General features: G+C 60.5%; 54 protein-coding genes (2 of these 54 running past the window's edge). 35 read left to right on the top strand and 19 right to left on the bottom strand.

Annotated features, from left to right (window positions below; all coding sequences use genetic code 11):
* Nucleotides 1-347: the 5' end (the start) of an ABC transporter substrate-binding protein gene (locus U3654_RS08340; RefSeq protein WP_324754873.1), read on the bottom strand. Its footprint begins 589 nt before the window's first position; 347 of the gene's 936 nt are visible here — the first part of the coding sequence; it begins with the start codon at nucleotides 345-347; its stop codon lies beyond the left edge, outside the window.
* Between the two features lie 202 nt (nucleotides 348-549).
* On the opposite strand from U3654_RS08340, the gene U3654_RS08335 reads away from it, so the two are divergent.
* The 3 genes from U3654_RS08335 (at nucleotide 550) to U3654_RS08325 (ending at nucleotide 3,179) form a co-directional block, all read left to right on the top strand.
* Nucleotides 550-1,326, top strand: coding sequence for a DeoR/GlpR family DNA-binding transcription regulator (locus U3654_RS08335; protein WP_324754872.1), 777 nt, complete (start codon nucleotides 550-552; stop codon nucleotides 1,324-1,326).
* Entirely contained in the window at nucleotides 1,323-2,102 is a 780-nt protein-coding gene (locus U3654_RS08330; RefSeq protein ID WP_324754871.1) for an inositol monophosphatase family protein, read from the top strand. Before U3654_RS08335 ends, U3654_RS08330 begins: the two co-directional genes overlap by 4 nt.
* A 75-nt stretch (nucleotides 2,103-2,177) precedes the next feature.
* Complete coding sequence (locus U3654_RS08325) at nucleotides 2,178-3,179, top strand: GlxA family transcriptional regulator (protein ID WP_324754870.1); 1,002 nt, start codon at nucleotides 2,178-2,180, stop codon at nucleotides 3,177-3,179.
* Nucleotides 3,180-3,210: 31 nt separating this feature from the next.
* Here U3654_RS08325 and U3654_RS08320 read toward each other — a convergent pair whose 3' ends face one another.
* From U3654_RS08320 to U3654_RS08305, 4 genes are all read right to left on the bottom strand, one after another.
* Nucleotides 3,211-4,203: a C45 family peptidase gene (locus tag U3654_RS08320; RefSeq protein WP_324754869.1), complete on the bottom strand. Its 993-nt coding sequence runs from the start codon at nucleotides 4,201-4,203 to the stop codon at nucleotides 3,211-3,213.
* 8 nt (nucleotides 4,204-4,211) lie between these two features.
* Nucleotides 4,212-5,669 carry a biotin carboxylase gene (locus U3654_RS08315; RefSeq protein ID WP_324754868.1) on the bottom strand — a complete coding sequence of 486 codons (1,458 nt, stop codon included), beginning with the start codon at nucleotides 5,667-5,669 and terminating at the stop codon, nucleotides 4,212-4,214.
* A 50-nt stretch (nucleotides 5,670-5,719) separates the two neighbouring features.
* Nucleotides 5,720-8,494 (bottom strand): ornithine decarboxylase, encoded by a 2,775-nt coding sequence (locus U3654_RS08310; protein WP_324754867.1) that lies wholly within the window; start codon nucleotides 8,492-8,494, stop codon nucleotides 5,720-5,722.
* 86 nt (nucleotides 8,495-8,580) lie between these two features.
* The gene (locus tag U3654_RS08305; protein WP_324754866.1) at nucleotides 8,581-9,606 is read right to left on the bottom strand and encodes a carbon-nitrogen hydrolase family protein; all 1,026 of its coding nucleotides are present in this window, start codon (nucleotides 9,604-9,606) and stop codon (nucleotides 8,581-8,583) included.
* A gap of 749 nt (nucleotides 9,607-10,355) precedes the next feature.
* Here U3654_RS08305 and U3654_RS08300 point away from each other — a divergent pair.
* From U3654_RS08300 to U3654_RS08285, 4 genes are all read left to right on the top strand, one after another.
* Nucleotides 10,356-11,387, top strand: a complete 1,032-nt coding sequence (locus tag U3654_RS08300; RefSeq protein ID WP_324754865.1) for a fatty acid desaturase — start codon at nucleotides 10,356-10,358, stop codon at nucleotides 11,385-11,387.
* Nucleotides 11,388-11,545: 158 nt separating this feature from the next.
* Nucleotides 11,546-13,480, top strand: coding sequence for a PrkA family serine protein kinase (locus tag U3654_RS08295; RefSeq protein ID WP_324754864.1), 1,935 nt, complete (start codon nucleotides 11,546-11,548; stop codon nucleotides 13,478-13,480).
* A gap of 23 nt (nucleotides 13,481-13,503) precedes the next feature.
* Nucleotides 13,504-14,826, top strand: coding sequence for a YeaH/YhbH family protein (locus tag U3654_RS08290; RefSeq protein WP_324754863.1), 1,323 nt, complete (start codon nucleotides 13,504-13,506; stop codon nucleotides 14,824-14,826).
* A complete protein-coding gene (locus U3654_RS08285) occupies nucleotides 14,819-16,309 on the top strand; it encodes a SpoVR family protein (RefSeq protein WP_324754862.1) in 1,491 nt (496 codons plus the stop codon). The genes U3654_RS08290 and U3654_RS08285 overlap by 8 nt, the downstream gene beginning before the upstream one ends.
* A 70-nt stretch (nucleotides 16,310-16,379) precedes the next feature.
* Here the strand turns inward: U3654_RS08285 and U3654_RS08280 are convergent, their stop codons facing one another.
* Both U3654_RS08280 and U3654_RS08275 read right to left on the bottom strand, forming a co-directional pair.
* Complete coding sequence (locus tag U3654_RS08280; protein ID WP_324754861.1) at nucleotides 16,380-17,066, bottom strand: MOSC domain-containing protein; 687 nt, start codon at nucleotides 17,064-17,066, stop codon at nucleotides 16,380-16,382.
* Entirely contained in the window at nucleotides 17,066-17,608 is a 543-nt protein-coding gene (locus U3654_RS08275; RefSeq protein ID WP_324754860.1) for a MarR family winged helix-turn-helix transcriptional regulator, read from the bottom strand. The genes U3654_RS08280 and U3654_RS08275 overlap by 1 nt, the downstream gene beginning before the upstream one ends.
* A 101-nt stretch (nucleotides 17,609-17,709) precedes the next feature.
* Here U3654_RS08275 and U3654_RS08270 point away from each other — a divergent pair, with 101 nt between their 5' ends.
* The 7 genes from U3654_RS08270 (at nucleotide 17,710) to rfbA (ending at nucleotide 23,155) form a co-directional block, all read left to right on the top strand.
* Nucleotides 17,710-18,459, top strand: a complete 750-nt coding sequence (locus tag U3654_RS08270; protein WP_324754859.1) for a hypothetical protein — start codon at nucleotides 17,710-17,712, stop codon at nucleotides 18,457-18,459.
* A gap of 60 nt (nucleotides 18,460-18,519) precedes the next feature.
* A complete protein-coding gene (locus U3654_RS08265; protein WP_324754858.1) occupies nucleotides 18,520-18,753 on the top strand; it encodes a hexameric tyrosine-coordinated heme protein in 234 nt (77 codons plus the stop codon).
* Nucleotides 18,750-19,262 carry a redoxin domain-containing protein gene (locus U3654_RS08260; RefSeq protein ID WP_324754857.1) on the top strand — a complete coding sequence of 171 codons (513 nt, stop codon included), beginning with the start codon at nucleotides 18,750-18,752 and terminating at the stop codon, nucleotides 19,260-19,262. The genes U3654_RS08265 and U3654_RS08260 overlap by 4 nt, the downstream gene beginning before the upstream one ends.
* Before the next feature lie 563 nt (nucleotides 19,263-19,825).
* Nucleotides 19,826-20,389: a dTDP-4-dehydrorhamnose 3,5-epimerase gene (gene rfbC, locus U3654_RS08255; RefSeq protein WP_324755255.1), complete on the top strand. Its 564-nt coding sequence runs from the start codon at nucleotides 19,826-19,828 to the stop codon at nucleotides 20,387-20,389.
* Nucleotides 20,386-21,435 carry a dTDP-glucose 4,6-dehydratase gene (gene rfbB / locus U3654_RS08250; RefSeq protein WP_324754856.1) on the top strand — a complete coding sequence of 350 codons (1,050 nt, stop codon included), beginning with the start codon at nucleotides 20,386-20,388 and terminating at the stop codon, nucleotides 21,433-21,435. Before rfbC ends, rfbB begins: the two co-directional genes overlap by 4 nt.
* Nucleotides 21,432-22,286: a dTDP-4-dehydrorhamnose reductase gene (gene rfbD / locus U3654_RS08245; RefSeq protein WP_324754855.1), complete on the top strand. Its 855-nt coding sequence runs from the start codon at nucleotides 21,432-21,434 to the stop codon at nucleotides 22,284-22,286. The genes rfbB and rfbD overlap by 4 nt, the downstream gene beginning before the upstream one ends.
* Nucleotides 22,283-23,155: a glucose-1-phosphate thymidylyltransferase RfbA gene (rfbA, locus tag U3654_RS08240; RefSeq protein WP_324754854.1), complete on the top strand. Its 873-nt coding sequence runs from the start codon at nucleotides 22,283-22,285 to the stop codon at nucleotides 23,153-23,155. Before rfbD ends, rfbA begins: the two co-directional genes overlap by 4 nt.
* Here rfbA and U3654_RS08235 read toward each other — a convergent pair.
* Entirely contained in the window at nucleotides 23,152-24,033 is an 882-nt protein-coding gene (locus U3654_RS08235) for an MBL fold metallo-hydrolase (RefSeq protein ID WP_324755254.1), read from the bottom strand. The genes rfbA and U3654_RS08235 overlap by 4 nt on opposite strands.
* A gap of 170 nt (nucleotides 24,034-24,203) precedes the next feature.
* Here U3654_RS08235 and U3654_RS08230 point away from each other — a divergent pair, with 170 nt between their 5' ends.
* Nucleotides 24,204-25,493, top strand: coding sequence for an ATP-binding protein (locus U3654_RS08230; protein ID WP_324754853.1), 1,290 nt, complete (start codon nucleotides 24,204-24,206; stop codon nucleotides 25,491-25,493).
* Nucleotides 25,494-25,682: 189 nt separating this feature from the next.
* Here U3654_RS08230 and U3654_RS08225 read toward each other — a convergent pair whose 3' ends face one another.
* The 3 genes from U3654_RS08225 to U3654_RS08215 all read right to left on the bottom strand — a co-directional run bounded on the left by U3654_RS08225 (nucleotide 25,683) and on the right by U3654_RS08215 (nucleotide 29,281).
* A complete protein-coding gene (locus U3654_RS08225) occupies nucleotides 25,683-26,468 on the bottom strand; it encodes a sugar transferase (RefSeq protein ID WP_324754852.1) in 786 nt (261 codons plus the stop codon).
* Nucleotides 26,469-27,017: 549 nt separating this feature from the next.
* A complete protein-coding gene (locus U3654_RS08220) occupies nucleotides 27,018-28,637 on the bottom strand; it encodes a peptide chain release factor 3 (RefSeq protein WP_324754851.1) in 1,620 nt (539 codons plus the stop codon).
* A 65-nt stretch (nucleotides 28,638-28,702) separates the two neighbouring features.
* Complete coding sequence (locus U3654_RS08215; protein WP_324754850.1) at nucleotides 28,703-29,281, bottom strand: hypothetical protein; 579 nt, start codon at nucleotides 29,279-29,281, stop codon at nucleotides 28,703-28,705.
* A gap of 216 nt (nucleotides 29,282-29,497) precedes the next feature.
* On the opposite strand from U3654_RS08215, the gene U3654_RS08210 reads away from it, so the two are divergent.
* From U3654_RS08210 to U3654_RS08180, 7 genes are all read left to right on the top strand, one after another.
* Nucleotides 29,498-30,277, top strand: a complete 780-nt coding sequence (locus U3654_RS08210; protein ID WP_324754849.1) for an SDR family oxidoreductase — start codon at nucleotides 29,498-29,500, stop codon at nucleotides 30,275-30,277.
* A 120-nt stretch (nucleotides 30,278-30,397) separates the two neighbouring features.
* Entirely contained in the window at nucleotides 30,398-31,483 is a 1,086-nt protein-coding gene (locus U3654_RS08205) for an ABC transporter ATP-binding protein (protein WP_324754848.1), read from the top strand.
* A 183-nt stretch (nucleotides 31,484-31,666) separates the two neighbouring features.
* Nucleotides 31,667-31,900, top strand: a complete 234-nt coding sequence (locus U3654_RS08200) for a twin-arginine translocase TatA/TatE family subunit (protein WP_324754847.1) — start codon at nucleotides 31,667-31,669, stop codon at nucleotides 31,898-31,900.
* A gap of 7 nt (nucleotides 31,901-31,907) precedes the next feature.
* Nucleotides 31,908-32,669 carry a Sec-independent protein translocase protein TatB gene (gene tatB, locus U3654_RS08195; protein ID WP_324754846.1) on the top strand — a complete coding sequence of 254 codons (762 nt, stop codon included), beginning with the start codon at nucleotides 31,908-31,910 and terminating at the stop codon, nucleotides 32,667-32,669.
* The gene (gene tatC / locus U3654_RS08190; RefSeq protein ID WP_324754845.1) at nucleotides 32,666-33,562 is read left to right on the top strand and encodes a twin-arginine translocase subunit TatC; all 897 of its coding nucleotides are present in this window, start codon (nucleotides 32,666-32,668) and stop codon (nucleotides 33,560-33,562) included. Before tatB ends, tatC begins: the two co-directional genes overlap by 4 nt.
* A gap of 8 nt (nucleotides 33,563-33,570) precedes the next feature.
* Nucleotides 33,571-34,401, top strand: coding sequence for an ATP-binding protein (locus tag U3654_RS08185; RefSeq protein ID WP_324755253.1), 831 nt, complete (start codon nucleotides 33,571-33,573; stop codon nucleotides 34,399-34,401).
* Between the two features lie 239 nt (nucleotides 34,402-34,640).
* Entirely contained in the window at nucleotides 34,641-35,249 is a 609-nt protein-coding gene (locus U3654_RS08180) for a hypothetical protein (RefSeq protein ID WP_324754844.1), read from the top strand.
* A gap of 162 nt (nucleotides 35,250-35,411) precedes the next feature.
* On the opposite strand, the gene U3654_RS08175 is transcribed toward U3654_RS08180, so the two are convergent.
* The 4 genes from U3654_RS08175 to U3654_RS08160 form a co-directional block, all read right to left on the bottom strand.
* Entirely contained in the window at nucleotides 35,412-36,626 is a 1,215-nt protein-coding gene (locus tag U3654_RS08175) for an NADP-dependent isocitrate dehydrogenase (RefSeq protein ID WP_324754843.1), read from the bottom strand.
* A gap of 96 nt (nucleotides 36,627-36,722) precedes the next feature.
* On the bottom strand, nucleotides 36,723-37,373 hold the full coding sequence (locus tag U3654_RS08170; protein ID WP_324754842.1) for a DsbA family oxidoreductase: 651 nt from the start codon (nucleotides 37,371-37,373) through the stop codon (nucleotides 36,723-36,725).
* Between the two features lie 131 nt (nucleotides 37,374-37,504).
* A complete protein-coding gene (locus tag U3654_RS08165; protein ID WP_324754841.1) occupies nucleotides 37,505-37,618 on the bottom strand; it encodes an entericidin EcnA/B family protein in 114 nt (37 codons plus the stop codon).
* A 63-nt stretch (nucleotides 37,619-37,681) separates the two neighbouring features.
* Nucleotides 37,682-39,535 carry an extracellular solute-binding protein gene (locus tag U3654_RS08160; protein ID WP_324754840.1) on the bottom strand — a complete coding sequence of 618 codons (1,854 nt, stop codon included), beginning with the start codon at nucleotides 39,533-39,535 and terminating at the stop codon, nucleotides 37,682-37,684.
* Nucleotides 39,536-39,831: 296 nt separating this feature from the next.
* Between U3654_RS08160 and U3654_RS08155 the strand changes: the two genes are divergently transcribed.
* Nucleotides 39,832-40,605 carry a 3-hydroxybutyrate dehydrogenase gene (locus U3654_RS08155; protein WP_324754839.1) on the top strand — a complete coding sequence of 258 codons (774 nt, stop codon included), beginning with the start codon at nucleotides 39,832-39,834 and terminating at the stop codon, nucleotides 40,603-40,605.
* 125 nt (nucleotides 40,606-40,730) lie between these two features.
* Complete coding sequence (locus U3654_RS08150) at nucleotides 40,731-41,750, top strand: patatin-like phospholipase family protein (RefSeq protein WP_324754838.1); 1,020 nt, start codon at nucleotides 40,731-40,733, stop codon at nucleotides 41,748-41,750.
* Between the two features lie 73 nt (nucleotides 41,751-41,823).
* Here the strand turns inward: U3654_RS08150 and U3654_RS08145 are convergent, their stop codons facing one another.
* The gene (locus U3654_RS08145; RefSeq protein ID WP_324754837.1) at nucleotides 41,824-42,516 is read right to left on the bottom strand and encodes a DUF502 domain-containing protein; all 693 of its coding nucleotides are present in this window, start codon (nucleotides 42,514-42,516) and stop codon (nucleotides 41,824-41,826) included.
* A gap of 87 nt (nucleotides 42,517-42,603) precedes the next feature.
* Entirely contained in the window at nucleotides 42,604-43,527 is a 924-nt protein-coding gene (locus U3654_RS08140; RefSeq protein WP_324754836.1) for a pseudouridine-5'-phosphate glycosidase, read from the bottom strand.
* Nucleotides 43,528-43,741: 214 nt separating this feature from the next.
* Here U3654_RS08140 and rpsB point away from each other — a divergent pair, with 214 nt between their 5' ends.
* Together rpsB and tsf are read left to right on the top strand one after the other, a co-directional pair.
* Entirely contained in the window at nucleotides 43,742-44,647 is a 906-nt protein-coding gene (gene rpsB, locus U3654_RS08135) for a 30S ribosomal protein S2 (RefSeq protein WP_324754835.1), read from the top strand.
* A gap of 76 nt (nucleotides 44,648-44,723) precedes the next feature.
* Nucleotides 44,724-45,596 carry a translation elongation factor Ts gene (gene tsf / locus U3654_RS08130; RefSeq protein WP_324754834.1) on the top strand — a complete coding sequence of 291 codons (873 nt, stop codon included), beginning with the start codon at nucleotides 44,724-44,726 and terminating at the stop codon, nucleotides 45,594-45,596.
* Between the two features lie 88 nt (nucleotides 45,597-45,684).
* Here tsf and aroQ read toward each other — a convergent pair whose 3' ends face one another.
* Together aroQ and U3654_RS08120 are read right to left on the bottom strand one after the other, a co-directional pair.
* The gene (aroQ, locus tag U3654_RS08125; protein ID WP_324754833.1) at nucleotides 45,685-46,128 is read right to left on the bottom strand and encodes a type II 3-dehydroquinate dehydratase; all 444 of its coding nucleotides are present in this window, start codon (nucleotides 46,126-46,128) and stop codon (nucleotides 45,685-45,687) included.
* 60 nt (nucleotides 46,129-46,188) lie between these two features.
* Nucleotides 46,189-46,845 (bottom strand): GntR family transcriptional regulator, encoded by a 657-nt coding sequence (locus tag U3654_RS08120; RefSeq protein ID WP_324754832.1) that lies wholly within the window; start codon nucleotides 46,843-46,845, stop codon nucleotides 46,189-46,191.
* Nucleotides 46,846-46,988: 143 nt separating this feature from the next.
* Here U3654_RS08120 and dctP point away from each other — a divergent pair, with 143 nt between their 5' ends.
* From dctP to U3654_RS08075, 9 genes are all read left to right on the top strand, one after another.
* A complete protein-coding gene (gene dctP, locus U3654_RS08115; RefSeq protein ID WP_324754831.1) occupies nucleotides 46,989-47,975 on the top strand; it encodes a TRAP transporter substrate-binding protein DctP in 987 nt (328 codons plus the stop codon).
* A gap of 267 nt (nucleotides 47,976-48,242) precedes the next feature.
* Nucleotides 48,243-48,791: a TRAP transporter small permease gene (locus tag U3654_RS08110; protein ID WP_324754830.1), complete on the top strand. Its 549-nt coding sequence runs from the start codon at nucleotides 48,243-48,245 to the stop codon at nucleotides 48,789-48,791.
* A complete protein-coding gene (locus U3654_RS08105; protein WP_324754829.1) occupies nucleotides 48,791-50,107 on the top strand; it encodes a TRAP transporter large permease in 1,317 nt (438 codons plus the stop codon). The genes U3654_RS08110 and U3654_RS08105 overlap by 1 nt, the downstream gene beginning before the upstream one ends.
* Nucleotides 50,104-51,351, top strand: coding sequence for a malonyl-CoA decarboxylase (locus U3654_RS08100; RefSeq protein ID WP_324754828.1), 1,248 nt, complete (start codon nucleotides 50,104-50,106; stop codon nucleotides 51,349-51,351). The genes U3654_RS08105 and U3654_RS08100 overlap by 4 nt, the downstream gene beginning before the upstream one ends.
* Nucleotides 51,352-51,354: 3 nt before the next feature.
* Complete coding sequence (locus U3654_RS08095; protein WP_324754827.1) at nucleotides 51,355-52,872, top strand: malonyl-CoA synthase; 1,518 nt, start codon at nucleotides 51,355-51,357, stop codon at nucleotides 52,870-52,872.
* 158 nt (nucleotides 52,873-53,030) lie between these two features.
* Nucleotides 53,031-53,579, top strand: coding sequence for a 3-hydroxyanthranilate 3,4-dioxygenase (locus tag U3654_RS08090; RefSeq protein ID WP_324754826.1), 549 nt, complete (start codon nucleotides 53,031-53,033; stop codon nucleotides 53,577-53,579).
* Nucleotides 53,580-53,632: 53 nt separating this feature from the next.
* A complete protein-coding gene (locus U3654_RS08085; protein ID WP_324754825.1) occupies nucleotides 53,633-54,619 on the top strand; it encodes a TRAP transporter substrate-binding protein in 987 nt (328 codons plus the stop codon).
* A 107-nt stretch (nucleotides 54,620-54,726) separates the two neighbouring features.
* The gene (locus U3654_RS08080; RefSeq protein WP_324754824.1) at nucleotides 54,727-55,224 is read left to right on the top strand and encodes a TRAP transporter small permease; all 498 of its coding nucleotides are present in this window, start codon (nucleotides 54,727-54,729) and stop codon (nucleotides 55,222-55,224) included.
* Nucleotides 55,221-56,365, top strand: partial view of a TRAP transporter large permease gene (locus U3654_RS08075; RefSeq protein WP_324754823.1) — the 5' portion only. Its footprint extends 118 nt past the window's final position; only the first 1,145 of its 1,263 coding nucleotides appear in the window; it begins with the start codon at nucleotides 55,221-55,223; its stop codon lies beyond the right edge, outside the window. The genes U3654_RS08080 and U3654_RS08075 overlap by 4 nt, the downstream gene beginning before the upstream one ends.

Here is a 56,365-nt window from a genome sequence, read left to right as displayed (position 1 = left end):
GGATACCACCATTCCTCGATGGCTATCATGCCGCCTTCGCCCATGTTGACGACGTTGCCAGTGCCGATGGCCTCATCCATTGCCTCGCGGCCTGTCGTCTCCCACATCTCGACGGCGACGTGCAGATCGCCGGTCTTGAGGCCCGCAAATTGGGCGATGTAGTCGGCTTGAACCAGTTCGATATTGTAGCCTGCCTGCTCCAGCACGTCCTTGAGGATCGTGGCGTTGACGATCTGGCCGGTCCAGTCATGCGTTGTCAGGCGGATCGGATCCTGACTTTCGACCTCGGCAAGGACGGGCGCCGCGAGCGTGGCCAGCGCGGCGGCGGAAATGGCGATGCGTTTCATTAAATGGGACTCCCTGAATATCGGCTGCGCCTCGTTCGGTCGGGTGCGGCCTTATGACCGTAAGTGAACCGCAGAAAGCAACATATGGCAACATAAAATGTGGTTTTATGTTGGATTATGTGGCGCGTCATGCCAAAATCTGCTTGCACACGGCGCGGCGCAATGCGACCCCGGCAGCGCCCCTTATTAATCGGCAGGCCCCATGGACAGCGCCCATCCCACGCACCGACAGCAGGAAATTCTTGACGCGCTGCGTCGCGCGGGTGGTTCGCTGCGCGTACAGCGTCTGGCGACCGAGCTGGACGTCAGCGAGGAAACAGTGCGCCGCAACCTCAAGCCGTTGGCCGAGGCGGGCCATGTAGAAAAGATGCATGGCGGCGCGCGTCTGGCCGAGATCGGCGGCGAGGGCGACTTTCAGCACCGGCTGCGGATCGCACCTGAGGCCAAGCAGCGCATCGCGCGCCACGTCGCGGCGATGATCCCCGATGGCGGATCGGTCTTTCTGGATGTGGGCAGCACGACCAGCTACATCGCCGACGCGCTGCGCGATCACGCGGGGCTGCTGGTGGTGACCAATTCTGTTTCGGTCGCCTACAAGCTGGCGACGCGGGGCGGCAACCGCGTCTACATGGCAGGGGGCGCGCTGCGCGCCCATGACGGCGGCGCGTTCGGGGCCGAGGCGATGGCCTTTGCCGGTAATTTCAAGACGGATCTGGCGGTGTTGTCGACAGCAGGCATTACGGCGCAAGGCGGTTTTATGCTGTTCGACCTCGAAGAGGCGAATTTCAGCCGCGCGATCATCAAGGGCGCAGCACGGCGCATCGTGGCGGCGGATTCCGCCAAATTTGGCCGCGCGGCGCCGATCAAGCTTTGCAATCCGGCGTTGATCGACACACTGGTAACAGACACGGCCCCGCCCGCGGATCTGGCGGCGGCGGCGGCAGAGTGGAACACGCAGATAGAGGTGGCAAGCGTATGAGTTTGATTGAGATTGCGGCCATCGCCGCGCGCATCGCAGAGGATGCCAGTGCCGTTCCGATGCGCCATTTCCGCCAGTCCGACCTCGGGATCGAGACCAAGGACGACGTCGATTCCAGCCCCGTCACAATCGCTGACCGCGCCACCGAAGAGGCGATCCGCGCGGCACTGAGCGCCGAATTTCCCGGCCACGGCATTTTTGGCGAAGAGTTTGGCATCGCAGGATCGCTGGACGGCCCCGCCTGGATCATCGACCCGATCGACGGCACGCGGTTCTTTCTGACGGGCTATCCCGGTTTTGGGATGCTGATCGGGCATTTGCGGGCAGGTGTGCCGCAGATCGGTATCGTGCGGATGCCTGCGCTGAATGAAACATTTGTCGGCATTCGGGGCGGTGGCGCAACGTTGAACGGCGCGCCGATTGCGGTGCGCGCCACCACGCGGCTAGAGGATGCGCGCCTATATATCAACGAGGCCGAGCGCACGCATGTGCATGATCCGGCGCTATTCGCGCGGCTGTGCAAAATTGGTCACACGCGGCGCATGTCCCACGATTGCTATCCTCACGCGCTGGTCGCAGCGGGACAGATTGATGCGGTGACAGATATCGGCCTTGAGCCTTACGATTTCATGCCGCTCGTTCCGCTGATCGAGGCGGCTGGCGGGATCATCACGGATTGGGAGGGGCGACCGCTGGCCCTCGGTTCGGACGGGCGGGTCGTCACGGCGGCGACGCCTGCTCTGCACGCGGCGCTCTTGGACGTGCTGAACGGCTGAGATCGGGCTCGCTACTGCTGGGCCTTGGCGTGGGAGCATGTTAAGGTTGCTGTAGATTACCGGCAAAAAACCAACATGACGTATTCCGACTACATCCCCAAGGGCGCGGCCAGTTTTCGCATCGCGCGCGTCGAAGCGCCGCGGATGTTTGATTTCGTGCTGCTGCCCAAGCTGACGATGCTGGCGTTGTCGGCGGCGATCGAGCCTTTGCGCGTGGCCAATCAGATCTCGCAGCAGGAGCTGTATCGTTGGCGCACGATGACGCCGGCTGGCGCGCCCGTGCGCTGTTCGAACAACATTTCCATCGTGGCTGATGCGCCGCTGGGGCCGCCTGAGCGGGGGGCGCGCGTGTTCGTCTGCTCGGGCGTCGAACCTGCCGAGACGCTGGACACCGGCGTCACGCATTGGGCCGCGCGGCAGGCAGCGCATGGCGTGCCGGTGGGCGCGATCTGCACCGGGGCGTTCACGCTGGCCAAGGCCGGTCTGCTGGGGGGGCGGACTTTTACGCTGCACTGGGAAAACCAGCCCTCTTTTGTCGAGGCTTATCCCGACCTTGTGCCGACGCCGAACCTATATGAGGTGGACCGCGACCTGATGACGGCGGCGGGCGGATCCGCGTCGACCGACCTGATGCTGAGCGTGATCGAGGCTGATTTCGGCCACGATTTCGCGCTGGTCGTGTCGGATATGTGCCTGCACGGGCGCAGTCATTCGGACCATGCGCCCCAGAAAACCGCCCGCTCGGCGGTTATCGGCAGCCGCAATCGGCACCTGATCGCCGCGATGCGCCTGATGCACTTGCACCTCGAAGAACCGCTGAGAGTCGAAGAGATCGCGCAACAGACCGGCATCTCGAAACGCCAGCTTGAGCGCAGCTTTTCCCAGCATACCGGCCTCAGCCCGCGGCGCTATTATACCGACATGCGCCTCGCGCGGGCCTATTCGCTGCTGAGCGAGACGGATCTGCCCATTGCCGAGATCTCTGCCGCGACCGGCTTTGGCGGAACATCGGCCTTTGCGCGGGCGTTCCGCGCCAAGTTTGACGTGGCGCCAGGGAAGTTTCGCAAGAGGTGGTGAGGGGCGCCATTTTGCCCGGCTTCCGCCGCGCCTATTCCGCTGCCGAAGGCGATCCCTCGGGCGTATAAATCACGCGCGTGTCCTCGTGAAAATCATGCAGGTTCAGCGGCCAGCGGGCGCGGGGCCAGCACATCTCCATCTGTAGCCTCTGCGGGCGATAGACCGCCGTATAGAGCGTGCCGAACCCCTCGTCGAAGCGCGATGAATAAAGCGGTGGGCGCAGGAAGGCGTTGATGAATTTCTCTTCGGGATCGACATGCAGGGTCAGACGTTGCAGCAGATAGCGCTCGCGCTCGACCGTCGCTGTGAACCGCGCGTGGCTGGCCCACTCGACCCGCTCCTGATGGTTGGTGGCGACCGCCTGATGGGTGATGGTGGTCTTGCGGTCGGGGGCCATTAGCGCGGTCAGGAATTTGCGCTGAGCATCGACCACGGTGACGTTGTAACTCATATGGGTCGGCACGCGGGCCAGAACGCGGCCCGCCTCGGCGGCCGTCTCACATGTTTGCAGTACGTAGCGCAGGATCAGCGGCACGCCGAAGCCGTCGCCAACCACCCGCCGGCCGCCGAATGTCAGGGAGACGGCGAGGCCCGCATCATTGATCCCGTCGACCAGCCCCCAGAGCCCGTCGGACGTGCCCATGACGGCGCGGCCCTGCCAATTGGTGCGCAGGGTCAGGCTGTCGAACGCCTTGGGCGAGTAGTCGTAATTGCGCACCAGAACAGGCTCGGCCCCCGGCCAGATCGCCTGTGAACATGACGATAGGTAGGGGGGCGGGCAATAAAAGCTGAGAAAGCGCGCAGCGTGGTCCGTGCCGCCCGCCAGTTCGCAGAGCTGATCGTAGAGCGGCAGTAATTCCGGCATATGCGCGCGCAGCGCCTTGTGACTGTCCAGAAAGCCGGGCCGCGCCTCGGGCCCCTCGCGCGCCCACCAGCGATGGTAGTCGGGCCAGTATTCATGGAAAAGCCCGGCCCATTTCGGGCCGGGTTCATCCTCGGAGATTGCGCGCCAATTCAGTTCCATCAAGCCATCTACATGATCTTGAAGGCCGGATCGGCAAGGGCCGGTCCTGCCTCGGCTGTGGGCATGGGACGCCCGTGAACGCCCTTTTTGATGCCATGAATCCAGCGCTTGCCACGCTCGTTCAGCTTGAATCCGTTGGTCATCGAGCGTCCGCGCGTCACCAGAATGCCAATATCGGCCCCCTCATAGCGATAATCGCCGGGTTGCAGAATGCGCAGAAAGAATGCCTCATTCTCGGACCCAACCGCGCGGCGGTGATAATCAAACCGGTTAAAGTCGATGCTGCCATCGTCGCGCATCCGGTAGATGCCAGTTTCGGGCACTGCGGTCGCGATGTCGACGGTATCTTCGGTATGTTTGATGACCATCTGCGACCACGAGTCGATCATCTTGGGATCGGCCCAACGGCTGTTCAGTTCGTCCACGTCCAGCTTGAATTTCTTTTTCGAGAATTCCAGCAGGTGGAAGAGGAACAATGGCGCGTCGGCATGGGCGAATGCCGCGTGATTCGTCATCGACGAACAGCCGGTGATGCGCGGGTTCAGTTCGCCCAGCCAGATATCACCGGTTTTCTTGTCAATCAGGAAATCCAGCTCAAAATAGCCGCGATATCCCTCCTTGCGCAGTTGCTCGCCGAATTTGAAGGTCAGTTCACGGGCCTTCTGGCGCACTTTGGGTGGGAAGGCTGTCGCAAAGATCTCGTTCCCGCACCAGCCGCCGCGATAGGGGGTTAGTTCTTTGAAGCCAACAAGCTCGGTCATCAGCGGGCCGACGATGGTGCCCTCCTTGGTGGCGCAGGCCTCAATTGCGGAACCGCGGCAATCGATCCGCTTCATGATCTTGATCTCGCCCTCGCCGACGATCTCGTGCTCGTGGCGGCGGAAATCGGCCTCGGACTTGATGAAAAACGTGGTGTGGCCACTATCGCCATAGGCCGATTGCAGCACCAGATCGTGGCCGAGGCCGGCTTTGTCGCAAATCTCTTTCAGATGCTCGTAGTTCTCGACGACGCTCAGCGTGTTGGGCACAGACGGCACACCCGCCTTGTTGCCGATGCGGACCGTCTCGATCTTATTGTCCATCTTTTGGCGCAGCTTGGCTTTGGGGAACCAGACGTCGGCGCCCAGTTCCTTGCTCAGCCGCTCAGTTTCGGCGTCAAACATCAGGAACACGAATTTCGGCTTGCCGCCACGCCGTTTGATGAGGTCGATGACCTCCTTGTGCTGCAGCAGATAGTTGTTGATGTCCTCAATCGACTGGAATTCGGCATGAGGCTGCTCGGACGGGACAAACGTGTTCGGATGCTTGCCGCCATAGCAGTCTATATAGCTGATAAACTTGAAATTCTTGCACCATTCATCAAGGCCCAGCAGGTTGAAATTGGTGGCCGATATGAAATAGATCGGATCCTCGTTGCGGTGAAAGTGGCGACGGATTTCCGAGATATTCTTGAGCTCTGCGGACATGGTTGTGGTCCTCCTGTTGGTAGGGTCGTTTTTTATTTTGCTCTTGTCGTCTAGAGCTTTGCGCGCGCGTCGTTCAGTTTCAAGCGCGCTGTGTTGGCCTTGCCTGCGCGTTTCAGCGCGTCTTGCGTGAACACGCGTAGGCCCAGATCGCCGCGATAGCCGTGGATTTCGCTCACATCCAGCGCGCGCATGAATGACAGGATCTCGTCGCTGACCACCTGTCCCGGCACCAGAATGGGAAAGCCGGGCGGGTAGGGGATGATGAATTGCGACGATACGATATCCTCGCCGCTCTTCATCGCGTCGTGGATCGAGCCGTCAAGTTCGAGGTAGTCGCAGTTCTTTTCGTCGTAGCTGAGGAAAAAGGCCGAGCGGATGTCGCCCTCTGGCGTCTCGCTGCCCGAGCGGAACGCATCATGGAAACGCGAGAAATCGGGCAGGGGGGGCAGGTCGTCCATCAGGTTCGACACACGCTTTTGAAACCCGCGCCGCTCCATCATCGAGGCGTCGTCCTGCAATTCGTCCAGTTCGCGCGCGATTTCGACCAGCACTTCGATGAGGTAGGCGACCGAGGATCGCGTCGTGCCGATATTGGTCATGAACAGGACCGTATTGCGCGACGTTTTGTTGATCTGGATGCCGTATTTATCCATCAGGATTTCGGTCTTGAACGTGTCGCCGTCCCAGCCGGTTCCGCCGACCGAAAGGGTCACGCGCGTTGCGTCCAGCACGAATTCGTCGTTTTCCCAACACTCCCACATATCGGTCCAGCCCTGATCGGAATCGTAGTAGCTGCTGACGCCGCTTTCGCGGTGTTCTTCGGGGATCATGTCGCCTGCGGTCAGAACCTTGAAATATTTCTGCAAGAGCGGATGGGTCGATATCGCGCGGCGCATCGACATGGCCGCCTCGACCTGCCGCTGCACGAACTCAAACCCTTCCAGTTCGACCTGACGACGCCCCACGTCCAGCGATGCGATGATCTGGTAGTTGGGTGAGGTCGACGTGTGGGTCATGTAGGCCTCGTGAAACGACGCCTCTACCTCGCCTTTGAAGTCCTGATCGTTTACGTGGATCATCGATCCCTGGCGCAGCGACGTCAGCGTTTTGTGCGTCGATTGCGTGGCATAGACGCGCACGCGAGAGTTGGGCGGAGGCACCAGACGCGTGTTAATCAACGTCTCGTCGTCGGCATCCTTCAGCAGCTCCTGTTGGGCCTCGTAGGCCTTGGCGTGCGCTTCGCTGCGGAACCGTTCGCGCAGGTTGTTTGCAGCGTTCATCGCGGTGCGCTGGCGGTATGTGGGGCCAAAGCGGGCAAAGGCGAACCACGCCTCGTCCCACAGGAACACAAGGTCCGGCTTGATCGCCAGACATTCCTGCATGACCCGCTCGACGTTATAGACAATACCGTCGAATGTGCAGTTGGTCAGCAATAGCATGCGCACGCGGTCCAGCTTGCCGGCTGCTTTTAGCTGCAGCAGCTGCGCCTTGATGTCCTTGAGAGGGACCGCGCCATACATCGAATATTCGTTCAGCGGATAGCTATCGAGGTAGCAGACCTGCGCACCGGCCAGCACCATGCCGTAATGGTGCGACTTGTGGCAATCGCGGTCGACCAGAACGAGATCTCCGGGCCGAACAAGGGCTTGGACGACGATCTTGTTGCAGGTCGAGGTGCCGTTGGTGGCGAAATACGTCTGTTTTGATCCAAACGCACGGCTGGCAAGGCGCTGCGCCTCTTTGATGGGGCCGTGCGGCTCTAGCAGGCTGTCTAGGCCGCCAGAGGTGGCAGAGGTTTCGGCCATAAAGATGTTAGGCCCGTAAAACGCACCCATGTCCTGAATCCAGTGACTGCGGTTAATCGACTTACCTCGGCTGATCGGCATCGCGTGGAAAACGCCCGTTGGCTGCTTGGAATACTCGACCAGCGCGGTAAAGAACGGTGTTTTATAGCGCGCCTGCACGCCCCTAATAATGTTCAGGTGCAGTTCGAGGAAATCCTCCTGATTATAGAAAACGCGGCGACAAATCCCCAGATCCAGCCCCGCGATATCCTCGGCCGAGCGGTCGGTAATCAGGTATGCGTCCAGCTCGGGGCGCACGCGGGCGATCAAGCGGCACAGTTCGGGGCCGTAGTTGCTGGGGTCCAGCTCTTCCAGCGCCGCTATGCCGCCTGCACGGTTGAGATACCGTTCAAGTATAGGCAGCACCATTTTTGAGTGCAGCGTGAGGCCGGGGCGCACCACGATGGCCTGAATGTTGTGATTGAAAAGTACGCCCATCAGCGCGTCCTGAAGGCTGGGCACGACGACCGGCTCGTAGTGGAAGGGGTCTTCGGGGCGGCGCATCCGCTGGAAATTACTCTTGAGCCAGCGCTCCTGATGTTCGTTCAGGTTATCGACCACCATGACCTCGAAATAGGGCTTGCTCAGCGCGCGCGCCTCCAGCGATTGCATCGCCTCGTCGTCGTGATCATCGGCCTCGGTGCCGTCGCGGTCCAGCGGGATTTGGCGGCGCCGATACGCGCCGCTGGTCAGTGCGCGGGTGATGCGCTGCACGGTAAAGGCCAGCTCGCTGTAGTGGCCGGCGTCAAAGTGACGGCGCAGCACGTCGAATGCGGCAGTGCCGGGAAAGGCCCAGAACGTCTCGATCGGGGCCAGTTGATCGAGCAGCTCCTCGATCTGTTTCGCCCCGCTTTTCGTTGGGCGGCCTCCCGATGCGCCGCCCCTGTCGACCCGGATCATTTGAGCCGTGGCTTCGCGAAGCGAACTCCACCGGTCGGCCCTGAGTTGGACCGCCGAATAATAGTCTGCCATCGAATGCATATCACTTCCCCGCTATTGACGGGCGATCAGAAAATGAAGGCAAAGATAGTGCGGGCAGATTCTGATCGTCCGCATTTTTTATGGTGTTAATTGGTGATCGGCGGCGCGCCTCCGGCGTTGGTACCCGGCGTCATGCCGACCGCCGCTTGGGCGCTTTCTTGTGTTTTCTCTAGAACGGGCGGGGCGCCAACTGTGTCATGCGTGCCCGGACGTGCGCCCAGATCTCGGCCCAGGTCGGCGCGTGCAGCGCCGGATGTGTCCTGGCCCGGAACGACCAGCGGACCCAGCCCGTGCAGATAGGCGTCGGTGCCGCTGGTGCGGTCATAGACGGAAAAATCGACTTCGCGGTCGCGAAAACTCTTGAGGACCTGGCCCAGCCCCTTCATGCCGCGCTCGCGTTGGCGGCGCACATGGCTGAGGTCGATCTCGATCGGAAACATATCCTCTTGGCCTGCCGACTGGTGCAGCACGGTCGAGGTCGGATCGATCACGCAGGATTTACCCACACCGCCCGCGCCAAGGCCGTTGACGTCGATGACATAGCACTGGAACTGCGCCGCCGTGGCACGCGCGATCGACAGCTCGGCCTCGCGGTCGGTCGTGCCGGTCAGAACCGGGTGCAGCAACACCTCGACGCCCTGAGACGTCATCTGGCGCGTCGTTTCGGGAAACCACATGTCATAACAGATCGACAGGCCGAACCGGCCCACATCGGGCACGTCAAAGACGCAAAAATCGGTGCCCGCCTCGACGCCGCCCTCATAGGGGCGGAACGGAAATATCTTGCGGTAGTTGCACACGATTTCGCCCGCCGGGTTGATCACGGTCGAGGTGTTGTAGATGCGCCCGTCCTCAGCGGTCTCGAACATCGAACCGGGGATCAGCCAGATGTTATGGCGGCGCGCAGCCTCGCAAAAACGGTCCACCGTTTCATTGCGTAGCGGCAGCGAAAACTTGGTCAGCGGCCCGAACGGGGCCAGCTCCGAGAAAAGCACCATCTGCGTCCAAGGAAAGCGCGACATCAGCAGGTCCAGTCGGTGGATCATGCCGTCGACATTGGATTGCAGAGCGTTCACATACATCTGAACACCTGCGATTGCGAATGGCATCATCGGTGGCTTTTCCTCTGCTTTCGCCTTTGCGTTCGGCCACCTTACGACAAGTGATCTTGAAATAACAACAGAAGACGCTGGGGGCGTGCGGCCTTTACGCTGCGTCAACGCGCGCTTGCTTGGCGACATCTTGAATGACCGGCGCGGCGATTGCCGACGCCGTGGGTCATCCACTTTGATGTGATCTGATAGGCCGCTCAGACTGGTGCGCCATCAGCAATTGGATGCGCTTTGCAGCACATAGCGGTTACGTTCCCTTAACGATTGCCGAATGCCAAGGGCGGCGTGCTGACTGGTTGGGAGCAGGAACCGGCGGCGGGAAATCTAATCCCAAATCCGTCTTGGATAAGCCGTCGTCCTGCGCCGGGCAGTAGAGCCACTTTGTCGTGCTGTTGGTGTGGTACTTTCACCACTTGATTTCAGGACCATTCACCGCATGACAACAGACGCAATACCAACGGAAATTCGGCGTCAGGCGCTTTGAATCCGGCTGTGCACCTATCCAGTTTCGCAACGTCTCAAGCTGCATGCACTTGCGTAAACCTTAAAAATCCACCAAAGGCTAACATTGGTAAGCATCGGTGGGCGAGACGAATGGTAAGCTAGTGTCAATCGTCAAGCAGGACCTTGGTCATTTGCAACTCCGCAGCAAAACGTGGTGCAAGCCAGATATTTCCAAATTTAATCCGTCGCAGAAAAGGACAGGCATCGTGCAGTCTGAGGACTATAATATTGGTATGAACACGGGTATGAACACAGGCACCGTGACAGAAAAGAGAAGTGTTTCGTTGGTAGGAATTCTGGCGCGTTATCGTCAGCCCAGCCCGGTGCGCAGCGTGTTCGAATTGAGCATCACCGCCGTCTCTTTTTTCACTCTTTGGATACTGACCGCTTTGGCGGCCGTGAACGGTTTTTGGTGGGGCCTTTTGCTGACCATTCCCGCGGCTGGATTTCTGGTTCGCTTGTTCGTGCTACAGCATGATTGCGGTCATGGCGCCCTGTTCGCGGGCCGCCGGCTCAACGATTGGATCGGCCGCACGATTGGTGTCCTGACATTGACGCCCTATGATTATTGGCGTCGCACCCACGCAACGCATCACGCAACGGCAGGTGATCTGGGCAATCGCGGTATGGGCGAAATCAGCACCCTGACCGTGGCCGAGTATCGCGCCCTGCCTTGGTGGGGACGCATGCGCTATTGGCTCTATCGTCATCCTATTGTGCTGTTCGGCCTCGCGCCTGCGTGGCTCTTTATCTTTCAATACCGGTTGCCCCTTGGCCTCATGCGGGCGGGAATGCAGCCTTGGGTATCGACCTTCGTGACCAATCTGGGCATCGCGCTGCCGGTTGTTATCCTGATCTGGCTGATGGGTATCGGGCCGTTCCTTTTGGTGCAATTGCCGATCACCATTATGTCGGCGACCATCGGTGTCTGGCTGTTTTATGTCCAGCACCAGTTCCCCGATACGCATTGGTCCGAGGGTGATGAATGGAATTTTCAAAGCGCCGCACTTCATGGCAGTTCTCACTATGATCTTCCGCTGATGCTACGTTGGTTCACCGGCAATATCGGCATCCATCATGTGCATCATTTATGTTGCCGGGTGCCGTTCTACCGTTTGCCTCAGATCCTGCGCGATCACCCCGAATTGCGCGATATCGGGCGTATTACACTGCTGCAAAGCTTGGGCTGCGTCAGGCTGACGCTCTGGGACGAACATGCCAAACAACTGATTTCGTTCCGCCAAGCGCGCCTGTCTGCTGGCAATCCCGCCCTATAACGGGTGTCGTCGGCAAGGATACCGGATCCGCCCGGAGGTGGCGGCTGAAAAAGATTGAAGGAAAAGTGTTCTTTAAAAATACTTCGTTGCCCATATTTTATGAGGACGCAAACTGCAAAACACGATGAGAGGTCGATCAGAGCAGGGAGGACACCAAAATGGAAGTTTTCGATCAGTTCGCAGAGGAATACGGGCGCACAAAGCTCGTTGAAATGACGCTGCAGGATTATCTGCTGGGATGCCGCGAAGACTCGGGGCTACGGGCGACTGCGGCGGAACGGATGGTGTCGGCCATCGGGGAACCCGAGCTGATCGACACCAGTCAGGATCAGCGGCTAAGCCGGATTTTCCTTAACCGGACGATCAAACGATACAAGCCGTTCGAGGATCTCTTTGGCATTGAGGAGACTATTGAACGCATTGTCGGCTTCTTTCGCCATGCCAGTCAGGGCCTCGAGGAACGCAAGCAGATCCTCTATATGCTGGGCCCGGTCGGGGGCGGCAAATCAACCCTCGCCGAAGTGCTTAAAAACCTGATGGAGCGCGAGCCGATCTATGTGCTGAAGGCTGGCAATGACATCAGCCCGATCTTTGAATCGCCTCTGGGCCTGTTTGATCGCGCACAAATGGGCGACCTGCTGGAGAGCAAATATAACATCCCCAAAAGACTGCTGAACGGCCTCATATCGCCTTGGGCCGTCAAAAGGCTGACCGAGCTTGATGGCGATGTGTCCAAGTTCACGGTCGTCAAACTCTACCCATCAAAGCTGCGCCAAATTTGCGTCGCCAAGACTGAGCCCGGCGATGAAAATAATCAGGACATTTCATCGCTGGTCGGCAAGCTCGATATTCGCAAACTGGAGGATTTCAGCCAGAACGATCCCGACGCCTACAGCTATTCCGGCGCGCTGAACCGCACGACGCAAGGCATGATGGAGTTCGTCGAGATGTTCAAAGCACCGATCAAGGTGCTGCACCCCTTGCTGACCGCAACTCAGGAAGGGTCATATGTCGGGACCGAGAATATCGGCGCCATTCCCTATCAGGGCGTCATCGTCGCACATTCCAACGAGGCCGAATGGCGGCAATTTAAGACCAACAAAAACAACGAGGCATTTCTCGATCGTATCAGCGTCGTCAATGTGCCCTATTGCCTGCGGGCCAGCGACGAGACCCGGATTTATCAGAAACTGCTCGATGAGAGCAGCCTCAATGATGCATCCTGCGCGCCCGAAACGTTAGAGATGCTGGGCCGTTTCAGTGTGCTTACCCGCCTGAAAGAGCATGAGAACTCTCCGCTTTATTCCAAGCTGCGCGTCTATGACGGTGAAACGCTGAAAGATACCGACCCCAACGCGCGCTCAGCGCAGGAATATCGCGATGCTGCAGGTGTCGACGAGGGTATGAACGGGATGTCGACGCGGTTTGCGTTCAAGGTATTGTCCGAGACCTTCAACCACGACACCGAGGAAATCTCGGCAGATCCGGTGCATTTGTTCTATGCGCTGGAGCAGGCAATAAAACGCGACCAGATGCCCGAAGAGACCGAGAGCAGCTATCTGGCCTTCATGAAGGACGAACTTGCCCCGCGCTATGCGGAATTTATCGGCAACGAAATTCAGAAGGCCTATCTGGAATCCTATTCCGACTACGGTCAGAACCTGTTTGATCGCTACATCGCCTATGCCGACGCATGGATCGAGGATCAGGATTACAAGGATGCCGATACCGGCCAGCTCTTTGATCGCGAAATTCTGGAGCAGGAACTGGAAAAGATCGAGAAGCCCGTCGGGATCGCCAACCCCAAGGACTTCCGCAACGAAGTGGTCAAGTTTGTGCTGCGCACGCGGGCCGAAAACCACGGCAAGAACCCGGACTGGCGCAAGTATGAAAAGCTGCGCCGCGTCATCGAAAAGCGGATGTTCGGGCAGATCGAGGATCTGTTGCCCATCGTCAGTTTCGGCGCCAAGCGCGACAAGGAAACCGAAGCCAAGCACAACGAGTTTATCGATCGTATGATTGACCGGGGTTACACGCGCCGACAGGTCAGACGTCTGGTGGAATGGTACATGCGGGTCAACAAGGCAGGGTAACAAGTGAGGGAGGACGCAGGCAGATGGCCCATTTGGTTGATCGCCGCCTGAATCCGAAAGGCAAAAGCCACGGCAATCGCCGTCGCTTTATCGGGCGCGTCCGTGCGGCGGTGAAAAACGCAGTTGATGAGAGCGTGCGCAATCGGGACATCGCGGATGCCGATGGCGAGAAAATGATCACGGTGCCCGCAAAGGGCATCGCCGAGCCCAGTTTTCGCCACGCTGCCAAGGGCGGGCGGCGCCAGTGGGTGCTAAGCGGTAACCGGAGTTTCAGCGTCGGCGACCGGATCAGGAAACCGCCCTCGGGCGCGCCCGGCGGAGGTGGCCGCGAGGGGTCTGCGGATGGCGAGGGCGAGGATGATTTCCTGTTCCTGCTGACGCGCAACGAGTTCCTGGAGCTTTACTTCGAGGATCTGGAGCTGCCCGATCTGGTCAAGCGCAGCCTGAAAGAGATCAAGGCCGCCAAGCCGATACGCATGGGATATACGGTTGCTGGGACGCCGGCCAATCTCAGCGTCATGCGCACGATGCGCAATGCGTATGGCAGGCGCATAGCGATGCGTCGCCCCAAAATTCGCGACCTCGATGATCTGATCTTGCGCATTCAGGCGCTTGAGGCGCTGGACATGCCCGATGCCGCAGAACTGGCGGAATTGGGAGAGTTGCGCGAGCGGGTGGACCTGCTGCGCAAACGGCAGCGCAGTGTGCCCTTCGTCGATCCGCTGGATGTGCGCTACAAGTTTTTCGAGATGCGTCCCGAACCGTCGTCCAAGGCCGTGATGTTTTGCCTGATGGACGTCTCCGCCTCGATGGGCGAGCGTGAAAAAGACCTCGCCAAGCGGTTTTTCGTCCTGCTGCACCTCTTTCTCAAGCAGCGCTATGACAAGATCGAGCTTGTTTTTATCCGCCACACCCAGACCGCCAGCGAGGTCGACGAAGAGACGTTCTTTCACTCTCGCGAGACGGGCGGCACCGTGGTCAGCACCGCGCTGAAGCAGATGAAAGAGGTCATCAACCAGCGATACCCACCGTCCGAGTGGAACATATACGCTGCGCAGGCATCGGACGGCGAAAATTACGGCGGCGATTCCGAGGTTTGCGCCGATTTGCTGCAAGAGGCCCTGATGCCGCTCTGTCAATATTTCGCCTATATCGAAATTTTGCAGGAATCCGAGGTCAAGCTGATGAACAGCGACGACAATGGCATGGAACTGTGGCGCGCCTACCGCAAGGTTGCGGGCCATTGCCCCAACTTCGCAATGAAGCGGATAGCGACCCCCGCCGACATTTACCCGGTGTTTCGCGAGCTTTTCGTCAAAAAAGGGCAGGGGGTGTCTGATGCCTGAACAATCTGGCTCTGCGCCGCTTTTCGAGTCCACCGAGTGGAATTTCGACGCGATCCAACGCAGCTATGACGCGATCGAAAAGATTGCGATCGATGATCTCAAGCTGGACGTTTATCCCAATCAGATCGAGATCATCTCAGCCCAGCAGATGGTCGACGCCTATTCGTCGAACGGTATGCCGCTGATGTATCGCCATTGGTCGTTCGGCAAACGCTTTGTGCATGACGAGCGGCTTTATCGCAAAGGCGCGCGCGGGCTGGCCTATGAGATCGTCATCAACTCGAACCCCTGCATCAGTTATTGCCTCGAAGACAACAGCATGGCCTTGCAGGCGCTGGTGATCGCGCACGCGGCATTCGGTCACAATCATTTTTTTAAGAATAACCATCTGTTTCGGCAATGGAGCGACGCTGAAGGGATACTCGACTATCTCGAATATGCGCGTGAGTTCATCGCGCGTTGCGAAGAGAAGCATGGCGATCACGAGGTCGAACAGCTTCTTGATGCCGCCCATTCATTGATGCACACCAGCGTGTTTCGCCACCGCCGTCCTGCCAGCATCTCGCTGCGCGAGGAGCGGGCCAGACAGCGCGAGCGACTGCGCGACGAGGAGGCGGCGGTGCATTACCTCTGGAATTCGTTCGAGCGTGCCCGACCCCAGAGAATTGTTGACGAACATGTGCGCGAACGCAAACGCGCGATGAAGCTGCCCGAGGAAAACCTGCTCTATTTTCTAGAGCGCCACAGCCCGATACTGGAGCCGTGGCAGCGCGAAATACTGCGCATTGTGCGTAACATCGCACAGTATTTCTATCCCCAGCGGCAGACCAAGGTGATGAACGAGGGCTGCGCGTGTTTCGTCCACTATTACATCATGAACGCACTGCACAGTTCGGGCCGTCTGAGCGACGGTGCCATGTTCGAGATTTTGCACAATCATACCAACGTTCTGACGCAACCGGATTTCGATGCGCCACACTCTGCAGGGATCAACCCCTACGCGCTTGGGTTTGCCATGATGCAGGATATCCGGCGCGTCTGCGAAAACCCGACGCCCGAAGATCACGAATGGTTCCCAGATATCGCAGGCGTAGACGACTGGCGCGGCGTGTTGCAGGATGCCTGGGCCAATTACCGCGACGAAAGTTTCGTGCAACAATTCCTCGGACCAGAGGTGATACGCCGGTTCCACTTGTTCGCGTTAGCCGACGACGCCAAGGATTCCTTTTGCACGGTCAGCGCGATCCATGACTCGCGCGGCTATCACGCGGTGCGTGACGTCATGGTTGCCAATCTCGACATTTCAGGGTCGGATCCGGATATTCAGGTGGTCGATGTGGACCTGCTGGGCGATCGCTGGCTCAAGCTGTGTCATGTCCAGCGCGATCATGTCCCTCTCGACGCCGAAACGCGCGACGCGACGCTAGATAATATTCGCAGCCTTTGGGGCTATGACGTCGTACTGGAGGAGCGTAGCGACTGAGATGATCCTCATCGGATTCGCGTTTAAGCGATAGTTTGATGGGCTTGTGCGGTTTGGTCGACAGGCTTAGTCAGCCCAACCTTTTGCTTGTGTCTTCAGTCACATTTCCCTCTGCAATGCGGGCAAAGGCCTTGCGCCAACCCGGTGCCAATTCAGAGAGTTGCGCCAGCTCCTTGGCGTTGCGCCGGGCCGTTTGTCCATTCAGACGCGCATGGGTGACGGTCGCGACAGGCCAGTTCGGCTGTGGCCGCTCAACCAACTGGATTGTATCACCTTGGCTGACAATGCCCGTCTCTAGAACGCGGTAATACCATCCTGTGCGCAACGTTTTTTGAAATAGATGGGCCATCTGATCCTTTTCGGTGTGCATATTCAGCTTCCAGCAGGGCTGCCGCCCTTGGCTGATCTGCACAAGGGCTGTTCCAATGCGAAAGATATCCCCAATGCAAACCTCAGTTTCCAGCAGCCCGTGGGTCGAGATATTCTCGCCAAAGGCTGCAGGGTGGGTGCCGGGGGGGATCATGCCTTCGGCCTGCCAATCCGCATAGTGATCGGCGGGATAGTGATGCACCGCCTTTTGCGGGCCGCCATGCACCGTCAGGTCCGCCTGTTGATCCATTTCGAACCCGGTAAGGGTCAATGATTGCGGCCCCTCGGCAGAAGTCTTGTCAATGGCCGACGCGGGTTTGCCGGCCCACCGCTCCCGGGCAGGACCCACAAAAAGGCCCTCAATCACGTAGGAATCGAACTGGGTCATCAGGCAGGCTCCTGCTCGTGGCAAATCTGTTCTGTCTCCGCAGGGTCCAGCGCAACCTGCAAAAGCTTGCAATAGCCTCCGGCACCTGTCGGCTTGAAATGTCGGCAGGTGCGGCAGATGCCAAAGGGCTTTGAGCCGTTCTTGCGCATTGCTAAGTTCAACAAACGCTGCATGGAGGATTCGATCTGGGCACGGTCATTCTCGGGCATCTCTTCTAGCACCGTCAGCAGCAGAGATCTGGTTCCAACCATCCTCCGCCCTGCATCCGTCAGCCGATAGCTGATTGAACGCCTGTCCATGTCCGAGCGTTCTTCGGCCACAAACCCTTTGCGCATGAGTGCCTTCAAGGTCTGGGACGTTGTTCCCCGTGTCGTCCCGAGAAAATCGGCGACGTGGGAGGGGGATCGCGAAAAGCGATTGGCGCGCGCAAGATAGTCGAGCGCGGCACGCTGCGCCGGATTCAGCGTCCCGTCCCAATTTTCCGCTGAGTCCAAGCGCGCGAGGCGGTTGATCAGCGCGCGTATTTGTTCAGTTTGCATCATGCCCTTTTTATAGCGAGTCGAAATCACTATTGCAATATTAGCGACTCGCTACTATAAGAATCGACACGTATCAAATCCATGCCATCAAGGGGACCGACGCCATGACCAGATATCTTCTTTCCATTCTCGCGCTGAGTGTAAGCGCTTCTGCCGGTTTCGCCGACAGCGATCACGCGCTTGATCAGGAGGGCGCAATCCTCTCGCCCGCCGACGAGGCCATCGTCGCCTCGTTTGATATCCTTGCCGCGCATGCACACCGCAATGCCAATCAGGTAACGTTTCACATGACCACAAACGGGGTGGCGGGCGCAGACACGCCTGACCCAACCGGAGCGCTTGGTGGAGCGTCTGTACAGTCCTACGTCTGGCCAACATCACTGGACCCGGCGGCTGTCGGGTTTGAGGGAGGAACGGGTATTCTTGCCCTTGCCGCGACCAGCCACCCCGATTTTGACGACACGCCGTTGGTCGACGAAAACCGCGACGGTGATCCGGCCAATGACGGTCTGATCTGGCACAGCCATTGGGTCGTGCTGACGCCGACCGAACCCTGTGGCCCCGGTGCGCTGGCCGTTCGCGACATCCCCGAAGGCGAAACCCCGAAATTGCCGGCCACTTGGCCCGGTCTGCCGATATTCCTCGACAGCCCCGGCTTTACCCCACTGTTTGACGGGCCAGAGATCAAGGTAACCGTGGGCTTTGCCAGCGATGTCGAAATTGCCGATGCCGCTTATGATGGGGTGACCGCCGCCTTGCGGGTCAATGCCAATATCCACGCGCCGCTGCTATGCGTCACGGATGTCTTTGACGTCGCCTCGGGCGACCTTTCTTTGCCGGGGGTCCTGCAGTAACAATAGGTCGGGCCACACGCTCAGTCTGCGTGGCCTCTCACACCATGAATGGAGGCGAAAATGTCAGATACCTGGTTGCCATCGCTACGGACCGCCACACCGCAGGAGGGCTATGACCTGGCGGTCAAGCTTTCGCGGGTTGCCGTCAAAATGACCCAACCTGACGCCGATGCGCGCACCCGCTTGCGCGAGGTCTATGAGAATGATGCGTCAGCGCTGATCGCGGTGTCGGCGGTCGTTGCCACGCATTTTCAGACAGTCGCCAAAGCCAACAAGTATTGGGCGGACACGTGACACAAGCCCCCGAGTTGACGGTCGCGCAGTGGTTCAACACGCCGCGCGACCTGAAACTGGCCGACATGCGCGGCAAGGTCGTCGTTATCGAAGCATTCCAGATGCTGTGTCCGGGATGCATCCTGCATGGAATTCCGCTGGCACAATCGGTTCAGCGCATGTTTTCGCCCGAGCAGGTGGCAGTTATCGGCCTGCACACCGTGTTTGAGCATCATCAGGCGATGACCCCGGTGTCGCTGCAAGCGTTCCTGCACGAGTTCAGGGTTACCTTTCCGGTGGCAGTCGATGCCCCCGGACCGGGCGGCATGCCCCTGACCATGGCAGCCTATCAAATGCGCGGCACGCCAAGCCTGTTGATCATCGACCAGCGCGGCGCGTTACGCGCACATCACTTCGGGCAAGTGTCCAACCTGCAATTGGGCGCCGAGATTGCCTCGCTGTGTGCTTGCGAAACGATGTGGCGACCCCCAAAAGGCGCGCAAGTTTTGGGATCAGGCAGCACCGCCTGAGAGGTCGCAATACCTTTCTAGGACACCGAAAGTCAGGTGTCGACGCTGTGACCTAAGCCAAAGGGCGTGCAAGAACGACCATATTGGCGAGACGAGCAGCTTTGACGATATAGGTGTCAAAGCTGATGGCCCGGTGCACATTGCGCCTGCTCTGCCATCGGTGCCGGGCGTGATTATATCCACGCCGAACGGATGATCGAACGTGTTTCTCAGGACGCACCCAGCGCCACGGTCTCGACACAGATGGATGTGGTGGGAATGTCGAATATTTCGGCTGGGCAATTTATCATCCATCGCCCGTCAGCATCTGCTCCATTTCATCGAACTGGCGCGCGCAAGGCGCACAGGATTGCGGCGCAGCCATGCGGGCGCGCCGAGTGACAATTGGGTGGCATGGCGCGCGCTCAGACGGTATCAGGGATGCAACTATCCTTGCCTGATGGATTTTTCATGCCCCGCACCGGACATTCAATCGCCCGCACCGCCCGCCCGCCTTTCGCACACGGCACCCTGTCCGCATGGCAGTTTCCTACCATGCCAAAGCAAAGTCTGAGCTGAGCGCCATGCAGATCGACCCCACCGACCTTCCCGACGTGCTGATGGTGACGCCCCGCCGCTTTGGCGACGATCGTGGCTGGTTCAGCGAGACATTCAATGCTGCGCAGATGGCCGCTGCAGGAATCGACATTCCTTGGGTGCAGGACAATCATTCGTTGTCCGCGGCCAAGGGCACGCTTCGCGGCCTGCATTATCAGCGCCCACCCCACGCTCAGGACAAACTGGTGCGCTGCTCACGTGGCGCGATCCTGGACGTGGCAGTGGATTTTCGCGAGGGGTCGCCGCATTTCGGGCGCTGGGTCTCGGCCGAGTTGTCGGCTGAAAACGGGCGCCAGATATTTGTGCCAAAGGGCTTTCTGCACGGTTTTCTGACCCTGAGCGACAATACCGAGGTGCAGTATAAATGCAGCGACATCTACGCGCCCGATTGTGATGGTGCCGTCGCGTGGGACGACCCTGATATTGGCGTCGACTGGGGCGTTTTGCAGCCAGTGCTTTCGGACAAGGATCGCAATGCGCCGCGTCTCGCCGATGCGCCACGCCCGTTTCGCTGGGACGGCGCGCGATGAAGATCCTCGTGACAGGCGGCGCGGGGTTCATCGGCTCCGCCGTGGTGCGCCAAGCGGTGGCACGCGGGCACGGCGTGGTCAACGTTGATTGCCTGACCTATGCCGCATGCCTCGAAAACGTCGCGCCGGTGGCCGACGATCCGCTCTATGCATTTGAGCAGGTAGATATTCGCGACCGCGACGCGCTGAACCGGATCTTTGCAGATCATCGGCCTGATACTGTGATGCACCTCGCGGCCGAGAGCCATGTAGACCGCTCTATCGACGCGCCCGGCGCGTTCATCGACACCAACGTAACCGGGACCTACAATATGCTGGAGGCCGCGCGCGCCTATTGGATTGAGGCGGACAAGCCCGCAGGCTTTCGTTTTCACCATATCAGCACCGATGAGGTCTATGGCTCGCTGCCCGCCGATCCGAAAGTCCTGTTCACCGAGGACACGCCATATGATCCGCGCAGCCCCTATTCGGCGTCCAAGGCATCGTCGGACCATTTGGTGCGGGCGTGGTTCGAAACCTACGGGCTGCCCACGCTCATCACCAACTGCTCGAACAATTACGGGCCTTACCACTTTCCCGAAAAGCTGATCCCGGTGATCATCCTCAATGCGCTGGCAGGCAAGGCGCTGCCGATCTACGGCGACGGATCGAACATTCGTGACTGGCTATTTGTCGAGGATCACGCCGATGCGCTGCTGACAGTGTTGGAACGCGCCGCGCCGGGCACCACCTACAATATTGGCGGCGAGAATGAGCGCACCAATCTGGAGTTGGTGCGCACCCTCTGCGACATCTTGGATGAAAAACAGCCCAAGACGAAGGGCACCTACGCCGATCAGATCACCTTCGTCACCGACCGACCCGGCCATGACGCGCGCTATGCGATCGACCCGTCGCGCATTCGCGCCGATTTGGGCTGGCGGCCCAGCGTCACGATCGAAGAGGGGTTGGCGCGCACGGTCGATTGGTATCTGGCGAACGAGGATTGGTGGCACCCGCTGCTGACCCGCGCCGGCGTGGGCAAGCGGCTGGGAACCGGCACATGAGGCTATTGGTTTTCGGCCAGACGGGCCAGGTCGCACGGGAACTGGCGCGCCGCGCACCTGAGGCCACGTATCTGGGGCGTAGCGAGGCAGACCTGTCTGATCCTGCCGCCTGCGCTGCTGCTATCAAGCAGCATCGCCCGGATGCCGTCATCAACGCCGCCGCTTGGACCGCCGTCGACAAGGCCGAGAGTGATGAGGCCGCAGCTACCATCGTCAATGGCGACGCCCCCAAGGCGATGGCCCGCGCCTGTGCTGCGCTGAGCATCCCGATGGTGCATATATCGACCGACTACGTCTTTGACGGCGGGGATGGCGCGCCCTTTGCGCCGGATCACGCCACTGCGCCACTCGGGGCCTATGGCCGCTCCAAGCTGGCAGGCGAGGTCGGCGTACGCACGGAATTGCCCGGCAATCACATCATTCTGCGCACCTCTTGGGTGTTCTCGGCCCATGGTGCGAATTTTCTCAAGACGATGCTGCGTTTGGGCAGCGAGCGCGACAGTCTTACGGTGGTCGCAGACCAGATCGGCGGACCGACTCCGGCATCGGCTATCGCAGAGGCCTGCCTGACCTGCGTGGCAAAACTAAACGAGGATCCGGGCCTGAGCGGTACCTATCATCTCTCAGGCGCGCCTGACGTCTCATGGGCCGATTTCGCGCGTGCTATCATGGCTAAGGCCGGGCTGACCTGCCGCATCGACGACATCCCCAGCAGCGATTACCCGACCCCGGCGCGCCGCCCCGCCGACAGCCGAATGGACTGCGCCACGCTGACACAGCTTGGCCTGACGCGCCCCGATTGGCGCCAAGGCATGGCCGCTGTCATCGCAGAACTTGGAGAAAGTGCATGAAACGCAAGGGCATCATTCTGGCAGGCGGGTCCGGCACGCGGCTCTATCCGATCACGATGGGCGTGTCTAAACAGCTGCTGCCGATCTATGACAAGCCGATGATCTACTACCCCCTGTCGGTCCTCATGCTGGGCGGTATCCGCGAGATCGCGATGATCACCACGCAGGACGATCAGCCGCAATTTCAGCGCCTGATGGGCGATGGCAGCCAATGGGGCCTTTCGATTGAATGGATCGTGCAGCCCAGCCCGGATGGCCTCGCGCAGGCCTATGTGCTGGCCGAGGATTTCCTTGATGGGGCGCCATCGGCAATGGTGCTGGGCGACAACATCTTCTTTGGTCATGGCCTGCCGGAAATGCTGGCGGCGGCGGATGCGCAACCTGAGGGTGGCACTGTTTTCGGCTATCACGTCTCGGACCCGGAACGATATGGCGTGGTCGATTTCGACGCCGACGGCACCGTGCGTGCTATCATCGAAAAGCCCGCAGTGCCGCCCAGCAGTTTTGCCGTGACCGGCCTCTACCTGCTGGATGGGCGCGCGCCGGACCTTGCACGTCAGGTCAAACCCTCGCCGCGCGGCGAGTTGGAGATCGTTGATCTGCTGGAATTCTACCGCGCCGAAGGTAGCCTCAAGGTCGAAACCATGGGGCGCGGCTATGCGTGGTTGGATACCGGCACGCATGACAGCCTGATGGATGCGGGCAATTTCGTGCGCACGCTGACCCTGCGCCAAGGTCTCCAGATCGGGTGCCCCGACGAGATCGCGTATCGCGCGGGCTGGATTGACGCGGCCAGCCTGCGTGCGCGCGCGGACCTGTTCAAAAAGAATGCCTATGGCAGTTACCTGTCCGCGCTGCTGGACGACTAGATCGGCGAAAGCGCAAATACCGAGTCTGCCTTGAGCGCTCCAGCCGGCGCTACCAGCCCACGCGCGCTGAGGTCGATCAGATGCGCCAGCACGTTGCGCGTGGCGGCAGGTATCAGTCTGCCCGGCGTGTCCGTATAGATCGCTGCTGCCAGCCCGGCGGCTGTTGCTGGTCCGTGCGTTAGCTGATCAAGGATTGCCGCCTCGCGCGCCGCGCGATGTGCTATCAGCCAATCAAGCCGCGCGGCGGGATCGGTAATTGGCGCACCATGGCCAGAATGCAGAATATGTGCGCCCCGCGCCTTCAACCTGCGGCAGGACGCGACGAACTGCGCCGCGTCGCCATCGGGCGGCGAGACCAGCGAACTGGCCCAGCCCATCACCAGATCCCCGGTGAAGATCGCATCATCCCATGCAAAACACAGATGATTGCCGAAATGACCGGGGGTCCAGATCGACTCGATCTGCCAACCATCGCCGGTGACGAATGCGCCATCGTCCAGGCAGGTATCCGGCGCGAAATTCACATCAACGCCTTCGCCACCCCGGATCATGCCGTCCGCAGCCAGCCGTTCCATGATCGCGCTGCGCCCGGTAGAGGCATCGCCAAAGGCCAGCACCGGCGCGCCGGTTGCCGCCGCCAAAGGACGTGCGCAGGGCGAATGATCGCGATGCGCATGGGTAATCAGGATATGCGTCACATGCTGGCCGGGACCGAGTGCGGCGAGGATCGCGCGCAGGTGGCTCGCATCGTCAGGTCCGGGGTCGATGACAGCGATCCCGCGGGTGCCGACGAGGTAGGTGTTCGTGCCGCGATACGTCATTGGCGATGGGTTCGGCGCTAGTATACGCCTTAGGCCGGACGTCAGCGTCTCGGCCATGCCGGGAACTGGATTGAAATCTGGGGTATCTGGCACAGGTCGGGCGATCCTTGAGCGGGCTTGCCGACGCAGGCTAGCCGCGCCGTTGCGCGGCGTCCAGCGACCAAGCCGGACGGGCAGGGTGCGCGCATCCGCTTGCACCTGCCGCACCGCGTGGCGTAGCGTCGGCCATGATATTTCGATGGCTCAAACGCACCATGCCGCGCGGTCTTTATGGCCGGGCCTTTCTGATCCTGCTGCTGCCGGTGATCTCGCTGCTCTTGGTTGTGTCGATCGTCTCGGCGCAGCGCCTGTTCGAGGGGGTGACGCGCCAGATGACCACGTCGGTCAGCCGCGAGGTGCGCTTGCTGATGAACAGTCCCGATCCCGGGCCTATCGCCTCCGTCTTGGCGATCGCGATCGAACCTGTTGCGCCCGAAGATATCCCACCGCGCAACCTGCGCCAGTGGTATGACGTCACCGGCATCGTGCTGCTGGACGAAATTAACGGCCGTTTGCCCCGGCTGGCCGCGATTGATCTGAGCAACAAGCAACTCGTGAGCCTTTACCTGAACAGCAAGGACGGCCCGATCCGTATGACGATGGACCGGCGTCGATTTTCAGCATCAAACCCACATCAACTATTTGTAAATATGATATTTTTTGGCGTCCTGATGACGCTGATTGCCTACCTCTACCTGCGCAACCAGCTGCGTCCGATCACGCGTCTGGCCCGTGCTGCCGAGGCATTCGGGCGCGGACGCAACGTGCCCTATCGCCCATCGGGCGCGAACGAAGTCCGCGCCGCTGGCAGCGCGTTCCTGGACATGCGCGCCCGGCTCGAACGCCAGATTGAGCAGCGCACGCTGATGTTGTCGGGTGTCAGTCACGATCTACGCACGCCGCTTACCCGGCTCAAGCTGAGCCTAGCGATGCTGGACGATAGCGAAGAGCGCGAGCCGATGCTGCGCGACGTGCGCGATATGGAGCGTCTGCTGGATGCCTTCCTCGATTTTGCGCGCGGCGCGTCCGAAGGCGAGCCCGAGCCAGTCGATCCAGCCGCGCTGATCCGGCACATCGCCGAGGATTGCGCGCGCGCCAATATCCCCGCGACCGTGCATGAGATTACCGGCAGCGGCACCGTGCCACTGCGCCCCGTCGCGATCCGGCGTGCAATCGAAAACCTCATCGGCAATGCCGTGCGCTATGGCAGCCGCGCCGAGCTATCGGTCGCGCTGACCGACCGCGCACTGCGCATCCGCATCGAGGATGACGGCCCCGGCATCCCCGAGAACCGTTTGGAAGAGGCGCTACGCCCATTTGCGCGGCTTGAACCGGCGCGCAATCAAGACAAGGGACCGGGCGTGGGCTTGGGTCTGTCGATCGCCACTGACATCGTGCGCGCCCATGGCGGCAGCCTGCGGCTGGGCCGCTCCGAACGTCTGGGCGGGCTGTGTGCCGATCTGGTGATCGCTCGGTAGGCGTGCGGCGGATGGTCGCCATAATTTAATTGCCGACACGCGCTCTGTCTTAACACCATTGGCTTAACCGTCGACCCGTTGCGGAGGTTTCGGATCAGCGTGCAGGTTCTACGGGTTTCGATCCTACGTGCAGGATACTATGAGGGCGCGCGCTCCGGGATGCTGATCGCGTAGCGTTCAAATATGACCCTAGTAGCCCGTCTGCTTGATGACAGCGCCGATAGTGCGCCACAACACCTTGGCGTCCTGGACAATGGACATGTCCAGATCATAAGCTGCATCCTGCTCCGCGCGGGCGGTGAACGCGCTCTGATTGCGCTGCGAAACCTGCCAATAGCCGGTGATACCGGGCCGTAGGGCAAAATAATGCGCTGCATCACCATAAAGCGGCAGCTGCTCGGGCAGCATGGGGCGGGGGCCGACAAGGCTCATATCGCCTTTCAACACGTTCCAGAGTTGGGGCAACTCGTCCATGGAGGTCTTGCGCAGAAGCGCTCCGAGGGGGGTGATGCGCGGATCGCGCCTTAGCTTTTGGGTGGTGTTCCATTCTTCGCGCAGGGCCGGATCGGCGGCCAGATTCGCCTCTAGCAGGCGGTCGGCGTCATGCACCATGGTGCGCAGTTTGAGGATCGAAAAAATTTCGCCCCCCTTGCCCAGTCGCGCCTGACGGTAAAAGGGCGAGCCGCCTTCGATCCACAACGCTATCGCCGCCGCACCGATCAGCAACAGCGCCAGTGGCGCAGCCAGCATGATCAGCGTGATATCCAGCACGCGTTTGCCGAATGCGCGATAGACGCGGCCGGATCTAGGGGGCGATGGCAGGTGGCTTGTGGAGTCTGGATCTGACTCAGTGCCATCCAACGGGGTGGCGCTGTTCTGACCCGGCCGGACCGCCGGTCGCTGGCGCATCACCCGGTTGTGCGGGAACACAACACGCTGCTGGGACGGCGCAAGATTGATATTCGCATCGGACATGATACACCTCACTTCTCACGTGAATGCGAGGCCCGAGGTCTGCATCCACAAAACTAATTAACTGCCCTAACCATTCGTCCGCGAAGTCTGTGTCCCGCCTGCCCGAATCGGGACAAACAGGCCGCAATCGGAACGGATCGGAGCGGGCTGAAGACGAACAACGTCTTCAATTTGGTATAGTTCCAAGTAACATTTGTCGGTGGTTTTTTCAGAGAATTCGAAAGAAACAGATTGTTTCTGTCCGAAAAGCATCTAGCAGTGGTGTGATAATTTATCACACACGCAACACGTGCGCTCTTATCCTGAATTACCAGACAATATTACCAAACACCCCCCCATTGTTTCGATCAAAGAAACGCGTCGTTAACGCGTCATTGACCATATCAATAGCAGTGACGTTAACGCAACGTTAATTTGAAGGCAGATTCGTGATAAGATCGGAGGTTATCGGGACCGGAAATGACGATTCTGTCGATTCTGAGGCTCAGGTCTAAGGCTTAGGCCTCCGACTGAGCGATGTTACCAGCCCGGTCATCAGGCTGGTTTGGATCAAACCATCATTTCTTTGGTCGCGGTCAGGCGGATGTCTGGATAGTCGCGCTGGACGCGGTCGATATCCCATTGCAGGCGCGTGAGGTAAACGACATCGCCGTCGTTGTCGTGGGCGATATGCGCCTGATTGGCGTCGATGAACGCCTCCAACGCCGCGCGCTCGCCCTGCACCCAACGGGCCGAGGTGAATTGCGATTGCTCGAACCGGACGGGCAGGCCGTATTCCAGCTCGATGCGACTGGCCAGCACCTCAAATTGCAGCTGGCCGACGACGCCCACAATAAAGCCTGAGCCAAAGACCGGCTTGAACACCTTGGCCGCGCCTTCTTCGGCAAATTGCATCAGCGCCTTTTCCAGATGCTTGGATTTCAACGGATCGCCCGCGCGGGCGGTCTGCAAGAGTTCCGGCGCAAAGCTGGGGATGCCGGTGACGCGCAGGGCCTCGCCCTCGGTCAGGGTGTCGCCGATGCGCAGCTGGCCGTGGTTCGGGATGCCGATGATGTCGCCAGCCCATGCCTCGTCCGCCAATTCACGGTCGGAGGCGAGGAAGAGAACCGGATTGGTGATCGTCATCGGCTTTTTGCTGCGCACATGGGTCAGTTTCATGCCACGCTTGAAATGCCCCGACGCCATGCGCAGGAATGCCACGCGGTCGCGGTGCTTGGGGTCCATATTGGCCTGCACCTTAAAGACAAAGCCGGTAACCTTGTCTTCTTCGGGCGCGATCTTGCGCGGCTCGGCCGATTGCGGCTGGGGTTGGGGGCCATAGACTGCGATGCCGTTCATCAGCTCTTTGACGCCAAAGGAATTGATGGCAGAGCCGAACCAGATGGGGGTCATGTGACCTTCCAATACGGCCTGCGGGTCCAGCGTTGGCAGCAATTCGCGCGCCATCTCGACCTCTTCGCGCAGCTTGACGACCAGATCGGCGGGCAGGTTTTCGTCCAGCGCCGGATCATCGAGACCGTTGATTTCGATGCTGGCAGCCACCTTGTTGCGGTCGGCGCGGTCCATCAGCTCCAGCCGGTCGTTCAGCATGTCGTAGCATCCAACAAACTCGCGCCCCGTGCCGATGGGCCAGCTGGCCGGGGTCACGTCGATGGCGAGGTTTTCCTGAATCTCGTCAATAATATCAAAGGTGTCGCGGCTTTCGCGGTCCATTTTATTGCAAAATGTCAGGATAGGCAGGTCGCGCATGCGGCAGACTTCAAACAGCTTTTGCGTCTGGGATTCTACGCCCTTGGCGCCGTCGATGACCATGACGGCCGCGTCGACCGCCGTGAGGGTGCGGTAGGTGTCTTCGGAGAAATCCGAGTGGCCGGGCGTGTCGACCAGATTGAAGCGGAATTCCTTGAAATCGAATGACATGGCCGAGGCGCTTACAGAAATGCCGCGATCCTTCTCCATCTGCATGAAGTCGCTGCGCGTGCGCCGCGCTTCGCCCTTGGCGCGCACCTGGCCGGCCATCTGGATCGCACCGCCGAATAGCAGGAATTTCTCCGTCAGCGTCGTCTTGCCCGCATCGGGATGCGAGATGATCGCAAAGGTGCGGCGGCGCGCAATTTCGCGCGGCAGGTCCGGGCGGTTATCGGGGCGGTTTTGGGCAATGTCCAGCATGGGGGGCGTATAGTGCTACGCGCGCGGGCGCGCAATGGGGCGCTGCACCCCTCAGCGGCGAGGTTCTAACCGATGGAGGCGCTGTGCAATACCTCGGCGGCGTCAGGGCGCGCGACGAGGTGCTGCTGCACTTCGGTTTCAGTGAGCGGTCGATCCGTGTGATCCGGCAGGGCGCGCGCCGTTGCCGCACCGATCCAGCGCAGTGGGCGCAGCACGCAGGCCACCTCGGCAAAGCGGGGGCGCGCGGTGGCCCTATCGATATCGATTAGCGTATATTCTGTGCGCGGTGTCAGTTCGGCGAGGGGCATCGCATACACCCCCTCGACATCGCCCGCGCCATCGACCTCGACCAAAATCAGCAGTTCGATCGTGGCGCCGTTCGTCGTCATCAGTGTCAGCGTCGTGTCCAAATGCACCACATGGCCGGTGGCCCCAACAGGCGATCCCTGCGCGACCGCCAGAGCCCCGCCGCGCCCCGGTTGCACGGTAAGGCGCGCAGGCCGCGCGTGCTGATCCAGCCGATAGACATCGTCAAGGCCCAGCTCGTCCGCGAACGACATTGCATCACCCAGATTCGCGCCATCAACCACAGTGAGGTCGGCGGCGCGAAAAACAGGTAGGGCCTGAACGAAGGCGGTGGTCATCTGCTGTCGCTCCCTAATTGTCGCGTGCGCGTCTGGTACATTGTATAGACCGGCGCTCAGTTTTTCCGTCTGTATGCCACCGTCTGGATTTCGCCTTTTGGTCCTGCGGCGACTGGCTTAGGGTTCGTATTATAATCCGATTGTGGCGCGCTCACGGTCATAATCGGCATATTTAACGGCACTCCCGCGCGGCGGGGCACATCAGAGGAATTTTACATGGATATGGGTCTGAACGGCAAACGCGCACTGGTTTGCGCGTCGTCCAAAGGGCTGGGACTGGGTTGCGCGCGGGCTTTGGCCGCCGAGGGCGTGCATCTGGTGATGAACGCGCGCGGGCAGGATGCGCTGGATGCGGCAGCAGATACGATTCGCGCCGAGTTCGGCGTCGATGTGACGATTGTGGCCTGCGATATCACCACCCAAGAAGGGCAGGCGGCCGTGCTAAAGGCGGCGGGTGATCTGGACATCCTGGTGACCAACGCGGGTGGTCCACCGCCGGGCGTCTGGAGCGACTGGGACCGCGATGATTTCATCGCAGCACTCGACGCCAACATGTTGACGCCCATCGCGCTGATGAAGGCCGTTCTGCCCGGCATGATGGCGCGCGGTTGGGGCCGTGTGGTCAACATTACGTCGCAGTCGGTCAAGGCACCGATCCCGGCACTGGGGCTGTCAAACGCGGCGCGCACCGGCTTGACAGGATATGTTGCTGGAACCGCCCGGCAGGTGGCTGGCAAGGGCGTGACCATCAATAACTTGCTGCCCGGCATCCACGCCACCGACCGCGCCGTGCAGCTGGATACCGGCGTCAGCGAGGCGCAAGGCATTTCGATGCAGGCGGCGCGCGAGCAGCGCTATGCCACCATCCCCGCTGGCCGCTATGGCACGTCTGATGACTTCGGCGCCGCCTGTGCGTTCCTCTGCTCGGTGCAGGCGGGATTTATCGTGGGGCAAAACCTGCTGCTGGACGGCGGCGCGGTTTCCTCGACGATGTAGCACACTGGGCAGCATGCGGGCGCGGTGCCGCTAAGGCGCTTGCATGACCGGCAGGGCGTTGTTATTGGCCCATTCAAGCCGATCCCGACGCTTTCAGTCGGATAGCCGAAAAGGCCCTTCATGTCAGCTCCTGTGCCGAGATTGCAGATCGAGAACCTGAGCCGTCGCTACGACGGCCGGCTGGTGGTCGACGACATCTCGCTGGCAGTGATGCCGGGGCAGGTGACCTGCCTGTTGGGGCCGTCAGGCTGCGGCAAATCCACGACGCTGCGCATGATCGCAGGGGTCGAGACGCAAGATTCCGGCAAGGTACTGGTCGATGGCAAAGTGATTTGCAGCGGCACGGACCGTGTGCCACCTGAACAGCGCCAGATCGGCCTGATGTTTCAGGACTTTGCACTTTTTCCGCATCTGACGGTCGAGGGGAATGTGGCCTTTGGCCTGAATGGCGCACGCGCGGCCATGCAGGCGCGCGTCGCGGAATTGCTGGACCGCGTCGGCATGGGTCATTTCACCAAATCCTTCCCGCATGAGTTGTCGGGCGGCGAACAGCAGCGCGTGGCGCTGGCCCGCGCGCTCGCGCCACGCCCCCGCATCATGCTGATGGATGAGCCGTTTTCAGGCCTCGACAATCGCCTGCGCGACGGCATCCGCGACGAAACGCTTGATATCCTGCGCGAGCAGGACGCGGCTGTGCTGCTGGTCACGCACGAGCCGGACGAGGCGATGCGCATGGCCGACGAAATTGCACTGATGCGCGGCGGGCGCATCGTGCAGCAGGGCGCGCCTTACAATATCTATAACGCGCCGGTGGATCGTGACGCAGTGGCGTTTTTCAGCGATATCAACGTGATACGCGGCACAGTTCGCGGCGCGTTGACCGAAACGCCCTTTGGCCAGTTCCTCGCGCCCGGCGTACCTGACGGCAGCGCGGTCGATATCGTGATCCGCCCGCAGCATATCAAGATCGACTTTGATCGCGCGGGCCGTGGCCCCAACCCTACCGCGCAGGACGGCACCCCGGCGCGCGGCGTAGTGGAGCGGGCGCGCTTTATGGGGTCCGAAAGCCTGGTCGAGTTCCGAATGGATCACGACGGCTCAATCCTCAAGGTGACGGTGCCGAACGTCTTTCTGCCCAACCCAGGCGAGGCGCTATGGCTGATGATCCGCCGCGATCGGTGCTTTGTCTTTCCGGCGCGCGGCTGAGGGCTTCACCGTTCTGAAAATACTCATTTCGGGCGATCGTGACCCGGCGCGCCCGCGCTTTTTTCACAAATCCCCGCGCGGCTGCGCTGATAGCCCTTTTAACCAGCCGCGCCAGCGTTTAGATACGTCCAAGATATCCAAAGCGGGGCCATAAAAAGGCGTCCCGAACTCAGGGAGAATGACATGTTCCAGAATATCGGCCTTCCCGGCCTCCTGCTCATCGCCGTCGTTGTGCTCGTGCTGTTTGGGCGCGGCAAGATTTCGTCGCTGATGGGCGAGGTCGGCAAAGGCATTACGTCCTTCAAGAAGGGCATCGACGAGGGCAGCAAGGAAATCGAGAACGCGGACGCGCAGAGCGACATCGATCACGAGGCTGGCACGCGCGACGTGACCCCCGAGCACAAAGACAAGGTCTGAGGGCCCCATGTTCGACCTAGGCTGGACCGAGCTTCTGGTCATTGGCATCGTGGCGCTGATCGTCGTCGGCCCCAAGGATCTGCCCGGCATGTTCCGCACGGTCGGCCAGTTCATCGGCAAGGCCAAGGGCATGGCGCGCGAATTCTCGAAGGCGATGAACGATGCCGCCGACGAGTCGGGCGTTTCGGGCATGTCCGACACGCTGCGCAAGGCCAGCAATCCCATAGGCTCGGCCATCGATGAGGTGCGCAAAAGCACCAAGAGCTTTACCGAGGCCACCCGCGACGCGGGCAAACCTAAGCCCAAGTCCAAGCTGTCTCCGGAGCGACAGGACGCCAAGGACAAGATCACCGCCCATTCCGCCAAGGCCACGCAAGAGCGGCTGGACCGCGAAAAGGCCGAGGCCGTGGCAGCCAACACCGCCAACTCAGATGCGGCCAAGTCTATCGCACCTGCGCAGGACGGGCCCAAACCCGCACCGGCAGCCAAAACCACCAAGAAGACCGCGCCCAAAAAGGCAACCACCAAGAAGCCGCCAGCTAAAAGAGCTGTGGCAAGCAAGGCCGCCAGCGCACCCAAGGCGAAACCTGCCGCCAAGAAACCTGCCACCAAGACGCCATCGGTCAAGGCCGCCGCGCCTACGGCGAGTGCCAGTAAACCTGCCGCCACAAAATCCGCCGCAGCCAAACCCAAGAGCACCAAGCCAACCGCGAAACCGGCGCGCAAGACCGCCAAGGCGTCCAGCGCGTCCTCTGAGGGCAAGGCATGAGCACGGGCGACGATATCGAGGACAGCAGCGCGCCCCTGATCGAGCATCTGGCCGAGCTGCGCACGCGCCTCATCCACTCGACGCTCTACTTCCTTGCCGGGATGATCATCTGTTTTTCCGTCGCACAACCGATCTTTAACTTCCTGACAGCACCGCTTTGCTCGCAGCTAGCGGAACGGGGGCAGGATTGCGACTTGATCTTTATTAGCCCGCAAGAGGGCTTTTTCGTCGCGATCAAGGTATCGCTGCTGGGCGGTCTGATCCTGTCATTCCCGTTCATCGCCAACCAGATGTGGCGCTTTGTTGCGCCGGGCCTGTACAAGAATGAAAAGGGCGCGTTCCTGCCCTTTATCATCGCGTCGCCGTTCATGTTCATTCTCGGCGCCAGCTTTGCGTTCTTTGTCGTCACACCGCTGGCCTATGACTTCTTCCTTGGCTTCCAGCAATTCGGCACGTCTGGAGAGGTGATCGACGGGGTCGAGGGCGCCGCGCCGCTTAGCGTCGTGTTCCAAGGCTCGGCGCAGGAATACCTGAACCTCACGATCAAGTTTATCGTCGCCTTCGGCCTGTGCTTTCAGTTGCCAGTGCTGCTGACCCTCATGGGCAAGGCGGGCCTCGTCGGTGCCGTGGGCCTGCGCGCGGTGCGCAAATACGCCGTGGTTGGCATCCTGGTGCTGGCCGCGCTGGTGACACCGCCCGACGTCATCACCCAAGGCATTCTCTTTGTCGTGGTCTATGGCCTCTACGAGATTTCCATCCACCTCGTCGCCCGCGTCGAGCGTAAACGCGAAGCCAAGCTGCGCGCCGAGGGCCTGTGGTTCGATGACGAGGAAGAGATGGAAGGCGAGGACAGCCATCCCGAGGATTTCGAGGACGAGGAGCCGCGCGCGTGAGCGACCCGATGGAGCGTATCGCCGCCGCACTGGAGCGTATCAGCCCAGCCCCGCACCCTGCGCCGGATCTGACGGCGCATGACGCCTATGTCTGGCACATCTCGCCCGATCATCTGCAACCGGTGCCCAATGTGGCGCGCGTCGATATGGCGCTGCTGGTCGGTATCGACCGCGCCCGCGACACGCTGCTCGAAAACACCCTGCAATTCGCGCACGGGCTACCTGCGAATAACGCGCTGCTTTGGGGCGCGCGGGGAATGGGCAAATCCAGCCTCGTCAAGGCGGTCCATGCCGAGGTCGTCTCGCAAGGCATGCCCCTGAAAATCGTCGAGCTTCAGCGCGAGGATCTGACCAGCGTCACGCGTCTACTGACGTTGCTGCGCGCCAGTGACGCGCGGTTCATCCTCTATTGCGACGATCTCAGCTTCAGCCATGACGACCATCAGTACAAATCTCTCAAGGCCGTGCTGGATGGCGGCATCGAGGGGCGGCCTGAAAACGTAATTTTCTACGCTACGTCGAATCGCCGCCACCTGATGCCCCGCGACATGATCGAGAATGAGCGCGGGTCAGCCATCAATCCCGGCGAAGCGGTCGAAGAGAAAGTCTCGCTGAGCGACCGCTTCGGCCTGTGGCTGGGCTTTCACGCCTGCGATCAGGACGGCTTCCTGTCGATGGTCCGGGGCTATTGCGACGCGTTCGGGATCGAGATTTCGGACGAGGATCTGCGCGCCGAGGCGATTGAGTGGCAGGCCACACGCGGAGGCCGCTCAGGGCGCGTCGCGTGGCAGTTTGTGACTGATTTGGCGGGACGGCATGGGGTGAAGATCTCGCAATAGGCTGACCACTTGCCGTTCATCCGGACAAATCGGCGCTCCGTCGTAAGATGCTCCGTGGTCAGATACTGAGCGGAACGCTTGGACAAACCACTTCCTAAAGGCGGTGCAGATTTTGCTTGAGCGCCCCGACGCAATCAATCGTCAAGGGTCCGCTCTGAGCCGTTTGTAGACAGCATTTTGGTCTAACAGATGGCTGGGTGATCCCGTATTGGTGGCGCAGCGGAGATAGGTTGTAGAGCATGAGACTAACGCTCGATTGGAATTGCGTTATCGAGGTCGAGGAAGATCGCCCTCAGGCCGCTTACGTGAGAGACTTGATAAATTGCCATAGGCAAGGACAGTTTGAGGTGGCGTTTTTGGCCGCTTCAGCATCTGAGAACTCGAAATCGAAACGTTTCCCTGGCAGCGCCAATCTTTTTAAAGACAGGATCTCAGCACTCGGTTGGCAAGACCTGCCTCTCGTTCCTATGCCGGGAATTTTTGGATTAAGCTATTGGGATTTCTGTTACAACGTTGGGGATAGTGACAGGTTCGAACACGATATGGATGCACTTTGGAGCGCAATCGCTCCTAAGGTTCCAAGAAAACCCTCCGAACATTTGCCTACGGGGGCTGTTCTCACCGACGATGTAATCCAGTCCGAACCACTCTCTAAGTGGAGAAATACATGGTGTGACGTAATTTCGGCATACTCGCACATTCATGACCGCCGAGATGTCTTTGTGACTAACAATACCCGGGATTTCCAGAAAAATTCCAAAATGCTTTCCCAGCTTGGGCTGAAGCACATCTACACACCAGATGAAACACTCGCAGGTTTAGCAAACTTCAGTGGTTTGAACTTATAGCTAATGGCCGCTTCGTCCTGCACAGCAGACACTCTGACAGCTGTCTGGGAGCATATCCAATCGGCCTTTTCGTAGACTAACGCCTGAAAACCTAGCGGTGCGATAGATCCGGTAAAGGGCGGACCGATTGGCCCGCCCTTCCTTTTCTCAACTGCAAGGCTATCAGCCCTTGAGCGCCTTGTTCAGGTTCTCGTCAACCTTCTCCAAGAAACCCATCGTCGTCAGCCAGCTTTGATCGGGGCCGACCAGCAGGGCCAGATCCTTGGTCATGTCGCCCGCTTCGACAGTATCGACGACCACCTTCTCCAATGTCTCGGCAAAATTCGTCAGCGCGGTGTTTCCATCCAGCTTGCCGCGATGCTTGAGGCCGCCAGTCCACGCATAGATCGACGCGATAGAGTTGGTCGACGTCTCTTCGCCCTTCTGGTGTTGGCGATAGTGGCGCGTGACGGTGCCGTGCGCCGCCTCAGCCTCGACCGTCTGGCCGTCGGGGGTCATCAACACGGACGTCATCAGGCCAAGCGAGCCAAAGCCTTGCGCGACCGTATCGGACTGCACATCGCCGTCGTAGTTCTTGCAGGCCCACACGTAGCCGCCGGACCATTTCATCGCGGCCGCCACCATGTCGTCGATCAGGCGGTGCTCGTAGGTGATACCTGCCTCTTCGAACTTGTCCTTGAATTCCTCGTCAAAGATTTGCTGGAACAGCAACATGAACTGGCCGTCGTAATTTTTCAGGATCGTATTCTTGGTCGACAGATAGACCGGCCACTTGCGTTGCAGGCCATAATTCATGGACGCGCGAGCGAAATCCTTGATTGAATCGTCAAGGTTATACATCGCCATGTAGACACCCGAGGAGGGCGCCTTGAACACTTCTTCTTCCATCACGGTGCCGTCGTCGCCGACGAATTTCATCGACAGCGTGCCGGGGCCGGGGAATTTCATGTCGGTCGCACGGTATTGATCGCCGTAGGCGTGGCGGCCGATGACGATGGGTTTGGTCCATCCCGGCACAAGACGCGGCACGTTTTTGCACAGGATCGGCTCGCGGAATACGACACCGCCAAGGATGTTACGGATCGTGCCGTTGGGGCTGCGCCACATCTTTTTCAGGCCGAATTCCTCGACGCGGCCCTCGTCGGGCGTGATGGTCGCGCATTTGACGCCGACGCCGTATTTCTGGATCGCGTGGGCGGCATCGACGGTGATTTGATCGTCGGTCTCATCGCGGGCCATGATGCCCAGATCGTAGTATTTCAGATCGACGTCGAGATAGGGCAGGATCAGCTTTTTCTTGATAAAATCCCAAATGATGCGGGTCATTTCGTCGCCGTCTAGCTCGACGATGGGGTTGTCTACCTTGATTTTGGACATGGGCGGCCTTTCACGTGAGAGGGGCGTTTGATTGCGCGCGTTCTAGCGCAATGGCGTGAGAAATGGAAGGCGTCAGTATACGGCGGTATGCAGAGATCAGCCGTCCTGATCGGCGGCGCGCTGCGCGATGATCTCGTCCATGACGTTCAGCCACAAATCGGTGTCTTGGGCACCTGGCACGGCATGCTGCGCGGCGACGATGAAGGTCGGAACCGAAGTGACGCCCATTTCACGAAATTGCGCGTCGCGGGTGCGGATGGCATCGGAATCGGCATCGCTGGCCAAAAGCCGGGAGATGACGCCGGCGTCCATGCCAAGGCTGTCGGCGATATCGGCCAGCACCTCGGAATCGCCGATATCGCGCCCTTGGGTGAAATAGGCGGCGAACAGCGTCATTGCGGCGGCGTTCTGCTTGCCCTCGATGCCCGCCCAGTGGATCAGGCGATGCGCGTCCAGCGTATTGGGCGTGCGCTGCATTGCCTCAAAATCGATGGAGAGGCCGACGGCCTCGGCCCGTTCTACCACGGGCTTGTAAGCGGCGATGGCTGCATCCTTGCCGCCGAATTTGGTTTCGAGGTAAGCGCGCCGCTCCATCCCGCCCTTGGGCATATCGGGGTTCAACTGAAAAGGGTGCCACTCAACCACGAAAGGGTGGTCAGGGCGCTGCTCCAGAGCGCGGTCCAGCAGTGTCTTGCCGATATAGCACCACGGGCAGATTGGATCTGAAACGATGTCTAGTTTGACCATGTCTGGGGCCTTTCATGCGAGGGGCGTCGCCTTGGTATGCGCAGGCCGATGCCATTGCAAGACGTCACGCCCAAAGCCCCGCAGCGATCCGCCGCAGGGCCGAACCATGCAGTCCAGCGCCTAAGCCTGTGTCAGAACAAGCTCTGAACGCCGCGCGCCGCGCCTGAGATATCACGGCCCGCACCTTCGACCGTGTTGCAGCCAGCCACAAGGACCAGCGCACAAAGAGCGATCATCTTTTTCATCGGATTTACCTGTCTATGCTTCTGTCTGCTCGTGCAATCGCGCCGGATTTTCCCGGTCTTTGATTATTCTTCGTCGGCCATCCACCAGACTTCGGGCAGGAAACCCACGCCGTCGCCATAGAGGGGCAGCCTGTCCTCTGGATAGTGCAGGCGGGCGTCGTGGGCAATACGGCCCACCGAATACTGGTGAATCGGGATGACGTAGCGGCCCGAAATCAACACCCGGTCCAGTGCGCGCACAGCCGTGACGAAATCCTCGTGGCTGGTCGCGGCCAGCATGGCGTGGATCATGCCTTCGGCGGCGGGGCTATTCATGCCCATCAGGTTGCGGCTGCCCGGCTGGTCAGCGCCCTTTGCGCCCCAGTAGAAATACTGCTCGGTCCCCGGTGACAACGACAGTGAGCGACGCATGTAGGTCAGATCGAAATCATAATTCGCCTCGCGCACAGTATATTGCGCGTTGTCGACACTCTCGACCTTTAGCGTGATACCGAGGCGATCCAGCGCGCGGGCGTAGATGTCCATCATCGCAGTTGCCTGCTGCACCAGTGCGTCCTGTTGCAAAAGCACGGTCAACTCCAGCGGCTGGCCATCCGCATTGCGCAAAACGCCTTCCTGCACGGTCCAGCCGGCGTCATTCAACAGGTCTGCGGCGGCGCGGATATTGGCGCGGTTGCGCTTGGACCCGTCAGAAACAGGCAGTGTATATCCTTCCAGCGTGCCGGGCAGAAGAGTGTCTGCAAATGGCGCGAGCAGCTTTCGCACCTCGTCTGCGGCAGGGCCGGGGTGCATCCCCAGCTCGGAATTCGAGAAATAGGATGTGATGCGCGGCTGGCGTCCGCCGGTCAGCGTGTCGTTGATATACTCAAAGTTGAACGCGTCGATCAGCGCCTGGCGCACGCGCCAATCGTCCAGCGGGGCATTGCGCGTGTTCATCACGAATCCGCTGATGCCCGAGGGCTGACCATTCGGGATCTCACTGCGCTTGATGTCGCCGCGCTTAACGGCGGGCAGGTTTGCCATCTCTTCCCAGCGTTCGGCGTTGAATTCGCGGATATAGCTGATCTCGCCTGCCTTGAACGCCTCTTTCATTACCGAGTCGTCACCGTAAAAATCGATGCGGATTTCATCGAAATTGCCGGTGCCACGCCGAAAGGCGAGGTCTGCACCCCAGTAATCGGGGTTGCGGCGCAGGATCACTTGCCGGTCGATCTGGTAGCTATCGATCACATAAGGCGCGGTGCCCAGCGGCACATCCTCAATCGCGCCATCCTCGAAAACCTTGTCGTCCCATTGGGACTTTTTTAGGATGGGGCGCAGGCCAGCCAGCAGGACTAGATCTCGGTCGGGTGGCCCGTCAGAAGTGTTAAAATCCAGCCGCACCTTGCCGGGGCCTGTCTGCTTGATGCTGGCGATGCGCGACCAGAAATCGCGGTAGCGTAGATGACCGCGCGTGCCGAGCGTCTCAAAAGACCAGATCACATCCTCCGGCGTCACCGGGCTGCCGTCAGAAAACTGCGCGGCGGGGTTCAGCGTGAACTCGACCCAAGCGCGCGACTCGTCCGTCTCGATCGTCTCGGCCAGCAGACCGTAGAGCGTGAAAGGCTCGTCCCAGGATCGCCCCAAAAGCGATTCGTAGGCAAAGAATCGCAGCTGCCACGGCGGCGTGCCCTTGGGTGCAAACGGGTTCAGCGAATCGAATCCGCCGACATTACCCGTGGTGACCCGCCCACCCTTGGGTGCGTCCGGGTTGGCGTAGGGCAGGGCGGCATATCCCGGCGGCAGGGCCGGGTCGCCATACATCGCGATACCGTGCTGCGGCTGCGCGGAGGCATCCCCAATGGCGCCAAGCCCCAAGGAAACAACGGCCAGAGCAGCGGAAAGGCGCTCAAAGAGAGGGAAGCGGCGTGATCTCATGGCGACGACAAATCCTGATATGCGTTATTTCATTGAACTCGACGGTAGAGGGGGATTCTTGCCTTTTCAAACTTTTAGCTTGGATGCCGGCGCGAGATTGCTTATAAGAGAGTCACTGCTCGATAGGTTTCTTGCCTGTATGAAACCTGCCTCAATAACTTAACGCCAGCTTCGCGCTGGCGTTTTTTTTTGGTTTGGCGATATGGCTGGCCGAGTCGTTAGGTGACATGGACCTCGTGACATTTGCGAATGCAGCAATATATGCTGCAATGCAACATCATGCAGGAGAATATTTTATGAGCGTTCAAGGCAAGACAGCGATCGTCACTGGCAGCAACTCAGGTATCGGCCTAGGGATCGCACGCGAACTGGCGCGGGCCAAGGCGCATGTGGTGCTTAACTCGTTCACCGACAATGATGAGGATCACAAGCTGGCCGAGGACATGGCCAAGGAATTCGGCACTGATGTGCGCTATATTCAGGCCGACATGTCCAAGGGCGAAGAGTGCCGCGCGCTGATCGAAAAGGCAGGCGCTTGTGATATTCTGATCAACAACGCAGGCATCCAGCATGTCGCGCCGATCCCTGAATTTCCGACCGCCAAGTGGGATGCGATCATCGCGATCAATCTCAGCTCTGCTTTTCACACGACCGCCGCCGCGCTGCCGATGATGCGCAAGGCAGGCTGGGGCCGGGTCATCAACATCGCGTCGGCTCACGGCCTGACTGCCAGCCCCTACAAATCGGCCTATGTCGCCGCCAAGCACGGGATCGTCGGGTTTACCAAGGTTACGGCGCTGGAAACAGCGCAGGAGCTGATCACAGCCAACGCGATCTGCCCTGGTTACGTGCTGACCCCTCTGGTCGAGGCGCAGATTCCGGATACGATGAAGGAATACGACATGAGCCGTGAGGACGTGATCAAGAACGTCATGCTGAAACGGCAACCGTCGAAGGAGTTTGCTACGGTCGAGCAGTTGGGCGGCACGGCGCTTTACCTATGCTCGGACGCGGCGGCGCAGGTGACAGGCACGACCATCAGCGTGGATGGCGGCTGGACGGCGCTCTGACGCAAAAAAAACTTTGCGAATTTTCGGGGGTGCTGCGGATGCGGCATCCCCATGACTTGGCGCCCATGTTTTTTGCAAACGCCATTTGGGGTATTTAGACCCAAGAAAAGACCGGAAGGGCAGAAATGGAAAAGAAGCGGATCAATCTGGCTCTACAGGGTGGTGGCGCACATGGCGCGTTCACCTGGGGCGTTCTCGACCGGCTTTTGGACGAAGAGTCGTTGGAGATCGCCGCCATTTCGGGCACCTCGGCAGGCGCGCTGAATGGGGCCGCCTACAAGGCGGGCTGGGTCGCTGGCGGACGGGACGGCGCGCGCGAGAATTTGGACTGGCTTTGGGCGCAGATGGGCGCCGTGCAGGACATGCGGATGCCCGGCTGGATGATGGGCGCCATGCCCGGCAACGGGGCGTTCACTTCGGCCATGGAGTATTCGCTGCCGCTCTCGATGTCCGAGGCTGTGTCGCGCGTTCTGTCGCCCTACGCCTACGGGCCGTTTTACAGTAATCCATTGCAACGCGTGGTCGAAAAATTCTCCTACGACAAGGTCTGCGCTGATCATGCGCCACTGTTAAGCGTGTGTGCAACGAATGTGCGCAGCGGCAAGATCCGCGTGTTTCAGGGCGACGATATCGGCCCCGATGCGCTGCTGGCGTCTGCTTGCCTGCCGACGCTGTTTCAGGCCGTCGAAATCAACGGCGAGGCCTATTGGGACGGCGGCTATACCGGCAATCCGGCGCTATTCCCGCTGTTTCATGCAGACCTGCCCAGTGACATCGTGATCGTCAATATCAACCCGCTTGAGCGGCCCGACGTGCCGCGCAACCCGCAGGAAATCCAGAACCGCATCAACGAGATCAGTTTTAACTCATCGCTCTTGCGCGAGTTGCGCGCGATCGATTTCGTGCAGCGATTGTTGGATTCGGACGCTGTCCCCGACGGCGCGATGAAGCGTATTTACGTGCATATGATCGCTGACGACCCGCTGATGGCAGATCTGTCGGTCGCGACCAAAATGATGCCGAACCCCTACCTGCTGGACCGGCTCAAACAGGCGGGCCGCATCGCCGCTGATCGGTTTCTGACGGCGCATTGGGATGATCTGGGGCAGCGTGGCAGCACCCGCCTGGGCGACATGTTCGGCTAAAGGGTTTTGCATTTAATCTGGATTACAGGTTTGATGCGAAACGACCACAATACCGACCAAAAGCTGAACCGCTTCAGGCCTGTTTGCGGGGCAGCTCTTCGGGCTTGATCTGGTTGGGATAGACGAGGCCCGCCGAAATCACCAGTTTAGCCGCGTCCTCGACCGACATGTCCAGCTCGATCACGTCCTCCTTGGGCAGGAACAAAAGAAAGCCCGAGGTTGGGTTTGGCGTCGTGGGAAGGAACACGCTCATCAACTCGCCGCCGGTCTCGGCACGGTTCGCGATCTCGCCCTTGGCGGTGGTCGAGATAAAGCCGATGGCCCAGATTCCTTTGCGCGGATATTGGATAAGGCAGGCGGTCTCAAAACTGCGCTCGCTCTGGGCAAAGATCGTCTCGGCGATCTGTTTCACGCCCGAATAGATCGAGCGCACGACCGGCATCCGGTTCACCAGACTTTCGCCGAGGCGGATCAAGGTCCGCCCGATCAGTCCCCTGGCGACCGAGCCTACGAGGATGGTAAAGACGAGAAAGACGATCAGACCGGCGCCGCGTAGATTATAACCGATGTAACGCGCCGGGGTCAGATCGTAGGGGATCAGCGGCAGCACCAGCGCATCGACCCAGCCAATCAGCGTCCAGATCAGCCATATGGTCAGCGCGACTGGCGCAATAACGACAAGGCCGGTGAGGAACCGGGCGCGCAGCCGTGCGAGGATGCTGATACGGCGCGGCGGGCCGGTGTCTTCGTCGAAAGGTGTGGTCATGGTCTCTTTTCAGGCTCGGGGCGCGATTGCGCAGGTGTAGGGACAAAATTCGGACACGGCAATGGCGCGCGCGGCCAAGCTGCCTGATTATGTGGGGCGCGGCGTGCCTGCCTGCAAGGCCCGTGCGATGGCGGCTGCGAGGCGTGCGTTGTTTCGGATCAGTGCGATATTGGCGGCCAGCGTGCGACCTTCGGTCAGATCGTTCAGGCGGCGCAGCAGATAGGGGGTCACGTCCTTGGCCGCGATGCAATCCACCTCGGCGTCCGCTGCCGCCTGCGCGATGAGCGGTGCGAGAGTGGCATAGGGAATGCCGTCTGCCGCCGAAACTGGATTGCACACCAATTGCCCGCCGGGAAGGTTCAGCGCTGCGCGGGCCGCATGGGCGGCAGCAATCTGCTCCGCGCTGTCCATCCGCAACGGCGCAGGCAGCGGCGAGGCGGGCGACCAAAAGGCGGGCAGCGCATCCTGCCCATATGCGATGACCGGCACGCCTAATGTCTCGAGCATTTCCAGCGTCTTGGGCAGGTCGAGGATGGCTTTGGGTCCGGCGCAAACCACCGTTACACGGCTCTGGGCCAGCTCAGGCAGGTCGGCCGAAACGTCCCAACTGCGCTCGGCCCCCATATGCACGCCGCCGATGCCGCCGGTTGCGAACACGGCGATCCCGGCGCGCACAGCGGCGATCATGGTGGCCGCGACAGTCGTGCCGCCGCTAGCACCCAGTGCCATGCAGACAGCCAGATCCGCGCGGCTCAGCTTCATCGGCGCAGGAAGCTGAGCGAGGCGTTCCAGTTCGGCGGCCTCTAACCCAACATGCAGGATACCGTCCAGCACGGCGATGGTGGCCGGGGTCGCGCCTGCCTGTCGCACGTCGTCCTCGACAGCCTGCGCAGTGCGCATATTGTCGGGCCAAGGCATCCCATGAGTGATTATCGTGCTTTCCAGCGCCACAAGAGGCGTGCCACCAGCGCGGGCGGTGGCGGCCTCGGCGGACCAGATCATCTCACTCATTTGGGCCTCCCTGCGCTGTTGCCGCGATCCTGCCGGGGCAGGGGCGGCGGCACAAGGGGGTCTTGCACCTCGGCGCGGCGCGGTCTATACGCGCGATACTTGAAATCCGCAGGCACGGGCGGGCCGTCCGGGGGAGACATCCCCGGCTGTCCACCGGTTGAGGCATTCCGCCTCTCATCCCGTGCCGAGGCGAAAACCGGAAAAGGAATACCGCATGGCTCTTCCCGAGTTCACCATGCGTCAGCTGCTCGAAGCTGGCGTTCACTTTGGCCACCAGACGCAGCGTTGGAATCCCCGCATGGGCGAGTTCATCTATGGCGCGCGCAACGGCATTCATATCATGGACCTGACGCAGACCGTTCCCATGTTGGACGCGGCGCTGAACGTCGTGCGCGAAACCGTGGCCAAGAACGGCCGCGTTCTGTTTGTCGGCACCAAGCGTCAGGCAGCAACGCCCGTCGCCGAAGCCGCCGAGAAATGCGCACAGTATTACATGAACCACCGCTGGCTGGGTGGCACGCTGACCAACTGGCAGACCGTGTCGAAATCCATCCATCGCCTGAAAGAGATCGACGAGTCGCTGGAAACTGGCGCCGAGGGCCTCACCAAGAAAGAGCGTCTGGGCATGGAGCGTGACCAGGGTAAATTGCAGGCCTCACTGGGTGGTATCCGCGAAATGGGCGGTGTTCCCGATCTGCTGTTCGTCATCGACGTCAAGAAAGAGGCGCTGGCCGTCGCCGAAGCCAACAAGCTGGGCATCCCGATCGTTGCTATCGTCGATACCAACTGCTCGCCCGATGGTATTGATTATATCATCCCCGGCAACGACGACGCGGCGCGTGCCATCGCGCTTTATTGCGATCTGATCAGCCGTGCGGCGCTGGACGGCATGTCGGCCCAGATGGGCGCGGCAGGCATCGACATCGGTGCAATGGAAGAGGCCCCCGTCGAGGAGGTCACAGAGCAACCCGCGCCAGCAGACGTCAAGCCCGGCGTCGAGACCGGCACCGTCTCGGACGAGACTGCGCATGACGACGTCGCCGCCAAAGGCGCGCCGCTGGATATCAAGTCCAGCGAAGAAGTGTCGGACATGGCGGCCAAGGCTGGTCAGAACAGCTGACCTCGCGCCGAACAATCTGATGCAAGGGTCCGGCGCGACTGACGCCGGACCGATTCGACAAATTTAGGAGAGCCAAATGGCGATCACTGCTGCAATGGTGAAAGAACTGCGCGACACGACGGGCGCAGGCATGATGGACGCGAAAAAAGCGTTGACCGAAAACGACGGCGACATGGACGCCGCCGTCGACTGGCTGCGCACCAAGGGCCTGGCCAAGGCCGCCAAGAAGTCGGGCCGCACGGCTGCCGAGGGCCTCGTCGCTGTCAAGGTCGACAATGGCCGCGGTGTCGCTGTGGAAATCAACTCCGAAACTGATTTCGTTGGTAAAAACAGTGACTTTCAGGCCATGGTTGCCTCCATCGCTGACGCCGCTGTCAAGGTTGATGATATTGAGGCGCTGAAGGCCGCCGATCTGGGTGGCAAGACCGTGGAAGAGACGATCACAGCCAAGATCGCCACCATTGGCGAGAACATGGGTCTGCGCCGGATGGAGTCCATCAAGGGCGACACGGTTGTGTCCTACATCCACAACGCCGCCGCTGATGGCATGGGCAAGATCGGCGTGCTGGTCGCGCTGAAGGGTGACGCGACATTCGGCCGCCAAGTCGCCATGCACATCGCGGCGACCAATCCTGTCGCCTTTGACGAGGCGTCGCTGGATTCCGCAGTGGTTGAAAAGGAAAAGCAGGTCCAGATGGACATCGCCCGCGAAAGCGGCAAGCCCGAGCAGGTCATCGAAAAGATGATCGAGGGCCGCATGAAGAAATTCATGGCTGAATCCACTTTGATGGGCCAATCCTTTGTGATGAACCCAGACCTGACGGTCGCGGCCGCCGCCAAAGAGGCCGGCGCCGAGATCACAGGTTATGTCCGTCTGGAAGTGGGCGAAGGCATCGAAGTCGAAAAAGAGGACTTTGCTGCCGAGGTCGCCAAAGTCGGCAAAAGCTGATTTTTCGGGCTCTACAGGAATTAAAGGGAGCGGGCCTTGAGGTCCGCTCTTTTTGTTTGGCGAAACGCGATCTGATCCAACTCGGCGTTCAGCCGTGCTGCGCCAGATGGGTCAGCAGCGCGTCCATCGCCAGCGGATAGCCCGCTGCACCAAAGCCGCTGATTACCCCCAGCGCAACGGGTGCGATGTAGCTGACGTGCCGAAATTCCTCGCGCGCGTGAACGTTCGACAGATGCAGCTCGACCACCGGCAATTCCACCGATGCGATGGCATCCATCAGCGCAATCGACGTGTGCGTATAGGCCCCCGCGTTCAGGATGATACCGCCATGCACGCCCTTGGCCGCGTGGATGTGGTCGATCAATGCTCCTTCGCTGTTACTTTGGGCAAATTCCATCTTAGCGCCACGCGACGAGGCGTGCGCGCGGCATACCGTTTCGATATCGGCGAGGATCGAGTGGCCATAGACATCGGGCTGGCGCGTGCCCAGCAGGTTCAGGTTCGGACCGTTCAGGATCAGGATCGAGGTCATGGGATGGCTCCTTTGGCGACCCTTCTAGACCGCTGATGTGATACGTGTCGAGATGCCGCGCTATTCGGCCGCCTGTCGGAGGCTGGACATGAGATAGTGAAACTTCTCGCCCTGCACGGCCACATGCGCGCGCAAGGCATCGGCGGCGCCGTGTGCATCGCCGCACTCCAACGCGGCGACGATGCCTTCATGCTCGGCCATGGATTGAGCGAGGCGGCCACGCAGGCGCAGTTGCTGGCGGCGGAAGGGGCGCAGGCGGCGGTGCAGGCGCTGCGCCTCGCCCAGCAGGAAAGTGTTGCCGGACTGCGCATAGATGATCTGATGGAACCGCTCATTTTCAAGGTAATAGGCGTCGGCATCCTGCGCCTCAACTGCTTCGCGGCACTTGGCGTTGGCGGCGCGCAGATCGTCCAGCGCCGCGTCGCTGATGCGCAACGCCGCGAGGCGCGCGGCGACGGCCTCAAGTTCGGCCATGACCTCAAACATCTCCATCAGTTCGACCGGACCGGGCTGGCGCACGAACACGCCCCGGTGCGGGATCTGCGTGACGAGGCCAGATAGGGTCAGCTTTTGCAGTGCTTCGCGGATGGGGGTGCGCGACACGCCAAATCGTTCGGCCAGCGCATGTTCGTCCAGCCGCACGCCGTCGGAATAGGTGCCGCCAAAGATCAGCTCTTCGATGTCGTCGGCGATCGTATCTGCGCGTCGCTTTTCCATGCCCGGATCATAGCCATGGCCGCGATGCATGCAAAGACACATTTATTGTATACAAAAATGATTGACTCGAAAAACCCGTCGCGCCACCCTGCACGGCACGTTCCGGGCCAACCGGACCATGAAACATTCTGGGAGGAATCGAAATGAAATTCATGCTCAAGGCCGCCGTTGCCGCCACCGCGCTGATGGCGCTAGGGTCCGCCGCTGCCGCGACCGAATTGCGCCTGTCACACCAATGGTCGAACAACGATGTGCGCCACAAGGTCGCGCAGATTGTTGCCGATGAGGTGGCCGCCGCCGATGTGGACCTTGAAATCAAGATCTTCGGCTCGAAATCCCTGTTCAAACCGCGTGAGCAGTATAAGCCGCTCAGCCGTGGGCAACTGGATATGACCGTCTTTCCGCTGAGCTACGCGGGTGGCCAGCAACCGGCGTTTAACCTGACGCTGATGCCGGGTCTGGTGAAAAACCACGATCACGCCGCACGCCTGAACAAGAGCGAATTCATGGACCGGATCGAGGCCAAGATGGCCGAGGATGACGTCATGACGCTGGTTCATGGCTATCTGGCGGGCGGTTTCGCCGGCAAGGACAAGTGCATCACCAAGCCAACTGATGTCGAGGGCCTGCAAACCCGCGCCGCAGGCAAGGCGTTCGAGCAGATGCTGGCCGGGGCCGGTGCATCCATCGCGTCGATGTCCAGCGCGGATATCTACAACGCCATGCAGACTGGCGTTCTGAACGCCGCCAACACGTCGTCCTCGTCCTTTGTCAGCTACCGCATTTACGAGCAGGTGGCCTGCTATACGCCCGCAGGCGAGGTCGCGCTGTGGTTCATGTATCAGCCGCTTTTGATGAATAAATCCAAGTTCGAGAGCCTGACGGAAGAGCAACAGCAAGCGCTGCGCGATGCGTCGGCCAAGGCCGAGGCGTTCTACCTTGAAGAGGCGAAAAAGCAGGACGCGAATTCGGTCCAGGTGTTCAAGGATGCGGGCGTCGAGATCGCCACCATGACACCGGAGGATTTCGACGCATGGCGCGAGATCGCCAAGGCGACATCCTACAAGAACTTCGTCGAGAATGTGCCGGATGGGCAAGAGCTGCTGGACATGGCGCTGTCTGTCGAGTGATCGGTGGGGCAGGGGCGTCATGTTGCGTCCCTGCCTTCTGCTGCAACCTAAACAGGGCGAATGCCTGTCAATGGGGCGGCGCAGCGACCATCGTGCTATACGACATTATGTCGGCAGAATTTCTTCGCGATGTGAGCGAAGCAGATGATTGCCAAAGTGGCTGCCCGCCGGAACGGGCAGATGCTCGCCGGGCGGCTTCGCCTTGATTTCGGGCAAAGATGGGCTGCGCATGAGGGGTCCAATCGAATTGACTAAAAGGAGCGCGACATGGCCGGACAAGTGACGCAGCGCATCGCCAAGACAGGCAACAATCCATTTCTGCGCTTTGTTGCAGCGCTTTCTACCGTTGCGGGGTGGATATCGGCCGCGATGATCGTCGTTGCGGTCGGGATCACCTGTCAGATGATCTTTGTGCGTGCTGTGCTGAACGAGTCGACAATCTGGCAAACTGAAATGGTGGTTTACCTCATGATCGCAGCCACGCTGATCGGCCTGCCGTATGTGCAGCGCCTGCGCGGTCATGTGAACGTCGATCTGATCCCCATCGCCCTGCCGCCCCGGGCGCGGTTTGTGCTGGCATGTTTCACACTCAGCCTCAGTGCGGCCGTCGTCGCAGTCATGCTCTATTACGGTTATGAATACTGGCATTTCGCGTGGGACAGGGGGTGGCGTTCCGACACGATCTGGGGCGTGCGCCTGTGGATTCCCTATATGGCGCTGCCGATTGGCTTTGGCCTGTTGCTATTGCAATTGATCGCCGATCTTACCGCTGTGATTCTGCGGATCGAGCCCCCCTTCGGACTGGAGGATACCTGATGGATCCGCTCGTATTGGGCGCGCTGGTCGCGCTTTGCACCATCACCGTGCTGTTTTCGGGCGTGTCGGTGGCGCTGGGGTTGCTGATCGTGTCGGGCGGTTTTCTGGTCGCCTTCGACGGGATGCGCAGCCTGGAGCTTATGCCAGAGCTTTTCTTTGGCCATCTCAACAGTTTCGCGCTGCTCAGCATCCCGATGTTCATCATCATGGGTGCCTCTATCGCGTCGACCCGCGCAGGCGCGGACCTCTATGAGGCGCTGGAGCGGTGGCTTACGCGCATTCCCGGCGGTCTCGTGATCTCAAACCTTGGGGCCTGCGCGCTGTTTGCGGCGATGTCAGGGTCCAGCCCCGCGACCTGTGCTGCGATTGGCAAGATGGGCATCCCCGAAATGCGCAAGCGTGGCTATCCCGATGGCGTCGCTGCTGGCTCCATCGCGGCGGGCGGCACGCTGGGCATCCTAATTCCGCCCTCGATAACCATGATCGTCTATGGCATCGCGACCGAGACATCGATCGGGCGTCTGTTCCTCGCTGGCGTGATCCCTGGCATATTGCTGGTGTCGCTCTTTATGGCGTGGGCGCTTTACTCGACGTGGAAGTCGGGCAATGCCGAGGTGTTGACGGCAGGCACTTATACGTGGCGCCAAAAATTCGAGATCCTGCCCCGCGTGGTCCCGTTCCTGCTGATCATTCTGGGCGTGCTTTACGCCATGTATGGCGGCATTGCGACCCCATCGGAAACGGCTGCAATCGGCGCATTGCTGTGCATCGTGGTCGCCATGGTGATCTACCGCCTCTGGAGCCCGGCGGCCCTGTGGGTGATCCTGCGCGATAGCACCCGCGAATCTGTGATGATCCTCTTTATCATCGCGGCCGCCGGTGTGTTTTCCTACATGCTCAGCAGCCTCTTCATCACGCAGAGCATCGCGGAATGGATCGGCACGCTGGACGTGAACCGCTGGGTGCTGATGGGCGCAATCAACGTGTTCCTGCTGATCGCGGGCTTTTTCCTGCCGCCGGTGGCGGTGATCCTGATGGCGGCGCCGATCCTGCTGCCCATCCTCACGGTCGCGGGGTTTGACCCGATCTGGTTCGCCGTCGTACTGACAATCAACCTCGAGATCGGCCTGATCAGCCCACCCGTGGGCCTGAACCTATACGTCATCAATGGCATCGCACCCGAGATTTCGCTGAAAACGATCCTCTGGGGCTCGCTGCCCTTCGTCGGTTGCATGGTGCTGGCGATCATCCTTCTGTGCATCTTTCCCGACCTCGCCACATGGCTGCCAGACTACGTGATGGGGACTGCGGTATGACCGTTCTCAGCGATCTTTTAGCCTCGGTCTTTGAGCGAGGGGCGAGCGCGGCAAGGCGCGGCGATTGGAGTCGAAGGCCACCCGAAGAGTTGGCCGATGCCCTGATAACCGCCCATGGCGAAATTTCCGGCAGTATGCTGGCCGAGCAAATCCTGTCCCGTTTCAATGCGATGGACGATGCGGCCAAGCTGGCCTTTTTCCACCATTTGACCGGTGCTATGAATGTCGATCCCGCTGCCGCACGTACGGCGCTCGACGCCTACGAGGCCGCGCCTTCGCGCGCCAGCTACCGCGCCTTTCTGACCGCCACCGAGCCGCCAAGACAAGAGCTGATCCGCCGTCTCAACCGTGTGCCAGGCGCGACCGGCGCGCTGGTTGCCATGCGCGCTGACCTCTTGCGGCTGGGACGCGGCGTTCCGGAATTGGAGGCGCTGGACCTCGATTTTCGCCACCTCTTTGCGTCGTGGTTCAATCGTGGGTTTTTGGTATTACGCCCGATCACATGGCGGATTCCGGCGCATATCCTAGAGAAAATCATCGCCTATGAGGCTGTCCATGCCATCGACAGCTGGGACGATCTGCGCCGCCGTGTGCAGCCCGAGGACCGGCGCTGTTTCGCGTTTTTCCACCCCGCCATGCCCGACGAGCCGTTGATTTTCGTCGAGGTGGCGCTGACGCGTGGCATTCCCGGCGCGGTGCAACCATTGCTGGCAGAGGGGCGCGATGCGCTGAGCGCGACCGAGGCCGATACCGCCGTCTTTTACTCGATTTCGAACTGTCAGGCAGGACTGGCGGGCATGTCCTTTGGCAATTCGCTGATCAAGCAGGTGGCGGGCGATCTGGCCACCGAATTGCCCGGCCTCGCGCGGTTCGTCACCCTGTCGCCCGTCCCCGGCCTGATGGATTGGATCGAACGCGAGGAAATGACACCAGACGCCGCCGATCTACCCGGCCTCGCCGCGCATTATCTATTGAGTGCCAAGGGGCGCGGCGGTCTGCCAATAGACCCTGTCGCGCGGTTTCATCTGGGCAATGGGGCGATACTTCATGCCGTGCACGGCGATGCCGATCAGTCGGCAAAGGGGCGGGCGCAATCGGGCGGCGTGATGGTCAACTACCTCTACGATCTGCGCCGTACGTCCGAGCGCCACGAGGCATTCGCCAGCGCCGGCACCATCGCGGCAACCAGTGCGGTGAAATCGCTGGCCGCAGGTGCCAAGACCAAGATGACCAAAGGAAGTTGAGCCATGGCAAACCCCCTTTATGACACGCTGTTCGGCCGCCACGCGGGCAAGTCTACGCCGTTTTTGATCCTGCCGGACGGGACTGAAATCACTCACTCCGCCTTTCTCGCCATGGCCGCGCGCATCGCAAACCAACTGGCCGCGCTGGGGCTGAAACCCGGCGACCGCCTCGCCGCGCAAATCGCCAAATCGCCCGAGGCGCTGGCGCTATACGCCGCCTGCGCACAGACGGGCGTCGTATTTTTGCCGCTCAACACGGCCTACACGGCCAATGAGGTCACCTATTTCATCGAAAATTCTGGCGCGGCGCTGGTCGTCTGTGATGGCGGCGCGGTCGAGGGTCTCGCGCCGGTGGCAAAGGGTCTCGGCGCGCAGTTGGCCACGTTGAACGCAGACGGTTCCGGCAGCCTGATGGACGGCGCGGCGGGGCAGGGCGACACCTATTCCACCGCAGACCGGACCAAGGACGATCTGGCCGCGCTTCTCTATACCTCCGGCACCACGGGCCGCTCAAAGGGGGCGATGCTGAGTCAGGAAAACCTGCTCAGCAACGCCGAGGTGCTGGTGGATGAATGGCGCTTTACCGATGCCGACGTGTTGCTGCATTGCTTGCCGATCTTTCATACGCACGGTCTGTTCGTGGCAACCAATGTGACGCTGGTGGCGGGCGGGGCGATGATTTTCTTGCCGAAATTCGACGTGGACGCCGTACTGCACCACCTGCCGCGCGCGACGTCGATGATGGGCGTGCCGACCTTCTACACGCGCCTGCTGGACGATCCGCGCTTTGACAAAAATGCAACGCAGCATATGCGCCTCTTTACCTCGGGCAGCGCGCCGCTGCTGGCAGAAACGCATGACCGTTTTAGCGCGCGCACCGGCCACGCGATCCTTGAGCGTTACGGCATGACCGAAACGAACATGAACACCTCGAACCCTTACGCAGGCGAGCGCCGCGCTGGAACCGTCGGTTTTGCGCTGCCCGGAGTCGAGCTGAAGATATGCGACCCTGCAACGGGCCAGGAGGTGCCGCAAGGCGAGGTGGGCCAATTGGAGGTGCGCGGGGCGAACGTGTTCCAGGGCTACTGGCAAATGCCGGAAAAGACCGCCGAAGAGCTGCGCGAGGATGGGTTTTTCATCACTGGCGATCTGGGGCTGATCGACAGTCAAGGTTATGTGCAGATCGTCGGGCGCGGCAAGGATCTGATCATCTCGGGTGGCTATAATATTTATCCCAAGGAGATTGAGCTGGTTCTGGATGAGCAGCCCGGCGTGCTGGAAAGCGCCGTGATCGGTGTGCCGCATCCAGATTTCGGCGAAACGGTCGTGGGCGTTCTGGTCGCCGCACCGGGCCAGACGCCCGACGAGGAAGCCATCATGGCTGCAGCGGGCGACGCGCTGGCACGCTTCAAGCATCCTCGCCGCCTGATCGTGGTGGACGAGCTGCCGCGCAACACGATGGGCAAGGTGCAGAAGAACATCCTGCGCGAGCGCTACGGCGATCTTTTCACCGGAGCTTAGCGGCGGCTGAGCCGCGCTTGCGCTCAGAGCGGCTTTGGTGAAAACTGCATTCAAACGGCGCGGCTATCACAAACCGCGATAGCCAATTTCACCTTGCCCGATTGCGCGGATAGCCGGACAGGGCGGACAGTGGCGCGGCACCAAGCATAGGAGCGATCATGAGCAGACTGGCAGCGTTCAATTTCCACAAGTGGATCGAAGAGCATCAGCACCTTTTGAAACCGCCCGTCGGCAACAAGAAGGTGTTTGAGGACGCAGACCTGATGGTCACCGTCGTCGGCGGTCCGAACAAGCGCACCGATTACCATGACGATCCGGTCGAGGAATTCTTTTACCAACTCAAGGGTGACATGCTGCTGAAACTCAAGGATGGCGATGATTTTTACGATGTGCCGATCCGCGAGGGCGACGTGTTCCTGTTGCCGCCGCATGTCCGCCACTCGCCGCAGCGCCCGCAGGAGGGCAGCATCGGCCTGGTGATCGAGCCAAAGCGCCAGACCGGCGAACTGGATGCGGTCGAATGGTATTGCTTTGACTGCAACGCGCTGGTTCACCGCGCCGAGATGCAGTTGAAATCCATTGTCGACGATCTGCCGCCTGTCTATGAAGGCTTCTATGCGTCGCAAGAGGCGCGCACCTGTCCCGAGTGTGGCACCGTGCATCCGGGCAAGGAGCCGCCCGAGGGCTGGGTGAAACTGGACAATTGATGATACCCAAGCGCCCCGCAAGATGGGCGCGACATGACAATCAGGAGAGACCAATGGGGAAGACATTCTTAACCAAACTGCCCGCAGCTATCGCCGTCGCGACCGTGCTGGTGGCCAGCGCGGCCAGCGCGGATGACCTGCGCCTGGGGCTGATCACGCCGCCCTCGCATATCTGGACCAAGGCGGCCGAGGATTTCGGCGCCGATTTGGCCGAAGCGAGCGATGGCGCGCACACCGTCACCGTTTTCCCCGCGCAGCAGCTGGGCAGCGAGGCCGAGATGATGCAGCAGCTTCAGACCGGCGCGCTGGACATGGCATTTCTGACGGTCGCCGAGGTATCGAACCGCGTACCGGATTTCGGCGCCTTCTACGCGCCTTACCTCGCCAATGATATCAGTCACGCAGGCCGCATCCTGCAATCGGATCTGGCCGCCCGGATGCTGGAGGATCTACCGGCCAAGGCCGGCGTTGTTGGCATCGGCTATGGCATGGCAGGGCTGCGCCAGATCGTCTCCAAGGGCGACGTCAAAAGTGCCGCAGATCTCAAGGGCAAGAAGCTGCGCATTACGCCCTTCAAGCCGATCCTCGATTTCTACAACCTGCTGGGCGCCGCGCCCACGCCGATGCCGCTGCCTGCCGTCTATGACGCGCTGGCCAACGGTCAGGTCAACGCCATCGATATGGACGCCGAACTGATCTGGAAGCTGAAATATTACGAGCAGGCCGATACGGTCGTCGTGTCCAATCACATGATGTTCCCGATGGTCGGGCTGGTTTCAGCCAAGGTCTGGAAAGGTATGTCCGAAGAGGACCGCGCAACCATCGCCGAGCTGATGAAAAAGCGGCTGGACGAAGTTGTTGCGACCTACGTAGTCAAGGACCAGGAGTGGCTAGACGAAGTGCGCGGCACCGAGACCGCATTCATCGACGTAGGCCCCGAGTTCTTTGGCGACGTGCCTGCCGAGTGGGACAAGATCTGGACCGAGCAGTCGTCCGTTCTGGGCGAGATGCGCGATGCCGCTGCGGCCTCGGCTGAATAAGATCGCTTTAGGCTAAGTTCACTGGCCGCCCGGACGCCGGGCGGCCAGATTTGCATTGTGAGGGCAGGGTGCTGCACAGGATTTCTCATGTCTGGGCGCGGGCCGAGATGGCTTTCGCTGCCGTTCTGGCGGTGGCGATCACGCTGCTCGTCCTGCTAAACGTCGTGACCCGTGCGCTGAGTGCGTCGATCTTTTGGGTCGATGAGGCGGCGATCATGGCAATGACTTGGATGACCTTCTTTGCCGCCTCTGCCGCCGTGCATTTTGGCCATTCGGTCAGTGTCACGCTGTTCACCGACATGTTGCCCGACGGCGCTGCACATGGCGCGCAGCGCGTAGTTGATGCAGTCGTGCTAATCTTTGCCGCGCTGATGATCTGGCTCTGCTGGCGCTGGTTCCTGCCATTGGATCTGCTGCGCGCGGGCTTTGACACGATGGCGTTTCAGGGCGAGACTTTCAATTTCATCTACGCCGAGCCGACGCTGACGCTGGGCATTCGCAAATTCTGGCTGTGGCTGATTATGCCGATCTTTGCCTGCGGACTCCTGCTCCATGCGGTGTCCAACCTTGTCCGGCCATGGGCACCCGGGCGGGTTGTGCCATGACCGCCGCCCTGTTTCTGGTGCTGTTGTTCGGGGCTGTACCGATCTCAATCGTGCTGGCGATGACTGCGATGGGCTATATCTGGCAGAGCGACAATGGCGTCCTCTTTGACAGTTTCACACAGCAGATGTTCGCCGGGACGGAGAATTACGGCCTGCTGGCCATCCCGCTCTTTATGCTGACGGGCGAGTTGATGAATGAGGGCGGCATGACCAAACGCCTCGTAAACGCCGCCCGCGTGCTGGTCGGCGGCTTTCGCGGCGGGCTGGTCTGGATCAACCTCTTGGCCAACATGTTCATGGCGGCGATCATTGGGTCCGCCGTCAGCCAGATCGCGGTGATGAGCCGCGCAATGGTTCCGGCGATGGAGGCCGAGGGCTATGATCGCGGTTTTGCCGCTGCGACCACAGCCGCCGGGGGTCTGCTGGCGCCGGTCATTCCACCCTCAATGCTATTCGTCATCTACGGCGTTCTGGCGCAGATCCCCATCGGCGACATGTTCCTTGCCGGTATCATTCCGGGCCTGATGATGGCTGGCAGCTTTTTCATCGTGGTCACGCTGATCGGCCTTGCCGCCGATTTCCCCAAGGGCGAGTGGATGAGCGCAGGGGATGCGGTCCGCGCGATCCTTGCCTGCCTGCCCGCCGCGTTGATCCCGGTGGCGATCATCGGCGGCATCGTCATGGGCATCGCGACCCCGACCGAAAGCGCGGCGGTGGCCTCGCTGATCGCATTCCTGCTGGGTTGGCTGGTCTACGGCGAGCTAAGGCCCTCGCACCTGTTTGAGCTATTCCTGCGCACGGCACAGAACGCGTCTATGGTGATCTTTATGGTCGCCGCAGCCAATGTCTTTGGCTGGGTCGTGATCTATGAGGCGATCCCCCAGACGCTGGCCGCGCTGATCACGTCGCTGACCTCGGACCCGTTCATATTTTTGCTGATCGTGATGGGGGCGCTGTTGTTGGTGGGGATGCTGATTGACGGTATCGCGGCGCTGATCCTCGTCACGCCGATTCTTCTGCCAATCGCCACGGGCGACTACGGCATCAGCCCATTTCAGTTTGGTGTGGTTATCAGCATTAACCTGGCGCTGGGGCTGCTGACGCCGCCTGTCGGTGTCGGCCTTTATATCGCCGCGTCGAT

Origin of the sequence: Roseovarius sp. Pro17, assembly GCF_035599575.1 — a bacterium.
In the GTDB taxonomy this organism is placed as follows: domain Bacteria; phylum Pseudomonadota; class Alphaproteobacteria; order Rhodobacterales; family Rhodobacteraceae; genus Roseovarius.
The sequence above is the reverse complement of the archived record's forward strand: the minus strand, read 5'-3'. Positions and strand labels throughout refer to the sequence as shown.

Excerpts from the sequence above, each read along its gene's own strand:
- rfbB (WP_324754856.1), top strand. The coding sequence starts at position 20,386 with ATGAAGATCCTCGTGACAGGCGGCGCGGGGTTCATCGGCTCCGCCGTG.
- rfbA (WP_324754854.1), top strand. The coding sequence starts at position 22,283 with ATGAAACGCAAGGGCATCATTCTGGCAGGCGGGTCCGGCACGCGGCTC.
- U3654_RS08270 (WP_324754859.1), top strand. The coding sequence starts at position 17,710 with ATGACCAGATATCTTCTTTCCATTCTCGCGCTGAGTGTAAGCGCTTCT.
- U3654_RS08180 (WP_324754844.1), top strand. The coding sequence starts at position 34,641 with ATGAGACTAACGCTCGATTGGAATTGCGTTATCGAGGTCGAGGAAGAT.
- U3654_RS08335 (WP_324754872.1), top strand. The coding sequence starts at position 550 with ATGGACAGCGCCCATCCCACGCACCGACAGCAGGAAATTCTTGACGCG.
- U3654_RS08120 (WP_324754832.1), bottom strand. The coding sequence starts at position 46,845 with ATGGAAAAGCGACGCGCAGATACGATCGCCGACGACATCGAAGAGCTG.
- U3654_RS08305 (WP_324754866.1), bottom strand. The coding sequence starts at position 9,606 with ATGATGCCATTCGCAATCGCAGGTGTTCAGATGTATGTGAACGCTCTG.
- U3654_RS08170 (WP_324754842.1), bottom strand. The coding sequence starts at position 37,373 with ATGGTCAAACTAGACATCGTTTCAGATCCAATCTGCCCGTGGTGCTAT.
- U3654_RS08285 (WP_324754862.1), top strand. The coding sequence starts at position 14,819 with ATGCCTGAACAATCTGGCTCTGCGCCGCTTTTCGAGTCCACCGAGTGG.
- U3654_RS08145 (WP_324754837.1), bottom strand. The coding sequence starts at position 42,516 with ATGACCACACCTTTCGACGAAGACACCGGCCCGCCGCGCCGTATCAGC.
- tatB (WP_324754846.1), top strand. The coding sequence starts at position 31,908 with ATGTTCGACCTAGGCTGGACCGAGCTTCTGGTCATTGGCATCGTGGCG.
- U3654_RS08330 (WP_324754871.1), top strand. The coding sequence starts at position 1,323 with ATGAGTTTGATTGAGATTGCGGCCATCGCCGCGCGCATCGCAGAGGAT.
- U3654_RS08280 (WP_324754861.1), bottom strand. The coding sequence starts at position 17,066 with ATGACCCAGTTCGATTCCTACGTGATTGAGGGCCTTTTTGTGGGTCCT.
- U3654_RS08185 (WP_324755253.1), top strand. The coding sequence starts at position 33,571 with ATGGAGCGTATCGCCGCCGCACTGGAGCGTATCAGCCCAGCCCCGCAC.
- rfbC (WP_324755255.1), top strand. The coding sequence starts at position 19,826 with ATGCAGATCGACCCCACCGACCTTCCCGACGTGCTGATGGTGACGCCC.
- dctP (WP_324754831.1), top strand. The coding sequence starts at position 46,989 with ATGAAATTCATGCTCAAGGCCGCCGTTGCCGCCACCGCGCTGATGGCG.
- U3654_RS08275 (WP_324754860.1), bottom strand. The coding sequence starts at position 17,608 with ATGATGCAAACTGAACAAATACGCGCGCTGATCAACCGCCTCGCGCGC.
- U3654_RS08200 (WP_324754847.1), top strand. The coding sequence starts at position 31,667 with ATGTTCCAGAATATCGGCCTTCCCGGCCTCCTGCTCATCGCCGTCGTT.
- U3654_RS08230 (WP_324754853.1), top strand. The coding sequence starts at position 24,204 with ATGATATTTCGATGGCTCAAACGCACCATGCCGCGCGGTCTTTATGGC.
- U3654_RS08315 (WP_324754868.1), bottom strand. The coding sequence starts at position 5,669 with ATGTCCGCAGAGCTCAAGAATATCTCGGAAATCCGTCGCCACTTTCAC.
- U3654_RS08210 (WP_324754849.1), top strand. The coding sequence starts at position 29,498 with ATGGATATGGGTCTGAACGGCAAACGCGCACTGGTTTGCGCGTCGTCC.
- U3654_RS08290 (WP_324754863.1), top strand. The coding sequence starts at position 13,504 with ATGGCCCATTTGGTTGATCGCCGCCTGAATCCGAAAGGCAAAAGCCAC.
- rfbD (WP_324754855.1), top strand. The coding sequence starts at position 21,432 with ATGAGGCTATTGGTTTTCGGCCAGACGGGCCAGGTCGCACGGGAACTG.
- U3654_RS08090 (WP_324754826.1), top strand. The coding sequence starts at position 53,031 with ATGAGCAGACTGGCAGCGTTCAATTTCCACAAGTGGATCGAAGAGCAT.
- U3654_RS08310 (WP_324754867.1), bottom strand. The coding sequence starts at position 8,494 with ATGCATTCGATGGCAGACTATTATTCGGCGGTCCAACTCAGGGCCGAC.
- U3654_RS08205 (WP_324754848.1), top strand. The coding sequence starts at position 30,398 with ATGTCAGCTCCTGTGCCGAGATTGCAGATCGAGAACCTGAGCCGTCGC.
- U3654_RS08300 (WP_324754865.1), top strand. The coding sequence starts at position 10,356 with ATGAACACAGGCACCGTGACAGAAAAGAGAAGTGTTTCGTTGGTAGGA.
- U3654_RS08325 (WP_324754870.1), top strand. The coding sequence starts at position 2,178 with ATGACGTATTCCGACTACATCCCCAAGGGCGCGGCCAGTTTTCGCATC.
- tatC (WP_324754845.1), top strand. The coding sequence starts at position 32,666 with ATGAGCACGGGCGACGATATCGAGGACAGCAGCGCGCCCCTGATCGAG.
- U3654_RS08155 (WP_324754839.1), top strand. The coding sequence starts at position 39,832 with ATGAGCGTTCAAGGCAAGACAGCGATCGTCACTGGCAGCAACTCAGGT.
- aroQ (WP_324754833.1), bottom strand. The coding sequence starts at position 46,128 with ATGACCTCGATCCTGATCCTGAACGGTCCGAACCTGAACCTGCTGGGC.
- U3654_RS08080 (WP_324754824.1), top strand. The coding sequence starts at position 54,727 with ATGGCTTTCGCTGCCGTTCTGGCGGTGGCGATCACGCTGCTCGTCCTG.
- U3654_RS08220 (WP_324754851.1), bottom strand. The coding sequence starts at position 28,637 with ATGCTGGACATTGCCCAAAACCGCCCCGATAACCGCCCGGACCTGCCG.
- U3654_RS08150 (WP_324754838.1), top strand. The coding sequence starts at position 40,731 with ATGGAAAAGAAGCGGATCAATCTGGCTCTACAGGGTGGTGGCGCACAT.
- U3654_RS08175 (WP_324754843.1), bottom strand. The coding sequence starts at position 36,626 with ATGTCCAAAATCAAGGTAGACAACCCCATCGTCGAGCTAGACGGCGAC.
- U3654_RS08215 (WP_324754850.1), bottom strand. The coding sequence starts at position 29,281 with ATGACCACCGCCTTCGTTCAGGCCCTACCTGTTTTTCGCGCCGCCGAC.
- U3654_RS08085 (WP_324754825.1), top strand. The coding sequence starts at position 53,633 with ATGGGGAAGACATTCTTAACCAAACTGCCCGCAGCTATCGCCGTCGCG.
- U3654_RS08160 (WP_324754840.1), bottom strand. The coding sequence starts at position 39,535 with ATGAGATCACGCCGCTTCCCTCTCTTTGAGCGCCTTTCCGCTGCTCTG.
- U3654_RS08110 (WP_324754830.1), top strand. The coding sequence starts at position 48,243 with ATGGCCGGACAAGTGACGCAGCGCATCGCCAAGACAGGCAACAATCCA.
- U3654_RS08265 (WP_324754858.1), top strand. The coding sequence starts at position 18,520 with ATGTCAGATACCTGGTTGCCATCGCTACGGACCGCCACACCGCAGGAG.
- U3654_RS08100 (WP_324754828.1), top strand. The coding sequence starts at position 50,104 with ATGACCGTTCTCAGCGATCTTTTAGCCTCGGTCTTTGAGCGAGGGGCG.
- U3654_RS08165 (WP_324754841.1), bottom strand. The coding sequence starts at position 37,618 with ATGAAAAAGATGATCGCTCTTTGTGCGCTGGTCCTTGTGGCTGGCTGC.
- U3654_RS08105 (WP_324754829.1), top strand. The coding sequence starts at position 48,791 with ATGGATCCGCTCGTATTGGGCGCGCTGGTCGCGCTTTGCACCATCACC.
- U3654_RS08235 (WP_324755254.1), bottom strand. The coding sequence starts at position 24,033 with ATGGCCGAGACGCTGACGTCCGGCCTAAGGCGTATACTAGCGCCGAAC.
- tsf (WP_324754834.1), top strand. The coding sequence starts at position 44,724 with ATGGCGATCACTGCTGCAATGGTGAAAGAACTGCGCGACACGACGGGC.
- U3654_RS08320 (WP_324754869.1), bottom strand. The coding sequence starts at position 4,203 with ATGGAACTGAATTGGCGCGCAATCTCCGAGGATGAACCCGGCCCGAAA.
- U3654_RS08140 (WP_324754836.1), bottom strand. The coding sequence starts at position 43,527 with ATGAGTGAGATGATCTGGTCCGCCGAGGCCGCCACCGCCCGCGCTGGT.
- U3654_RS08295 (WP_324754864.1), top strand. The coding sequence starts at position 11,546 with ATGGAAGTTTTCGATCAGTTCGCAGAGGAATACGGGCGCACAAAGCTC.
- rpsB (WP_324754835.1), top strand. The coding sequence starts at position 43,742 with ATGGCTCTTCCCGAGTTCACCATGCGTCAGCTGCTCGAAGCTGGCGTT.
- U3654_RS08095 (WP_324754827.1), top strand. The coding sequence starts at position 51,355 with ATGGCAAACCCCCTTTATGACACGCTGTTCGGCCGCCACGCGGGCAAG.
- U3654_RS08225 (WP_324754852.1), bottom strand. The coding sequence starts at position 26,468 with ATGTCCGATGCGAATATCAATCTTGCGCCGTCCCAGCAGCGTGTTGTG.